The sequence below is a fragment of the Nosocomiicoccus massiliensis genome (assembly GCF_000438455.1).
GTDB classification, from domain to species: Bacteria; Bacillota; Bacilli; order Staphylococcales; family Salinicoccaceae; genus Nosocomiicoccus; species Nosocomiicoccus massiliensis.
Genome location: NZ_CAVG010000053.1, coordinates 1 through 41,236 on the forward strand (window position 1 = coordinate 1; position 41,236 = coordinate 41,236).

Consider the following 41,236-nt stretch of genomic DNA (forward strand, 5'->3'; position numbering starts at 1 on the left):
GCACCGATATAAAACGGATGTTCTGTAATTTCGATAATCTCTTTATATTTACCATCTTCACTCATTCCACTGAATGTAAGTCCTGCTTCTTTAATATTTTCTTCGTATTCGTTATTGAATTCAAAGCGGTGACGATGACGTTCGCTAATATCTTTAACACCGTATAACTTTGAAGCTAGTGTATCTTCGACTACGACTGAGTCATAGCTTCCAATTCTTAATGAATGTTCACGGTCTAATAGTTCAGCATCTTCACTCATTAAAGTTATGATTGGATCATGTGTTGTTGGATCGATTTCTGTAGAGTTCGCATCTTTCATACCTAAAATGTTTCTCGCCGCTTCAATTGCCATTAACTGCATTCCTAAACTAATTCCAAGTACTGGTTTACCTGTTTCACGTGCGTAACGTAACGTTTCAAGTTTCCCTTCAATACCTTGATCTCCAAATCCTCCTGGAACGACGATTCCGTCTAATCCACCGAGTATTTCATCGACATTTTTATCCGTTACGTCTTTTGCATAAATCCAGTCGATTTCAATTTCTGTTAACTCTTCAAATCCTGCATGGTTTAAAGATTCAACGATTGAAAGATACGCATCTTGAAGTTCGACATACTTACCAACGATACCGATTTTCACTTTTTGATTTAAGTTGCGGATGTTTTCTAATACTTGTACCCAGTCGTCTAAGTTCGCTTCACGTTTACTCTCTAAACCTAATGTTTTAAGGACGATATCATCCATGTTTTGATCTTGTATACTTAACACGATGTTATAAATCGTGTCTTCATCTTTTGCTTCGATGACGTTCTCCACACTGACGTCTGAGAATAATGCGATTTTGTTACGTAAGTCTTCTGTCATTTCATACTCTGTACGTACGACGATCATGTCCGGTTGGATACCTAAACCACGTAATTCTTTAACGCTATGTTGCGTCGGTTTAGTTTTCATTTCGCCTGCTGCTTTAATATATGGTAGTAACGTACAATGAATAAACATGACATTTTCTCTACCGAGTTGTGTTCTTAACTGACGAATTGCTTCAATAAACGGTAATCCTTCGATGTCACCTGTCGTTCCGCCAATTTCAGTAATGACGATTTCAGCATCTGTCGCTTCACCGTTACGTAACATTCTCGATTTAATTTCGTTTGTAATGTGAGGAATGACTTGTACAGTTCCTCCAAAGTAATCTCCGTTACGCTCTTTTCGTAACACTTCTGAATAAATCTTACCTGCTGTAGCGCTTGAGTATTTGTTTACTGTAATGTCGATAAATCGTTCATAGTGTCCTAAATCTAAATCCGTTTCTGCACCATCATCTGTGACAAAAACTTCCCCATGTTGAAACGGGCTCATTTCACCTGGGTCAACGTTTAAGTATGGATCAAACTTTTGGACTGTTACTTTAAATCCACGTGCTTTTAAAATTCTACCGAGTGATGCAGCTGTAATACCTTTACCAAGAGAAGATACAACGCCACCTGTTACAAAAATATACTTAGTCAAGTAAGATTCCTCCTATAAATAAAAAAATCTCCCTCCCAAATGCGCTTGGAAAGGAGCTCGTTCACTGTATCCCTAAAATAAGGGAGCCCAATTAAAATAATAGCACGATTACGGAATTTGTCAATAATTTAATAGTCATCTCCGTCACCGTAATCATCTTCGAGCGTATCGCCTTCATCGATGTTTAAATCCGTAGTGTCGATGTCTTCATCATCAATAGCTTCATCGATATCCTCATCATCTTCTTCGTCGATATCTTCGATGTCTTCATCGTCAAGTTCTTCGTCAAGTTCGTCGAATTCATCAAGATCATTGTCGACGACTTCAAACTTATGAACTGTCGGTGCAATTTTGTCGTTAATGTCGTCCACTGTAAACCATTTTCTAAGACCCCATACACCGTCTTCCGTTGAAACGAAACGACCATCTGTATTTAAATCTGTATAAAATTGTAAAATACGATTTTCGATTTCTTTCTCAGTATATCCACCGATTTCTTGGAATTTGTCGATAATTGAATATAAATCAGTTTCTTTTTCTAAATCATCTAAGTAAATATAAGCCATATCAATAAACGCTTGTTCGTCGATCATTTCTTTTGTAAACTCATCTAATCTCATAATTTGATATCCTTTCATATCATTCATTGCACAATCAAAAGTATATTACATTCAATACTATTATAATGCAAGTATTTTTCATAGTGTAGCATATGATATTTTGAAAATAAAACCCGTAAAAAATTGTGTTTATTTCTTAATGGTTAGGGTAATATTAAACCATTGGACAATAAGGAGGAAATTTTATCGTATCAAATAAAAACACGAATCAACATAAGCGTAAGGGGTTCTCTAAATTAGAACTCGGAACAGTCTTTTGGACTTCAGCGACGATAATCATTGTCGCATCAATTATTGCGATGGTTATCCCTGGAAAATTCCAAGCAGCTTCTGAAGGAGTTTATGAATTTATTTCTCAAAACTTCACTTGGTTCTTCTTACTTCTCGTATTTGGATTTGGTGTGTTACTTATATTCTTAGCACTCTCACCATACGGACGTATTAAGCTCGGTGATGACGATTCTGAGCCTGAATTTGCCTTTTGGCCTTGGATCGGTATGTTATTCTCGAGTGGTCTTGGAGTTGGACTTGTATTCTTCGGAGTTGCTGAACCGATGCAACACTTCGTTGAAGCACCATTTTTAGGTGGCCCAATTCAAGATGCTGAAGCAGCGAGAATTGCAATGGGTTATACGTACTTCCACTGGGGAATTTCACAGTGGTCAATTTTCGGAGTTGCTGGACTTGCGATTGGTTACTTCCAATATCGTAAAAAACGTGACGGGTTAATTTCTACGTCACTCGAACCTATTTTTGGATTTAACTACAGTAAACTCGGTCGTAACTCGATTGATACGCTCGCAATTATCGCGACAATTACAGGGATGGCGACGTCAGTCGGTCTCGGTATTTTACAAATGGATGGTGGGCTAAACCACGCATTTGGATTACCACAAGGCCCTGTCACTCAAATTGTTTTAACGGTACTTATGACAACTGTATTCATCCTATCGACAGTAATCGGTTTAGAAAAAGGGATGAAGTTCTTTAGTACGATGAACATGGTACTTGCATTATTCTTAACAGTATTCATGATTATCTTCGGTCCGTTTAGCTTCATTATGGAATCTATCGTTTTAGGTCTCGGAGATTATTTATCGAATTATGTCAGTTACTCACTACGTGCCGAACCATATAACGCGAGAGATTGGACAAGAGGATGGACAGTATTCTACTGGGCATGGGTAATTGCTTGGAGTCCATTTATCGGTTCATTCGTCGCACGTGTATCACGTGGTCGTACGATTCGTGAATACGTCGCTGGTATTTTAATCGTACCACCGATTTTATCATTCTTATGGGTTGGTGCACTCGGAGGAACTGCGATTTACTCTGACTTATTTAAAAACACAGATATCGCGTCAATCGTTCAACAAGATGAAACACGCGCATTATTTGAGTTATTAAATACGATGCCATTTACGACGTTAACGTCAATCGTTGCGATTTTACTCATCTTCTTATTCTTAGTAACGTCTGCAGACTCTGCGACGTTTATCGTATCTGGAATGAGTCTTGGTGATACTGAAAACCCACCGATACGCATGAAAGTGTTATGGGGAGTATTACTTGGTGTGTTAACAGTCGCACTGATTTTAGCTGGTGGACTGACAAGTTTACAAGCAGCAAGCTTACTCGCTGGTCTACCATTTGCGCTCGTTCTGATCTTGATGATATTTAGTGTTATTAAGAGTATGCGAAGAGAGCCAAACAAAGCACTCGCAAGACGTCGACACAGTGACAACGCAAAAGAAGAACATAAACAATTTTAATAGTTTACAATAATTGCTTAGCACCCATATAATAGTGGGTGCTAAGTTTATTTTATATGGAGGATAACGATGAAAATAGGAATTGATGCAGGTGGTACGTTAACGAAAGTCGTCAAAATGTATGACGATGGTACATATGAGTATAGTAGCCGTCCAACGACTGAAGTAGATATGCTCATTCAAGAGTTAAACGAAGAAGAAGACGTCACACTATACTTAACTGGAGGCGGCAGTGTATACATATCAGAACATGTAAAGCACGAGTCGCATTTACAAATTGAATTCGACGCAGCGTTTACTGGTCTGACATATTTAATGGAGCAACAAAATATCCCTTTAGATCGCTTCGTTTACTTAAATATCGGAACGGGAACGAGTTTTCACGTCGTCGAAAATAATGCTCAGCACCGCGTCGGTGGTACTGGTATCGGTGGTGGTACGTTAATGGGGTTATCACAACTACTTACAGGTTATGAAACGTTTGAGGAAATCGTAGAAACAGCAAAACAAGGAAATCGTGATACGTTAGACTTAAAAGTAAAACATATCTTTAAAGACGGTCCTGTTCCAAAACCGTTAACGCCGGAACTAACTGCAAGTAACTTTGCACGCGTTGAACCACACCATCATACGACTGCTACGGATGCAGATAAACTCGCTTCTGTCATCGGAATGGTCGCTGAAGGTGCGATTTCATTTGGAGTAACGCTCGCTCAAGGATTTAAAACGAACGATTTAGTGCTCATCGGCTCGACGCTAAAAGATAACGACGTTATGCAGTCTGTTATCCATAGTTACGGTTCACTAAAAGGAATAAAACCACACATCATCGAAAACGGTGAATATAGTGGTGCAATCGGTGCGATTTTAGTTACAGAACAATAAGTCGCTTACAGTCATACTCAATAATTTCGAGTGGTACGTTAAAGATATTCGTTAAATTAGATTCTGTGATACATTCTGGTGAAGTCGTAAATACGACTTCACCTTTTTTCATTCCGATTACTTTATCTGCATATTGTAATACGAGCGAGAGATCATGCACGTTCATAATTACGATTTTTTCTTTTGATAATACTTTTATATAGTCAAACATCTCTTTTTTATATTTGACGTCTAGTCCTTCTTCAAGTTCATCGAAGATAAGTATCGGTTTATCTTCTAACACGGCTTGGACAAATACCGCACGCTTAAACTCCCCACCAGAAATATGAGATACGGGCGTGTCTTTTAAATCGTATAAAGAAAAACGTTTCAGTAAATCATCGCTACTTTTTTGACTCGTTAACTCTGCGAAGTCTTTAACTGTCATGTCAGGTCGGTTTAAAAGTTGCGGGATATATGTGATGTGCTCTTTTAAATATAACGGTGCATCGTTAAACGATACATCTCTCTTACTATCCTGATAACCGATTAACCCATTTAAAAGCGTCGTTTTCCCACTACCGTTACCACCGATAATGATATTTAATCCCTGATGAAACAGTAGTTCATTGACATTGAGCTGAAACGTATTAAATTGAACAGATAACTTTTCAATGGATAGCTCCATACGACTCCTACTTTCGTGTAGATTAAATATTTCCCGAGAAATTTCTTATTCTTTATCTTCTGCCATACGTCGTAACTCATCACGCGTCTCTTTTGGTAGTCCTTCGCCATAATCCATCATTCTAACAATATCTTTAAATGCTGCACGTGGAATTTTTAAATCTTCTAACTCGTCAATCTCAAACTGAAGTGTAATATCTGATTCGTGACCTGCTTTTAACTTATTAACGAAATCTGGTTCAGTAATAAATGGACTCGACATTCCGACCATATCGCCAAATTGTAATGCTTCTAGTGCTTTTTCTGGTGTGTTAATACCTCCAGTGACCATAAGTGGGATTTTCCCTTTCACGTGATCATAGACGATCTTATTGACGTACTCTCCCTCATGTTCACCTTGTGCACGGACGGTCGCTTTATAAATGTTTCGACCCCAACTTGCGATTGCTAAATAGTCGAGTGGTCGAATGGCTTCGAGTGCATCGATGAATTGTAAAAACTCTTCAACTGTATAACCGACGTCACTACCCCTTGTTTCTTCAGGTGTCCCTCTAAATCCGAGCATAAAGTCTTTTGGCGCGTGAGTTTCGATAACATCTGTAACAGCTTGATATACTTCTAAACCAAATCTTGAGCGGTCTTCTAACGTTTTACTCCCGTATTCGTCATCTCTTTCATTTGAAAATTTAGAGAAAAACGTTTGGATGAGTAAACGTTGTGCAGCTGATACTTCCACACCATCAAATCCCGCTTCAATTGCGCGCTTTGTTGCCTCACGATAATTATCGATCACCATGTCAATTTTACGCTTAGACATCGGTAGCACTTGGTGTTTCACTGGTACGTTTAACTCCATAAAACTCGGTCCATAAACGACGCCTAAATCTAAAATTGCTTGGTTAGAAAAACGTCCAGCATGTGTGAGTTGTAATATCGCTTTTCCACCAGACTGTTTCATCGCTCGTGCGAGTTTTTTTAATCCTTCAATTTTTTTATCATCTGCAACGCTATACCCGTATTCAAATAGTTGACCATACGGTTCGATATACGCAGCCCCTGTTACGAGAATCGGCGCAGAATTACTGCGTCGTTCGTGATATAAGACGTCTTCAGTCGTTACTTCCCCGTCTTTAGTCGATGAATTTGTAATCATCGGAGACAATACAAAACGGTTATCAATAACATCACCATTCGGCAGTTGAAATGGTTCAAATAGCGGTTCGTATTTTTCGTTCATTTTCTTACCCCTTTAATTGTAAGTTTGTCATTCTAGCATACCATATGCTTTCTTTGACTATAAAATACAGTGCGACTATAATTATATATGCTTCATACATTAATTTTAATTTAAAAGGATTGATCATCATCGTTAAAATAAGCGTCCTTGATTACGCAGTAATCGATGAAGGCAAAGATGCAGTAACTGCAGTGCAAGAAACAATCGAACTTGGTCAACAAGCTGAGGCATTAAATTTCAGTCGCTTCTTCGTCGCAGAACATCACGATGTAAAATCATTTGCAAGCAGTTCACCAGAACTCTTGATGATTAAACTACTCGATGAAACAAACGACATTCAAATTGGTTCAGCTGGCGTTATGTTGCCGCATTACAGTCCGTTAAAAGTTGCAGAAAACTTTCGTATGTTAGAAGCCTTTCATCGTGGACGTGTGAACTTAGGCTTTGGTAATACGTTCGGTACAACTAAAGTACAACGTGCAATGGATACGAAAAAAGCTGATTTTGACTACGAAAATCACATCAACACGTTACAACAACATTTAACTAATGCGTCAAACATTACCGTTCACCCTAAAACTTCTTCAGCGCCTTCTATGTGGATGCTAAGTACGAGTGAACGTTCAGCAAAACTCGCAGCGAAACTTGGTGTTGGCTATATTTTCGGATTATTTCCGTACGCATCTACCGATAAAATACCAACTGGACGACGTGCGATAAAGCAATATAAAGAAATGTTTCAACCGTCAAAAACGAACGAAACACCTGTCACGATTGCAGCAGTTTTCGTCGTCATTTCAGATACGGATGAAAAAGCCGAAACTCTCGCCAATGCTTTAGACGTATGGTTACTCGGTAAAAATAACTTTAACGAGTTCGACTACTTCCCATCTGTAGAAACAGCGAAAGCCTACGATTATACAGATGATGAACTGAAGCGTATGAAAGACAACCGAACACGTATGGTCGTCGGGTCAAAAGAAACGGTAAAAGTGAAGTTAACGGATATTCAAAACGAACTTTCCGCTGATGAATTACTCATCATTCCGCTAATGCCAGGATTTAACAATAGAAAACATGCACTTACGTTAATACATGAGGCATTTAATTTATAAATTCGAAAATTTAGAAAGGATGTTTTTTATGAGAAAAACAGCAAACTACTTATGGATCGATAAAGATGGAGACACTTATACATTAGTGTTAACGCCTGAACTTCAAGACGATATCGGAACAGTTGGTTACGTTCAGTTCAGTAAAGAGGACGTCGTTAAAAAAGACGACTCACTACTTGAATTAGAAGGTTCTAAAACAGTATTAGACTTAATGTCACCACTTGCTGGGACAGTCGTTGAACGAAATACAAAAGCAATCGACACTCCAGAAATTTTAAACGCTTCAGACGCAAACGAAAGCTGGGTTGTTAAACTGACAGACGTCGATGAAGATGCATTTAATGCGTTAGACGACGCACAATAATGTTAGATCGCTTACAATTTTAAATTGTAAGCTTTTTTTCTAGTAAAGAGGGTTTTATGTTATGAGACTAAACGAAGTAAATGATTTAATACATTATTTACAAGATGAACAAAATATCGCGCACACATCTGCAAGAGATTTTGAACATGCATTTACGTTATACCGTGAACTCGTCAACGTGCGTAAGCCGAAGCCTTTACCTGAGAAATATTTACGCATCCAAGATGAGTATTTAAAGTCAATTAACGATACGGTTGTTCATCTTAAAGATTTAGAAGAAGTTGAAAGGCAAATCTATATGTTTAAAGGTGATATAACAACACTCGCTGTTGATGGTATTGTGAATGCAGCAAACGCTGATCTACTCGGCTGCTTTATAAAAGGACACGCGTGTATTGATAATATCATCCACACGAAAGCTGGTGTTCAGCTACGCTATGAATGCCATGAAATTATGGAAGCACAAGGCCGTAAAGAAGCTGTCGGTCGCGCGAAAATAACGGATGCTTACAACTTGCCTTCAAAATACGTATTTCATACAGTTGGTCCGTATATTAAAGGAGACATACCTTCAAAAATGCAGCAAGATTTACTCAAACAATGTTATCTAAGTGTCCTTAAACTTGCAGAACAACATAATTTAGAGAGCGTCGCATTTTGTAGTATTTCCACAGGTGTATTTCGCTTCCCTAAACTACTCGCTGCTGAAATTGCGACAAACACAGTCAAAAATTATTTAGAAGAAACAAACTCTAATTTAAAAGTCATCTTTAACGTATTTTCCGATGAAGATGAAATGATATATCAAAACATATTACGTTAGAAAGGAAATGCTATGTCTACTTGGAACTACAACACACATTCAGACAGTGAAACGCTAGCTTCTCTTATAAAAGATGCAGACGCTGTCGTCGTTGGCGTCGGTGCTGGGATGTCCGCTTCAGACGGCTTTACATACGTCGGTGACCGTTTTAAAAAGAACTTTCCAGATTTTATTGAAAAGTACGGATGGTTCGACATGTTACAAGCGAGTCTTTTTGACTTTCCGACGACCGAAGAATATTGGGCGTTTCAAAGTCGCTTCGTCAAGCTAAATTATATCGATCAACCAGTCGGTAAATCGTATGTGGCACTTAAAGAAATGCTCGAACATACACCATACTTTGTCATTACGACAAACGCCGATAACGCTTTTTATAAAGCAGACTATGATATGCATAAAGTATTTTACTATCAAGGTGAATATGCGTTAATGCAGTGCAGTCAGTTTTGCCATAACGAGACGTACCGAGATGACGAAATGATGTTAAAAATGGTCGAGCAACAACATGATATGAAAGTACCATATGACTTAATTCCATTTTGTCCAAAATGTAACGCAAAGTTAGAAATTAACAAACGTAACGCCGAAAAAGGCATGGTCGAAAGTCCACACTTCTTCGAGCAAAAAGCGCGATACGAAGCGTTTCTTAACGCGCATAAAACTGGAAAAGTCATCTATTTAGAAATCGGTGTCGGCTATACGACGCCGCAGTTTATCAAACATCCGTTTTGGCGATTCACACGTCAAAATAAAGACGCTAAATTTGTTACGATGAACCAAAAATCATACCGAATTCCAGACGATATTAAAGACCAGTCGATCGCGTTAACAGATGATATTCAAACGACAATTGTCAAAGCAAATCACATTTTAAAGGAGCAACAACATGTATCTAATTGAACCATTTCGTAACGGAAAATATGTAGACGACGGTGCATACGCACTCGCAATGCAAGTATATGTCAATGAAAATATATTTTTAGATGAAGGAATTATATTCCCGTATTATTGCCAGCCGAAAATTGAAATCGGTCGTTTCCAAAACGCGCGTGCAGAAGTGAACCAAGACTATTTAGAGGAAAACGGCATTATCGTCGTACGCCGCGACACTGGAGGCGGTGCAGTACTCGTCGATGAAGGTGCAGTAAACGTTTGTTTCTTAATACCTGAAGACAGTGGTATTTATGGCGACTACAAGAAAATGTACGAGCCGGTCATTCAAGCACTTAAAAACCTCGGGGTTCAAAATGTCGAGCAAAGTGGACGAAACGATCTTTTAATCGACGGTAAAAAAGTATCTGGTGCAGCGATGACAAAATCAAACGGACGCGTATACGGTGGATTCTCTCTACTACTAGACATTCACCCAGAACGTATGCTTGAGTCATTAAACCCGAACCAAAAGAAAATTGAATCAAAAGGTATTAAGTCTGTAAGAAGTCGCGTGACGAGCATTCGTGAACATTTAAAACCAGAACTTCAAAACGTTACGACAGATGAATTTAAAGACCTCATCATTAAAGAGCTTCTCAACATTCAATCTGTAGATGATGCAAAGCGTTACGAATTAACAGATGAAGATTGGGAAAAAATCGATGAGCTCGTCGAAAAGAAATATAAAAACTGGGACTGGAACTATGGCAACTCTCCAGATTATAGTTATCAAAGAGATGGTCGTACGACAGCTGGAACGATCGATATCAGTTTAGAAATCGTCGAAGGTCGTATCGACAAATGCCAAATCTACGGTGACTTCTTCGGTCAAGGTCAAATCGCCGACGTCAGCGAGCACTTAATCGGCACAAAAGTAAAAAGAGAAGATTTATTAGATCGATTAGAAGAAATTGATTTAAACTATTACTTCGGTAATTTATCAAAAGAAGAACTGACAGATTTAATTTTAAGTTAATAAAAAACGACCGTAGATAACGACTCATAAGAGTTCGAATCTACGGTCTTTTTATTGGTGAAGGTTCGTCGTTATAGCTTTATTTTACGCAAAACGCATTTGTGTAAACGAGTGTCTCATTACGTTGACAATTACGAGGTTTGCGTCAACGTACGGGCTAACCCTTTTATGCAAATCAGTTTTGTGTTAAAGGATGAAAAACTATTTAACGCAAATCATTTTTACGTAAAAGGACATGTCATTACGTTGACAATTAGACCCACTGTACGCACAAATATAAAAACGACCGTGATTATTCACGGTCGTCTGTCATGTCTTCTACACTCGGACGGTGTTTTTTATATGAAAATAGTAACAGTGTAAATAGAATGAATAGTACTAACAATAATGCAAATATTAGGACGTAACTGAGTGGATTTTCTTGCGTAAATACGCTCGTAATTGAAAATATAACTCCAGCTGTAAATAACGCTCCTACAAATGCATAAATTATAACTTGCCAATTTTTCATTATAATACTAATTCCCCTCATTGTTCGTACGTTCACTGTAACATGACTACTACTTCATTTAACAGCCATTTTTGACTAATTCGTTACATTTCTACTCTTTCCATAAATGACTGATTGATTGGAATCGCTCGACAACTTCATCTAACTCTTCATCTGCAATTGCGAGTGATACACGAATTCGGTTTTCACCGAGTGATCCGAATGGGAATCCTGGAATGACCATAATCGACTGTTCTTCTAATAGATATTCAAAGAACGACTCACTATTAAATCCTTTTGGTACTTCGACCCATCCAAACATACCACCGTCGATATCATTTAAAGGGATACCGACTTCACGAAGTCCGGATACGAATTTGTCACGGCGACGTTTAAATATTTCGTTTTGTTTTAATAAGAATTCATCGGATTCGTTTAACGCTGTTGCGGCAGCTTCTTGTTGAACGCCCCACATTCCTGCATGTGCAAACGATTGATATAAGTTCAGCGCGCCGACCATGTCTTTATTACCGACCGCAAAGCCTACGCGGAATCCAGACATGTTAAATGCTTTTGATAATGAGAAAAATTCCATCGACGTTTCAAAGTTTTTGTCACTTTCAAGTATACTCGGTGGCTTTCCTTCAAATCCGAATGCAGCATACGCGAAATCGTTGATCAGCATAATGTCCGTATCTTTAAATCTTTCGACTGTTTCATCGAAAAATTCTTTTGTCGCAACTGCACCGACTGGGTTTGATGGGTAGTTTAAAATGATTAAACGTGCGTTCTCTAATTCTTTTTCATCTAAATTATCAAAGTCCGGTAAAAAATCATTTTCTTTTAATAACGGTAAATCATATACTTCACCGTTCGCAAGCTTTACTCCTGGTAAGTAATCGATATACCCTGGATTTGGAATATATACCCCTTCTCCTGGCTCGATAAAGAGACTTGGGAAGTTAATGATTGCATTTTTTGAACCGTATAACAGTGCGATGTTTTCATCTTCTAACTCGACATCGTAATGTCTTTTATAAAAGTCTTTAATAGCTTGCATTAAGTTTTCGCGAACGTTAACACCTGCGTATTTGTGGTTTTGAATGTCGTCTATCGTTTCCTTCACGTTTTCTAGTACGTGATCTGGCGTACGACCATCCGGTACACCGATTGACATATTGAGTAATGGTTTGTCGCTCAGCTTAATCTTTTCTAGACGCTTACGTAGAGACATAAAGAAGTCTCCTTCTAACTGCATTAAACGTTTGTTTGCCATTTGTTAATCATCCTCCGGTTTGTCAAAACCTTTGAACTCCTCGTCGATCACTTTGTTGAATCCTTCCGATTGTACAGCTTTTATTAAATCTTCACGAATCTTATCTGATGCAAGGTCATCGTTAACGACGATTCTATTTCTAAAGTATTCTGACATATTTTCTAATATAAGTGCATCTTCTAACTTCATGTTACTCGCTAAAGCAAAGTTCCCTGGTACGAGTGATAAACCAATTTGATCCACACTTCTCGGAAGTTGCCCCGCATCTTGATAAACAAACTTGAGGTTCATCTTATTACTTATAATATCATTTTCTGTGATATCAAACATATCATAACCCTCTTTTAGTTCGATTAACCCCGAATCTTCTAACACCATAAATGCACGACTCATGTTTACAGGGTCTGGTGGTAACGCGACTTCGCTACCATTTTCTATATCGTCTAACGACTTATATTTACCAGAATATAACCCCATCGGTGCAGTTGGCACTTGTATTAAATCAATTAAATTCTCATCGTTTTTCTCATTATAATTATTCATAAACGTAATATTTTGAAACAGGTTTGCATCTATATCGCCATTCGCGAGTGCTGTATTTGGTTGAATCCAGTCGGAGTACTCGACGACTCTCACCGTATACCCCATCTCTTCTAATTCTGGTCGTATCGCTTTTTCGACCATATCTGTAAATGGTCCACTCGTCGCACCGATTGTAATTACTTCACCTTGTTTGTCGCTCAATAAATAAGATGAAATACCGATGACGACTAAACATCCTGCTAAAAATGTTATAATTCCACGCATAGTTTTACCCCTCTCTCTGACTTAAAAAGTCACCAATCCATTGAACGAGTTGTACGATAACGATTAATAATACGACAGTGATTAACATGACGAACGTATCGTATCTGTAATATCCGTAGCGGATTGCGAGGTCACCTATACCTCCACCACCGACAACTCCAGCTGTCGCACTAAATGCAATGATTGAAATAATCGTTAACGTAATCGCTTGAGTTAAACTTCGTTTTGATTCTGGTATTAACACGTCAAAAATAATCTGTGACAACGGTGCGCCTCCAGCGATACACGCTTCAATGACACCTTTATCGATACTATGAAAACTTGACTCTGCAAGTCTCGCAAATAACGGAATCGCTGCGATACTTAACGCAACTGACGCGAATACTGGTCCGTGTGACGCATTTACAAGCCACGTTGCAAACGGCATAATTGCTACGATTAAAATGATAAACGGAAAACTACGAATCACGTTCACAATAAACCCGAGTATGACGTTTAGCGACTTCACTTTAAATAACTGACGTTCGCTCGTTATGAAAAGTAGAATTCCGAGTGGTAAACCGATTAATACCGCAAAGAATATTGAAATAGACACCATTAACACCGTCTCTAAAAATGAGCGGTACAGTAGCGGTAGTATAATATCTAACTTATCCATAAATTTCAGCCCTCTCTAATCCGATTATGTCATCGATATGTTTAAAAAACCTTCCGATTTCCGCTTCGTCACCACTCACTTGTAGCATAAGTAAACCGAGTGGATCTCCGTTAATGTATTCGATGCGACCGTTTAAAATACTAATGTTTAAATCAAATAGTTTATACAGCTGATTTAAATGGTTTTCTTCTGCTGTATCTTTTGCGAATTTTAACGTAATGATTCGGTTTTCATTTGTTGTCTTAATATGCGGTGGCACTTGGAAGTTATAAATTTCTTGAACGAAACCTTTCGTCACTTCATGTGTTGGATTACTGAATATGTTATAAACATCGTCTACTTCAATAATTTCTCCATTTGACATAACCCCAACGCGGTGGGCAATTTCTTTTATGACTTCCATTTCATGCGTGATTAAAACAATCGTGAGACCGAGTGTTTTATTAATCTCTTTTAATAATTTTAAAATTTCTTTTGTAATCTCAGGGTCTAACGCACTCGTCGCTTCGTCACATAGTAGCACTTCTGGATCGTTTGCGAGTGCACGTGCAATACCGACACGCTGTTTTTGTCCCCCGCTTAAATTTTTAGGTAACGCATCTTTTTTATCTGAAAGTCCAACGAGTGTTAACAACTCATCTACACGCGCATCCATTCTTTCTTTCGGATATTTCGCTGCTTTTAAAACAAACTTAATGTTCTCAGCTACTGTTTTACTATTAATTAAATTAAAATGCTGAAACACCATTCCAATCTTTTGACGTTTAACGCGTAGTTTATCTTTAGAAAGTTTTGTTAAATTATCATCACCGACAATAACGTCACCCGTTGTCGGCACTTCAAGTAAGTTAATAAGACGTAACAGCGTACTTTTACCTGCGCCACTAAAGCCGATTAACCCAAAAATCTCACCTGAATGAATCGACAAATCTGTCGTCTTAACCGCTTCAACAGACTTACCTTTCACATCGTAAGTCTTACTAACGCCCTTCAATTCAATATGACTCATGGAAACTCCTCCTCAAAATAAAAAACCATTTACTAAAATAAGCAAATGGTTTGTAATGATATCTGTCAAGCATCTGCTCGTTGGAATTAGCACAGTACTTAAAAAGCCCGCTGCTGAACTGTCACTGGGCCAAATCCCTCGAGTTCTCTGGATATTTAATATTCAATTAAAACAATCGTATACCACATAGAGCTATTTGACAACCCTTTTTCGAAATTGTTAGAAAACTCCTACTTCACCTATTTTGACATGGTTGATTAGAGTTATTTAAACTCCGCACCTTTAGGATCTCCCCAAACTATTTCTTTACTCCGAATGCCGTCATCATTCCAATCTTTAAACAACTCATGAATAGAACTCGGAATCTCGATTGATGTAATATTCTCTTTAGAATGAACCACAGTTTTATCTACTAATCTTGTTGATTCATATTTAAATCTCTTCATAGAAGTCATCTCCTACTAATATGTGTATTTAGCAATTGTTCTCTCTACTTCACCCATTTGGACATGTAAATGAGGTCTGTGTAGCTGTCGTCGTTTAGTTTGACTTGATCTTTTAGTGTTGCTTCACTTTCAAATCCAAATCGTTCGTATAGTTTGATCGCGCCGTCGTTGTTTCCAAATACTGTGAGGATTAATTTTTCTATATTTTCGTTTTCTGTCGCGAAATCGACGACTTCTTGAATGAGTTTGCTCCCGATACCGTGTCCTGCATATTTATGTTGAACACTAATTCCAAATTGTGCGATGTGACGGAATTTATGGCGCTTGTCGTGGAACATATTGATGATTCCAATGACCGTGTCGCCATCTAATGCGACGAGTTTTAAGTCGTTTTCACCGATGTTTTTTATTTTGTTAATTTGATCTTCTAAGTCTGGTTCCTGATTTTCTATCGCTGTTGCGAGTGTATCTGGATTTTCTTTTGTTACTTTTATTTTATGTTCAATGATTGACTCTGCGTCTTCAATTTTTGGTTTTCGTATTTCTAAATTCATCGTATCCCATCCTTTTTAATGCTATATCTATAGTAACATTTATACTTCCTACTCTCACTTTGTCTGTTTATCAGTTAAATAGACAAGCTCTCGTATATTTGTAACAATGAAGTTGATTACTGATTATTTAAGGAGGATTTTTAGATGAAACATCTTTCTAACGAACATTATTTTTATCACATGTCTAAAGATAACGAACCGAAGTTAACTGTAGATGTTGGTGATACTGTTAAAATTGACACACTCGACTGTTTTACGAATCAAATTCAAGATGAAGATTACGCATTTGACGCACTCGATTGGGATAAAATGAACCCTGCAACTGGACCGATTTACGTCAATGGGATTCAAGCTGGGGACGTTTTAAAAGTTACGATTCAGGATATTGAAATAGGTAATAAAGGTGTCATGGTGACAGTACCTGATGCTGGTGTGATGGGTAAATATTTACACGAACCGACGATTAAAGTGCTCGATATTAAAGATGATACAGTCCTCTTTAACGACATTGAAATTCCAATTAACAAAATGGTTGGAGTAATCGGTGTCGCACCAAAAGATGAAGCAATTAACAACGGCACACCAGGTACGCACGGCGGTAACATGGACTCTGTGAAAGTTACAACTGGTGCGACGCTTTACTTACCGGTCTATCACGACGGTGCATTATTTGGCCTAGGAGATTTACACGGTGCAATGGGTGACGGAGAAATTTCAGTTTCAGGTCTTGAAGTTGAAGGATCAGTGACAGTGACTTTAGAAAAAGCCGAAAACGTGCAAACTGAACATCCAATTTTAGTAAACGATGAAGGTATTTATCAATTTGTATCTCATGAAAGTTTGGACGAGGCAGTAAACCGTTCGGTTCAAGTCATGATTCAAAATATATTAGAACCAAGAACGACATTAACACTACCTGAACTAACGATGTTAATGAGTTTAGTCGGTCAAACAGAAATCAACCAAGTCGTAGACCCGTTAAAAACTGCACGTTTCTTCGTACCGCAATACGTGTTAGACAAATTAAACATCGAATTAAAATAATAGGAGGCTTTCAATATGAAGGCAGTCGCAATTGATTTAGACGGTACCGCTCTAACGAATGACGGTAAATTTAGCAAACGATTAGAACAAGCCATTCACAACATGTACGAGAAAGGTATACTCATTTTTATCGCAACAGGCCGTTCAATGAAATCATTATCGTCCAAGCTACCAAAAGATTTACCGGTCGACGGGTACGTCGCAGCAAGTGGCGTTGTCGTTGTAGCTAACGGTCAAGTGCTAAGAAGTTCGACATTTAAAAAAGAAACGATTGAAGAAGTCATCTCTATTGCTAGAGAACAAAGCGTCTATTACGAAGTCAATACGACAAATGACGGTCCATTTACATTTGTACAAGATAAAGAATACGCGTTAGAAGACTTACTTCATCCACCAGAAGAAGATGTACTCGCGTACGAAACCATCGGTGCAAGCCGAAGCATTAAAGACAGTAAGCAGTGGGTAGAATCGATTGATCTAACAGACGTGATTAAGTTGTATTTCTTTAGTAATTATAAAGAAAAAATCAAGAAATTTTATAATACGCTCGACCAAAATTCAGAGAACAATACAAAATATGCACTCTATCAAACTGCGGTGCATAACTCTGAAATCATGGTGCCAGGTGTTGATAAAGGTACAGGCCTCACGGTACTTGCTGAACACTTTAATATTAATTTATCTGACATTCACGTATTCGGAGATAGCATGAACGATATCCCAATGTTTAAAGTTGCAGGGAAATCTGTCGCAATGAAACATGCGATTGAAAATCTAAAAGCACTAAGTGATGACAAAACAGAATTCACAAACGACGAAGATGGTCTCGCACAATATTTCGAAACGCATTATCTATAATGCGTTTCTTTTTTATACATAAAAAAACAGCCCGAGGGCTGTTTTATTTAATTTCATCTGGCACTTCAATCCCATCAATTTCATTAAACGAATCGAATATACTTTCACCTTTAAGGTTTACAGTACCTTCTTCATCTTCAATCGCAATATTAAATGCTAAAGAGCGAATAAAATAATCTTCGTCGACAACAAACTCTAATTCGATATCGTGATTCGATACATCGATTTCTCCTAAGTTCATGTGTAGTAGTTTCTCTATCGCATGATATATATTTTGGTTTTTACCTTTAAATTTATATACATAATTACCGTCGACTTCTTCTCTTTCAAGCTCATCTTTAACGGTCATTAACGTATTCACAACTTTTTGATACGTGACTCTAAATAGCGCACCCTCGTCGATAGAATCTGTAATTTCTACCCACTCTTCGTCGTTATTAAAGTACGTACGACCATCTTTAGAGATCGTTCTTAAAACGTCAGAAGACTTTAACGCAATTTCAGGCGGGTTTCCATCCACATATTCGACTTCGACGTTCATTGCCTCTTCAACTTCACCGTCTAACTCTGCATCAACTTCTAACGATGTATGATACGAATCGATGTCACTCGATTTGTCGACGACTTTTTGTAACGTCTCGTCATCTATTTTAACTTCTTCAGTTACCTCTTCGTTCTCAGCAGTTGTTGTCGTCTCTTCTTCGACGACTTCTTTCTCTTCCTTTTCGTCATTTGAACATGCGCTGAGTACTAATAGTGAACTTAAACCTAAACCGATAAAACGTGCTAATCTCATTTTGTAATTCCTCCGATACACTCTCTATTTCGATGATACCATGACATTTAAAGATAAACTAATAAAAAGTAAGTCTAACCTGTTAACGCATCAATTAACACATCCATATGACTTTCTAGTTGACTAAAAGGAATACTTCCAAATCCGATCACAAACGATACATCTGTATGATTTTTATCGTATGTTTTCATCGGCTCAATTTTTAAATCACGTGCCTTCGCACGTTTTAAGCATTCTTCTAACGTTAGGCCGTTCGTTGCTGTTAACACAAAATGCATGCCCGCTTGTTCACCACTTACGGTTAACTCAGTTTCATATGGTTTTAGACGCTTCATAATGTACGTAATTTTCTTTTCATAAATATTACGCATTTTATTTAAATGACGGTCGAAATGTCCGCTTCGTAAAAATAGTGCAACAATTTGCTGCGTATGAATCGGCACTGTATTCGACTCTTTATATTTTAACCGATGAAAATCTTCAACTAAATGTTTAGGGAGTACCATATACGCCATACGAAGCATCGGAAATAACGCTTTAGAAAATGTACTAATATAAATAACGCGTGACTCCGTATCTAAACTTTGAAGTGCAGGTAATGGCTTTTTAAAATAACGAAATTCTGAATCATAATCATCCTCGATAATATATCGATTTTCTTTTTCATATGCCCATTTTAATAGTTGCGTGCGCTTTTCAATCGTCATCACAGAACCGGTCGGAAAGTGATGACTTGGCGTGATGAAAATCACATCTCTATGACTATTTTTAACGTCATCGATGTTAATACCATCTGATTCTAATGGCAGTTTCATGTAGTCAATTCTATGCTTTTCTAATACCATTTTTGCTGGCGGATAACTCGGTGACTCAATCATAAACGTATGGTTATTTAATAACCTTACGACGTATTCCATCAACTGATTTGTCGATGATCCTATTATAATTTGGTCGTGAGATGCCGATACACCGCGACTATTAAACAGGTATTTCGCAATTTGTTGACGTAACTCATACAACCCTTCGTTATAATCTTCATTTAATAAATGTTCATAAGGCGCATCAAACACTTGTCTGGACAATTTACGAAACGTATCAAACGGAAAGTGCTCTATATCTACTTGAGCCGTTTCAAACGAATATGTATAGTCTTGTTCTATCGTTTTTTCATCTGATTCTATTTGTGTTTTTCTGACGACCGGTAGTACTTCTAGCTTACTGACATAATATCCGCTTCTCGGTTTTGAGTATATAAACCCTTCGTCTAACAGTAATTCATACGCACGTTCGATCGTCGTTTGCGACACGTTTAAATGCTTTTCTAACTGGCGCTTTGACGGTAGTTTATCGTCAGTTTCATAATCACCAGATATAATTTGTGACTTTAGTGACTCGTACAATTCTAAATATAATGCCATAACTGACCCCTAAAATAATTATAGTTTTGAGTATTTCTAAGTATCAGATTATCAATTACACTCAAATTAATCAATAAATAAGAGGTGGATGACAGTGAGTAAATCATATGTACATTTAGAATCAGAATTAAGTCAGAAGATGAAAGGTGGCGTCATCATGGACGTCATTAACGCAGAACAAGCAAAGATCGCTGAAAAAGCTGGTGCGGTTGCTGTTATGGCGTTAGAAGCTGTACCAAGCGACATTCGTAAAATGGGTGGCGTTGCGCGTATGGCAAACCCTTCAATTATCGAAGAAGTACAAAACGCAGTATCTATCCCGGTTATGGCGAAAGGTCGTATCGGACATATCTCTGAAGCACGTACGTTAGATGCATTAAACGTCGACTACATCGATGAGTCAGAAGTGTTAACTCCTGCAGATGAAGAATACCACTTAGACAAATGGACGTACGACACTCCATTCGTTTGCGGATGCAGAAACTTAGGCGAAGCTGCACGTCGTCTTGGTGAAGGTGCTACGATGCTACGTACAAAAGGTGAACCAGGTACTGGTAACATCGTTGAAGCGGTAAGACATATGAGACAAGTGAACAAAGAAGTGCAACACATTTTAAACTTAGACGAAGCGGAATTAATGACAGCAAGTAAAGAACTCGGTGCGCCGCTCGACGTATTACGTGCAATTCGTGAATACGGACGTTTACCTGTATTAAACTTCGCAGCAGGAGGTGTTGCAACTCCTCAAGACGCAGCACTTATGATGGAACTTGGTGCGGACGGTGTATTCGTCGGTTCAGGTATCTTTAAATCTGAAGACCCAGAAAAATTTGCATCAGCAATCGTACAAGCAACTGAAAACTATAAAGACTACAAACTCATCGGTGAACTTGCGAAAGACTTAGGTGCAGCTATGAAAGGTATCGATATTAGAACACTCGACGCAGCTGAACTTATGGCAGATAGAAGCGAATAATTTAAATTTAAAAGCACTCCTAACGGAGTGCTTTATTTGTTATACAGGTCTAACGATGATTTCGTTGACGTTAACGTAGTCCGGTTGAGTAAGTGCATAAATGACTGCGTTCGCAATATCTCTTGCTTCTAATTTTTTACGATCAGACTTTACATTTTCAGCAAGTCTCGTATCGACCATACCTGGAGAAATGCTCGTCACTCTCACTCCAGTAAGCGCGAGTTCTTTTTCTAACCCTTGCCCGATTGTAAGTGCTGCGATCTTCGTCGCGGAGTATACAGTACTTTGTTTTGTCACTTCGTGTGCAGATACACTCGTCGTATTAATAATATGTCCACTTCCTCTTTCTTTCATATCAGATACGACGTGGTGAACACCGTATAGAATACCTTTAATATTCGTGTCGATCATATTAGACCATGACTCTACGTCACCATCAGTTACTCGGCTACTTTTCATAAGTCCTGCGTTGTTGACGTAAATATCGATTTCACCGAATTTTTCTTTCGTTTTATCGACTAATTGTTTTACGTCATCAAACTTTGAAACGTCGGTTTTTAGAGCGAGTACGTGGTCGCTTTTTAATTCTTTTAACGCAGATTGTAGTTTATCTTCACTTCGGCCGGTAATCGTGACATTCGCACCTTCTTCAACGAGTCGCTTCGCGATCGCAAGTCCAATACCTCCGTTACCACCTGTTACTATTGCTGTTTTACCTGTTAAATTCATGAAATTCTCCTTTATACTTTCATAATTGCTTCGTAAATCACTTGTGAACCTACTGGCATCATATCATAATCAAACTTCATATATGGGTGGTGAAGCCCTGGCGTTAAATTACACCCTAGACCGATCATCGCACCTTTTAAGTGTGGATTTTCTACAGTATAGTTATGAAAATCATCTCCACCACTCGTAATAATCGGATCGATTAAGTACTCTTCTCCTACAGTGCTTACAATTGCTTCTCTTAATACGTCAATCGCGTCTTCATGGCTTTCGCTTGCGACCATTTTTTGAGATTCTTCAATGTCGACTTCAACTTCATATAATGTTTCAATTGTTTTTAATACGTCCATAACTTCATTGATTATTTTATCCATTACTTTATTTGTCTGCGCGCGTAAATCAATACCCATCGACACACTACCTGGGATAATATTTAACGACTGACCACCTGCATGGAATTTTGTCACTTTAATCGAGTGTGGAATCATTGGGTTAACATGGATGTTTTCTAGCATCGCTACGATTGTTGAGCCAATTTCAATCGCGTTCGTGTTTAAATGTGGTCGTGCGCCGTGCGCATCTTCACCGATAATTTTAAATACAATCGAACCTGTGGCACCGTGCTCAATACTCGGTGAAATATATCCTGATTTTGCTTCTTCAATTGGACGTAAGTGAATTCCAAACATGTAATCTAAATCATTAATAATACCTGTTTTATTTATCTTTTGTGCGCCGAGTCCAATTTCTTCTGCCGGTTGGAATACAAAACGGACGCCTTTATTTTCAGGAACGTTGTCTTTTAGCATTAACATCGCACCGATTACCATCGCTGTATGTGCATCGTGTCCGCACGAGTGATTCGCCTGCTCGACACCATTTACTTCTTGCCATAACGCATCGATATCCGCTCGAACACCGATTTTTACACTACTCTCTGAAAAATCTCCAACGTCACAATATAATCCCGGGAAATCTTCAAATTTAACCGGCGAAAATCCTCTTTTTTGTAAATAATTAAAAATATACTGTGTCGTTTGTATTTCCTCTAAACTCAGTTCCGGATGTGCATGGATATGATTAAAAACTTTATAAATTTCAGTTTGAATTATTTCAGGTTCAGTCATTTTTATCCTCTTTTCAATAATGTATTTGATATAATGATAACGTATACACTATTATTTTAACAAAGATTTTTTCATCGATAGATGATATTACTAAAGGAGATGCGTTATGAATATCGAAACAATTAAACTTCACAAGTTAAAAATGGAAATGAAAACTCCATTTACCACAAGTTTTGGAACGCAAATTGACCGCTTCGTGACAATCGTTGAAGTCATCGACGAAAATGGTTTAAGCGGTTTTGGAGAATGTGTGGCTGGAGAGGACCCATTATATTCTGAAGAATTTATGGATAGTGCAGTCGTTGCAATTAAGAAATACTTTGGCCCGCTACTGATCCAAAGCGAATTGAGTCATCCTAAAGAAGTCACAGAGATTTTTAAGCCATTTAAACGTAATAACATGGCAAAATCTGGTGTAGAAACTGCAGTATGGGACTTATACGCAAAACAAATCGGTGAACCGTTATATAAAGTACTTGGCGGCGAGAAAACAAAAGTCGAAGTCGGTATTTCTCTAGGGTTAGAAGAAACAGATGAAGCAATTCTTCCGAAAATCGAGGAGAAAGTTAACGAAGGATATAAACGAATTAAAGTAAAAATTAAACCTGGTCGAGATGTTGAGTATGTGCGTCTCATTCGTAAACATTATCCAGACATTCCACTTATGGTCGACGCGAACTCAGCATATACGTTAGATGACGTCGAAACATTAAAAGCGCTTGACGAGTTTAACTTAATGATGATTGAACAACCACTCGGTAGTTCTGATATCGTCGATCACGCAAAACTTCAAAAAGAAATCGAGACACCTGTCTGTTTAGATGAATCAATCGATAGCTATGAAAACGCAAAAGCTGCGATTGAACTCGGTAGCTGTAAAATTATTAACGTTAAAGTCGGACGCGTCGGTGGATTAGCAGAATCAATTAAAATTCACGACCTTGCGAAAGCAAACAACATCCCACTATGGTGTGGTGGAATGTTAGAAGCGGGTGTTGGTCGCTTAACAAATATCGCGATTACAACATTATCTAACTTCACACTTCCTGGTGACACAGCATCTTCAAGCAGATACTGGGATATGGACATTATCTCTCCAGAAGTCGTTGCAGAAAATGGTGTCGTCACAGTAAGTGACAAACCAGGCATCGGTGCAGATGTTGATTTTGAAAAACTCAATCAGTATTTAATCGAAACAGATGTGATTACGAAAGAAGATAAACTCGACATGGTATTTTTTGATTAAAAAATAGGCATCACTGAATAGATTTCAGTGATGCCTATTGTTTTGCTTTTAACGTGACAGATACAATTTCAGGTCGATTAAACACGCGCCACGGGAATCGACTATTCCCAAGACCACGGCTAATGATGAGTGTTGAATTATTTTTTGTATGAATACCTTCAGTAAATTTAGGTAGTACACCTTGGTCCGGGGCATATAACCCCTTTACAATTGGAAGCCTTATTTGACCGCCGTGCGCGTGACCACTAAATATTAGATCTACAGAGTATTTTGAATACCTCGGAAACTGCTCTGGTCGATGCGCAAGTAAAATTGTGAAATGTTTACCTACATGATTTAAACGTTCATGTAACATCGCATCGTATTCGTTATAAATATTTGGGTTTGTTTCTTCATCTCCAAAAATTCTTAAATCGTGAATTCCTGTAATTTCTATCGTGTCATTGTCGCGCGAGATGAAAAAATCATTCATCGATGCGTTATTGACGCCTGTATTTAAGATTTTTTCGTAAATACCTTCGAAGTCTTTATAAAATGCTTCATGATTTCCAGTCACGTAATAGCAAGGCGCAATCTCCATAAGGCTTGCGAGCATTTCTATCCCACGCTTTTCTTTCGGGGTACGTCTGTCGATTAAATCGCCTGTGACTAAAATGATATCCGGGTGCGTTTTTTTAACTGCTTGAAGTAAATCTTTTCCCTTTGGTCCAAAATACGTGTTGTGATAGTCTGACACTTGTGTGATTTTAAATCCGTCAAATGACGCCGGGATTTTTGATGATTCATGCGTTACTTTACGAGTAACGATATTTTTATTTTGTACCCATAAAAACCGTCCGAGCGCGATGAAAAACCCTGTTAGAACAGCAAATATGTTAGCTCGTGATTTCTTCATCTTCAACCTCGAGTTTAGTAATTCGTACGAGACGAATTGTGTTTTCTTCCATAACTAAAATTTCATATCGGTTTTCATCGTCTTCTATCGTATCAAATCGCTCCGGAATATCTTCGAATAGATAATATAAATAACCAGATAACGTGTTTTCTTCTTCTGGAATATTTGATTGGAAAATTCCGTTTAGCCTGTGTAGCGTGATTTTACCATCACAAACGATAACGTCATCACGTAAATAACGAACGATCGCACTCTCTGTCGTATCAAGTTCGTCTTTAATCTCAATGCCGAGAAGTGTTTCGATAATATCTTCGTGTGTTAGTAACCCTTCTGTTCCACCATATTCATCCATTACGATAACCATATGTCTACGGTGCTTCGTCATAAGAAGGAGTACTTCTTCAATATTATTAAACTCTCTAACTCGTAGCGGATCTGTATCACAAAAATCGACAAATGGCTGACTTGGATCAAGTGACCACTTCAGTAAATACTTCGTATGGAAAATTCCGATAATATCGTCTGTATCTTCACCATAAACTGGATATCTCGTGTACATACCTTCGATGACAATATCTCGCACTTCTTCGAACGTCGAATCGATTTGAATCGCATGCATTTCTGTACGCGGCGTTTGAAGGACGTCTTTAACATTTAACGTATCAAAGTCTAGGACACCGCGAAGACGTAATGACTCTTTTCTATCAAGCGCTCCTTCACCACCTGCGATATCAACAATCGACATAATCTCATCTTTAGTGACAGTCCAAGATTCCTTTTCACCTTTAGATAATTTATTTGTAATGAGATCAGTGATCTTATTCAGCACGATTGTGATCGGTTTAAAAATAAATATAAATAAATTAATAATCGGCATAACCATTTTACCGACTTGTTCAGGGAACGCTGCTGCGATCGACTTCGGTAAAATTTCAGCAAATAAAATAATACTCACAGTTAAAATAATCGTCAGCACCGTTAAGCTATAGCCATACTCGATTGCGATCGTCGTAAGAAGTACTGGCATGACGAGGTTTGCGATATTATTTCCAATTAAAATTGTCGTAATAAACTCACTTGGCTTTGACACTAACTTATGTAATTTCTTTGATTGGAGGTCCCCAGCATTCGCTTCACTTTGTAACCTCAACTGGTTCGCTGCAGTAAGCGCCGTTTCACTTCCAGAGAAAAACAGCGACACAAAAAACAATATAAATATGGCGATAAGCATTATCGTCGACTCCGTTCATCAGTAATACTATTATTTTACAAAACATAGCGTAGAAAATAAAATAATTGAGGTGAAAGATGATTAGAGAGATGAAAAACAAGGGAGGACCAGTGTTTTTATCTCTAAAAGGTAATATGTGCATTTGTGCGGATTTTATTTAACAAAAATATCCCGATTTTGTTAATTATCCGGGTTTATTTAACAAATTCTGTCTCGCGCAACGCGTTTTTGTTAAATATAATTTTTTATCTAACAAAAATAGATCAAGAACACGAAATTCTGTTAATTAAATCAATATATCTAACAGATTCGACACTATTTTTTGTGAATAAGATTGGATAGATAGTGTCTTTTTATCTTTTAAACGTCATAACACAACTTCATCCAAATATATTTCACAAAAATATCCCGATTTTGTTAATTATCCGGATATATTTAACATATTCTTCCTCGCGCAACGTGTTTTTGTTAAATATAATTTTTTATCTAACAAAAATTGATGAAGAACACGAAATTCTGTTAATTAAATCAATATATCTAACAGATTCGACGCGTTTTTATTAATAAAATCGCCCAGACAGTGTCTTTTTATCTTTTAAAAAGAATAAAAGCCCCGTCCATCCTCACATATCGCACGAACACCAATCTCTTCCACCGACTCTTCGCATAAAAATACCCCCGCATCACCGAATGATACGGGGGCTATCATTAATTACACGACGTCGAACCCTTGGTTTTCGATTGCTTCTGACATCGCTTCTTTTGTCACGTTATCTTCGTGTGTTACTGTGACGTCGCCTGCTTCAAGATCGACCGCAGCGCTTGTTATACCGTCTAATTTTTCGAGTGCACCTTCAACGGACTGTTTGCAGTGTCCGCATGTCATTCCTTCTACTTTAATGATTGTTTCCATATTACTTCACTCCTATAATTTTACGCGTTTTAATCTAAGTGCATTCGTTACGACACTGACTGAACTTAGTGCCATCGCTCCTCCAGCAACCCATGGTGCTAAAAATCCGAGTGCTGCTACTGGTATTCCGAGCGTGTTGTATGCGAATGCCCAAAATAGATTTTGTTTAATGTTTCTTATCGTTTTATTGCTTAATAAAATCGCTTTGTGAATCAGCGTTAAATCTTCACCTAATATTGTGAGGTCAGCCGCTTCAATCGCAACGTCTGTGCCTGTACCCATTGCGATACCGATATCTGCTGTTGCGAGTGCCGGTGCGTCGTTGACGCCGTCACCGACCATACCTACTACTTTACCCGATTGTTGATATTTTTTAACTACTTCAGCTTTTTCTCCTGGTAAGACTTCTGCAATAACTGTGTCAATACCAACCGTTTTTGCGATCGCTTCTGCTGTACGTTTATTGTCACCTGTTAACATGACGACTTCTAGTCCATCATCTTTTAATAGAGAAATCGCGTGCTTTGCTGACTCTTTTACTGTATCAAGAACTGCGATTGTTCCTGCATACTTACGGTCAACTGCAATAATCATTGCTGTCTTTCCGTCGTATTCATATACTTCCATATCATCTGCTACTGATAAATCAACGCCATTATCTCGCATCAATTTCCGTGATCCAACTAACACGTCTTTCCCTTCAATTGTCGCTTCTATACCGTGCCCCGGTACTGCTGAAAACGCGTCAACTGCCGCGAGGTCGAGTTTTTCATCTTTTGCAAATTTTACAATCGCATTCGCAAGTGGATGTTCAGAATGATTTTCCGCACTCGCGACTAATCGTAACGTCTCTGCGCTCCCTGTATAATCCGTCACTTCTGGAGTACCATTAGTAATCGTTCCAGTCTTATCTAATATAATCGTGTCGAGTTGATGTGTCTTTTCAAGATGTTCTCCACCTTTAAATAGAATCCCGTGTTCTGCACCTTTACCTGTTCCGACCATGATCGATGTCGGTGTTGCAAGGCCAAGCGCACATGGACACGCGATGACTAATACGGATACGCTTGCGACGATTGCTTGTTCGATGTTTCCACTGATGAAATACCAAGCGATAAAAGTAATAATACCAATCCCGATAACTATTGGTACAAAGTAGTTCGAAATGACATCTGCCATACGTTGAATTGGTGCTTTGACACCTTGAGCGTCTTCAACGATTTTTACAATCGATTGTAACGTCGTGTCTTTACCGACCTTTGTCGCACGCATATCGATCGTTCCGTTTTCGTTGACCGTCGCACCAATGACTTCGTCACCTTCTGACTTTTCAACCGGAATCGATTCTCCTGTTAACATCGATTCATCGATCGACGTCATCCCTCTAATTATTTCACCGTCTACTGGGATCTTTTCTCCAGGCTTAATACGTAACACGTCTCCGACATTAACTTCTTCGACTTTTACCATAACTTCTTTACCGTCACGAATGATGCGAGCGTCACGTGCTTGCATGTCTAATAGTTTTGAAATCGCACCAGACGTTTCTGTTTTGGCACGCGCTTCTAAATATCGTCCAAATAAAATTAACGTAATGATGACTGAGGAGGCTTCAAAATATAAATGTGGTTCTGTACCAAATTTTAACCATCGGTACGTCTCATACAAGCTAAATAAATACGCTGCAGACGTTCCCATTACGACGAGAACATCCATATTTGCATTTAAAGATTTTATATTTTTATATGCACTCTTATAAAACTGCCATCCGATAATGAATTGAACTGGTGTTGCGAATGCAAGTTGGAACCACGGGTTCATAAATATATGTGGTAGAGGTATACCAAATAAGTGGTCGAGCATCGTAACGACAAGTGGTGCAGAAAGAATCGCACTAATAATCACTTTTAGCTTTAAACGTTCATGTTCTTGTTTTTTATCTCTATTATCTGATTCGGTGAACGTTGTCGCGTCAAATCCAATATCTTGAATGCGTTTAATAATATCTTCAGTTGTCACGCTATTATTATCATAAGAAACAGTCGCTTTTTCTGTCGTTAAGTTCACAGACGCTGACTCTATTCCGTCCATTTTATTTAACACTTTTTCAATACGAGATGAGCACGACGCACACGTCATCCCGGTAATATTTAGCGTTTCTTTTTTCTCACTCATTCACTCACCTACTTTTTGAAAATTGTTTTAAAATACGCATTAACTCTTCGATATATTCGTCACCTTCACCTGTTTGAATTGCATCTGTCACGCAGTGTTTCATGTGGCGTTCAGTAATTTCAAGTCCAACGTTATGGAGTGCAGATTCGATCGCACGAATTTGTATTAATATATCCATACAGTACCGATCTTCTTCTACCATACGTTCCACACCGCGTACTTGTCCTTCAATACGACTCAAACGATTGATAAGTTTCGTCTTTTCTTCATCGTGTCGAATTGTTTTCTCTCTTTCCACGTCGTCACCTCGCAATCATTTATATCTGCATTATATACCCTATACGGGTATACGTCAAGTAGATGAAATACTAGAAAAACAAAAAAACAGTTACGAAAAATCGTAACTGTTTTTAATCTTCTTCTCGACCTGAGTAATATAAATAAACGATTGCTAATATAAGAAGTACGACTGAGACGCTTAAAATGACGATCCATGTCGTATGTTTTGGCATCGTTTTGACGTGTGAGGTTTCACTTGTGAACGTATTTTCTTCACCTTGAATATTTTTCTCCATAATTCGTGGCTGGAAGATTTGATACGCATCACTTAAGTTAGACGTTGCAGCGTCGACTTCTTCTTGTGAGATATCTTCATTCACGATGCGTTGTAAAATACTCGCTGCTTCTTTTTTCGCTTCCCTTAACTCCGGCGTAATATTACTCTCAGACACTTTTCCAACTTCGACGAGTAACGCACTTAAACGATCTGTATCGACGTCCGCTTTTGCCGTTGTATAAATCGATTCGACGTACGTTTTGTCGATGACATTGTCGTTTTTATCGCGCACTTCTACAGCAACTTCGTAAAGCGTGCTCGGCTCGAGTCCATCAACGACTGCTGTTAAATCTTGCGTCGTTTTAACGACAGAACCGTTCACGATTACGTTATAATATTCTCCGTTATAATCATCCCAAGATAATGAAAAACCGTCGCTCTTTACTTCAGTAATCGTAAATATTTTATGGTGCATATTTTCTAAAAACGCTGCCGTTTTTGGTGCACGTGACGATAATATATTTCGTGTGTCTTGGCTTAAATAATAATACGCAAAACTTTCTGCAAAATATTCTTCAACGTATTTAAAATACGGTTGCCCTGGAAACATTTTTTCATGTTCTTCAGCATGAATTTGAACGAATTCTTCTTTGTTAGATATCGTCGTCCCGTCTACTAAAAAGCTGTCGACGATATGTCCGAATTCATGTAACTCTAAATTGACGTCACCATGATTATTTTTAATACCGGGTTCACTGGCTCCAACTCTTACATACGACTGGAAGCCTCCAAGTCCCGGTATATTATCCCACGTATCGGTATGTCCGCGGGGTACGACGCCTTTTAAATTACTAAACTCCGGGAATTCAGTCATCGGCAAGTCCGACAGTATTAACGTGACGCCACTCGCATGCACGTTTTCTAAAATACGCGGATCAATTCGATTTAATCGACTGATGATGTTATTCACATGTGTTTCATTTTCTTCACTATTTTCACTTAATCGTACATCGATCATATCCATTAAGTACGGGCTGACCGACGTTTCATTTGCGACTGCTGTCATCGGTGACAGTAGCACAGCCGGTATGAGTAAAAAAGATAGCAAAATCTTTTTAATCGTACGCATTGCCTCACTCCTAGTTACGTCAATAGTACCATAACTACTTCAAGTCATCACTGGTGGTGTGTAAATTTTGACAAAGAAAAAAGAACCAACTTATGTTGATTCCTTTTATATACCCTTTTGGTCGCTAGTTTCATCGATATAGTCTAATATATCTTGACTATGCTCTTGTGGCGTTCTTGATAGATACTCTTTCATCTGCTTTTCGTCTGGACGAATTGTTAGACCGAGGTATTTACGTTCGTTATTTGCATCTTTAAAGAAGGCAATTACCATTAAAATTATGACGACACTAAACGGTAATGCGGCAATAATCGCAGCAGACTGAATCGCACTAAGTGCTTCTTCTCCCCCTGCAAGTAGTAATACAACTGCAATTGCAGATAAAGAAATACCCCAAATAACTTTCATAATTGTCGATGGTTGTAATGATCCATTAGATGTTTGCATACCGAGAACGAATGTGGCTGAGTCTGCACTCGTTATAAAGAATACTGCAACTAGGAAAATCGCAATCACTGATAGTAACGTACCAAGTGGTAGCTTATCGAATATCGCAAATAGCTGCTCTTCTGGTGCAAGATCTGCTATGCCTGGGAATTGTAATGCGATACTCATTCCTGTCGTACCAAAAACACTAAACCAAACAATCGCAATTAATGTTGGTACGAGCATAACCGCTAGGACAAATTCTCTAATTGTACGCCCTCGAGATACACGTGCAATAAATACACCTACGAATGGCGTCCAGCTTAACCACCAACCCCAGTAGTAAATCGTCCAGTCTTGCAACCATTGAGACTTCTGAGGGTTATTAAAACCTGAGTCTAAAGTTTGATACATAAATTCTTGTAAATAGACCCCTGTTGACGTAGTCATCATTGTGAAAATCGCAAGTGTAGGCCCTACAATTAATACAATTAAAAATAGAATTCCTGCAAGCACCATATTAGTATTACTTAACAATTGAATCCCTTTAGATAATCCAGTATATGCACTGAGTAAAAAGAGAATTGTAACAATAATAATAATGATAAGTTGAATGGAGAATCCGTTTGGAATTCCAAATAAGTACGTGAGTCCCCCATTAATTTGAAGCGTACCGACACCAAGTGATACCGCAACACCAACAACTGTGGCGAAGACTGCGAGAACATCGATGATTGTTCCGAGCCATCCATCCACCTTATCTCCAAAGATTGGACGTAATGTTTTAGAGATTAGACCATTCTCCTCTTTACGAAATGCTGCATAAGCTAATGCAAGCGCAACTACTCCGTACGCTGCCCAAGCGTGAATCCCCCAGTGCATGATCGTCGCACGCATTGCTTCGAGTGCTTGATCTTTTCCACCTTCACCAGTTGAGGGGTTCACCATGTGACTAATTGGTTCAGATGCACCATAGAACACTAAACCAATTCCCATTCCTGCACTAAATAACATCGCTAACCAAGAAATCGTCCTGAATTCTGGCTTTTCATCGGGCTTGCCGAGCTTTAATTTTCCGATAGGACTGAGCGATAAAAAGATACAGAAAAAGATAAACCCTGTCATAATGATCATATAGTACCAACCGAGATTGACTGAAATTGCATTCGCTATTTTTCCAGCAACATTTCCAAACTCCTCCGGGAAAACTACACCTATCAATACAAGTAGAATTACGACTACTACAGAAACTTTAAATACATTTGTTAACCGTTTACCTTCATTGTCTGTCAAAATTTTCTCTCCTTTTGTAATTTTATAACATACCATTATAAGACATATAACAACGGATGAGTCAAGAAACACTATTAATTCGTTCTTTTTTAAAGCATCATACCTTAAATTTCGATATTACGAAGAAATAAAAGTAAAATAATAAAGAACATTAGAAAACACGTGTGTCTCTATGTGAGACACACGTGTTTTATTCTCTTCTCTGATGCTTATTTTTGATGTGTAGAAATAAAGTAATTAACATAAAAATTATTGTAACAGGTATGTAAAATGAAGGTTTTATACCTTCTGGCGATGAATAATGAGCGTAAGTTAAAATAATGAGATAAATAATAGTGCTGATGAGATAATAAAAATTAAAAATCGAAATCATCTCCTTAATAATATTTTTTAAAATTCTGATTTATGTACTTATGTAATAGTATACTATTTTATTAATTAAAAATATTTGTAATTTTATAACATGCCATTATAAGATACTTAACATCGAAAGAGTCCAGAGAACTCATACTTCGTTCTTTTTTAAAGCATCACTCCTTAAATTTCGATATGATAATATTATAAATATCCAAATTTATTTTTATAACCGAAAAGAGGTCAACACATATGGCATACGTTGCTGAAACTGAAATACAATTATTATATGCAGATACGGATATGATGGGCGTCATGTATCACGGAAATTATATAAAATGGCTAGAGCTTGGGAGAATTCAATTAATTGAAGATCTCGGGTTTAGTTATGTTGAAATGGAAAAAGAAGGGTTCGTTGCACCGATTCACAACGTCAATATTACGTATAAAAATCCGATTATATACGGCGACCGTGCATTTGTACGCACGTGGGTCGAAAAGAACACTGGAATACGCGTGACGTATGGTTTTGAAATCGTCAATGAAGCGCGTGAAACGTGTGCAGACGGTGAAGTGACATGTATCGTCGGTAAAAAGACAGAAACTGGTTTTCGTCCAGTAAACTTTAAAAAGGCATATCCTGAATGGTTTAATAAGTACGAAGAAATAAAAGTAAAATAATAGAAATCAAAAAACACGTGCGTCTCTATGTTGAGACGCACGTGTTTTATTCTTCTAGCGTTAAACCATTTCGTTCGAAAATGAATTTATGCTTATTAAAACTGATTTTTCCGTCACTCATTTCAGCGCGTTCGTCTACGATGCCCTCTTTAATGAGTGCGCGGAGTTTTTTATCATCATAAAGGATGACCATCTTTTGAGTGATTGTATCATCACTATTTACTGCAAAGTCAAACTTCACAGTACCTCTCGGTAATTTTTCATATTTTTCTTTAAGTTTTTGTTTTTCATCTTGTAATGACTCTCTCGCGTCTTTTTTTGTGTCATAACCCCAATATTTTAAAGGAGCTGTCGTTTCGTACACTTCTTTTGTCACCGCATTATTTTTGTGGGTGACTGTCACTGTACGATCGTACTCTTCAAAGGTTCCGGTAAATACGGACTTTTTTGTAGACACACATGCAGTGAGCACGAGCACTAGAGCGAGTAGAGTTATTATTTTAATAATTTTCAATATAAGCACATACCTTTTAACATTGTACGTGTTATATCGTAACATAATTTGCTCATATACGAACAGCTATAACGCTGTTGATAAAACACACACAATCAATTATTCCTGTTCTTTTAGACCGTCTGCTTCGTATTGTTCTTTCGTTTCTTTAAAACTTACTGTTGACGCTGATTTATCACCATCAAGGAAGCCAACTTCAATTAACCCTTGAACATTTTCTGGCGTTGTATAATCTAAGTCAAATGTCATGATGATTGCTTGTTTTTCTTCATCTACTTCGACATTCACTTTAACAGCTCCGTCGGGTGCATTACTTGCAAGTTTTTCATATGCTTCTCTTTGAACGTCTGCAGCTTCTTTTGCTTGATCGTCATCTTCGATACCGCCTGCTTCATAAGACAATTCATATACGAGATGTTCTGACTGTATATCGTCACCTTCAACGACTACTGTTGACTGAACGTCCATGTCGTCAATCGTCCCTGTAAACACGTGTTCTGATGGACCTTTATTACATGCAACAAGTACTATAACCATTAAAGATAATAGTATCGTTCTTAGTTTCATTATTAAAAACTCCCTTTATTGTTTCTATTATACAATTAAATATTATGTATTAGAATAAGTCCAGAAGAACTTATCCTTTTTCAGTATTACCGCATCTTATTTTACTTCTTTCAAGCCACCCGATTTACTAAGAGTTTCTACTGTTTGTGAATGGCTTACAAAATCTGTACCATTGTAACCTGCCGTTACTACATTCGCATCTGCTAATGCTTTAACATTTTCAGGAGAATCGTAGTTTAGGATGTGGAAAACTTTTATCATTTCACTTTCTTCATCGTTAACAATTTCAACACTTGCTATATCCTTAGGAACTCCGTTTAATGCTTTTTCAAACTCTTTACTCTTTTCTTCGTATCAATTGTTCTGCATCTTTTTATTTTCAACATTTATATCTTTGTATGCAACTTCAGACATCTGTACTTCATAGAGTATTTGATCTTTCTCAGTATCTACGACATACATTTTATAAAAATCTTCTACATCATTACTTGCTTCATAATAATACTTGTCGTATTTCTCAACATCTTTTTTATCAACGACGAGAAGTGCTTTTTCATTTAGTGCTTCTTTATCTAACTTAGAGTTTGAAGCAGAGTCATCTTCGATTACTCCAAGATCTTTTAAGCTCTCGATATAAAGTTCATAGTCCACTGTTTCTTCAGTACCTTCGCCTTCAATAATGCCGTCTGCTACATATTGTTGGACGTATTTTGGATCTGAATAGTCATAGAACTTGTCGATCACTAACATTTTTTCTTCTGGATGGTTTTCTACTGTAAATCTTGCGATATCATCTGGGAAGTTTCTAAGCTTCTCTTTTTGGTACTCATTTTCATCTTTAACGAGCTGATCGGCTTCTTCTTCATTTTTTAAGTCGTAGTATTCGTATGGAATTTTTTCAACTTGGTGAACTGTTAACAGTATATTGTTTTCTTTATCTGCGGTAAGTTCAATGTCTACTTCAATACCGTCAACAACGTTCGAATAGTGTTCTGTTGTCACTTCACCTTGAGTTGTGCCTTTGTCTAGCGTATCTGTTTGAGTGCTTTTATTTTCTTTTTCTTCATCTTTTTCAGTTTCTTTTGACGTATCTTCCGAAGTCGTTTCCTCAGTCGTTTCTTCTTTTTCAGTTGAAGTATCTTCGGTTTTGTCATCGGTTGGTGACTGACATGCAGTTAACATCACTATAGCAGCTGATAAAAATAATAACTTCGCTTTCATGATTACTTACCTCTTTCTAAAATACTCAAATTTTTAAGCGTTTTTATTTTTTAAATAGAATTAGCGAGTTTACACACTCTTTAAAAGAAAATAGTCCTCCTCGTTTTAGATTTGAATGACATACATCGCATCACGTATCTCTTTTGTGATATCTTTCGTTCTCCATTCTCTTCTATAACCGAGACACGCACATATATATGTGACGCCATTCTCTATAAAGTTATGACGAAAATGAATATGGCCTGAAACGCTATATTGAATATCATATTCATTGTAGAAATTGTCATATTTCGTTGTACCCATATACGCATTGTAATAATCGAATATTTTATGCGGCATTGGGACTCTAAATTTTTTATTCGTCGCAACGTGTGTGACAAGAATAATTTTTTTATCTTTCACTTTTTCAAGATCTTTTTTTGTAAGTTCTGCAAAATAATTCGCTACATCAATATCCGAGATTTTAAAATCTACATAAAACTTATCTTGCCAATGACCACCTTTAAACGTTCGGCGCTCTAGCTCCTCATAAGAAAATCTCTCGCTCGCAAACGAATAATCATACCACCCAGGACTCCCAACAATCGCCCACTCATCATTAATGATATAAGGGTTTTCTAAAAGAGAATTCGGTTGGTGCTTAAAATAATCATAAATCTCCCACGACGACTTATCATCACCGCTCGCATTCCAAAAATCATGATTCCCGGGGATAAAAAGCACCTTCACACCCGTCATATCTTCAACTGCTTGAGTGAATCGTTGTGATTCTTTATGATCATTTGAAATATCTCCGGCGATAACGAGTAAATCTAGCGCAAGACGGCGCACCTCATTCGAAACCTCACGTAAAAAGACCGTTTCGTTAATTTCATCATTATGATATCTATCGACATGCAAATCAGAAATCACACCAATTTTCATAAACATCGTCTCCAAAAATGTATATAGGGATAGTGTAGCAGAGATACGATAAAAAATTACAGAAATGAAAAAGAAGCTAACTGAATGTTAGCTTCTGAATATATTATTTTTTAGTTCTAAATATATCTAATGGTTTTCCATCACGGGTTTTCCATTCCATCCAGCCGTTATTTTGGTTGCCGATAATTACAAAGCCTGCTGTTGATGGTGACGTACAAATGACATCTTCTTGTAAAATATTATCAACTATATGCGCGAGTCTTCTTGTTTCATTTAAATGTGAGGTATCTCCATCCGGTGCACAAAGGCTTCCTTTTAACACTGTAAAGACACCGTCTTCAACACGAGCTATACCCCTTACTTCACCGAAACCTCTTACTCTTCTATTTAATACGTATTCACCATCAGGGATAAGTGAAGTGTCTCTTTTCATTTCTACTTCTTTAGTTGCATCATCAAATGTCTCTTCTTTAGACTTTTCTTTAGGAAATACTTGTCTTCCTTCAAATGATGAAAGTAATTGAATGACTAGATCAATATCTAAAGCATAAAGTTCTGAATTAGAAACTTTACTCTTTTTAAAAATATCATCTAATAGTACTTCTTTTGCATGATAATCTTCAACTTCAATGGCGAACTTTCTATCTAAAGCTACGACGTTAAAATATCCATTCCGTTCAAGAAAGTTCATACGATTTTCGAAGTTATCAACGCCTGTCTTACCGATTTTGACTAGACCTGGGACAGCTGTCGACATAACGTAAATAATCCCTTTATCGATTACACTCACTCCTTATCTCTCATAAAGTGGCGCGATTTCCTTTGCATACGTATCTTTTAAATTTTCTTTGATGACTCTTTGATATCTAAACCGTTTTGCAGCATCATCATTACGCGCTTTATACGTCTGATAATCCCCTGAGTCTATTAGATCTCTTTCGCCGATTTGATTATCTGAAGATACTCTAAAGTTATCGACGACAAACATTAAATCATTTTCATTTAGCGCGTATTTATACGCAAATTCTTTGACGACTGTTTCTTTCTCTTGTTCTTTTAGTTGTTCAAATAAAATCATGACATCACCTTTATTATACTTCTCTGGGTTTTGTTTAATATTTTTCCAAAGTTTTTCTACGAGATGTCCTAATTTTTCGTTCGACTGTATTAAATCTGAAATGTATGATTCAATTTCTGATTGCTTTGTCTCGACGCGTTCTTCTGGCTCATCGTGATTCACACGACTTTCCATCACGCTTTGAATTAACCCTAATATATATTCATGGTTGACTGTATCTTTTGAAACGGAGTTTATTTCGTATGCAATGTCGATTACAATATCGTCGTCCTCATCGTCATCGCCTTTATCTGCCTTAATTTCCTCGATTATGTTGTTATATTTCGCAGTGTAGTCTTCCAGCTTCTCATTCGTAATTCCAAATTGTTCAGCGATTTCCTCAGTGTAGTCAGAGTATACTTGTAGTTCTTGGAACTTCTTATCAAACGCTTGGAATGCTTTTGCAAACATCTTCTTACTCGTAATCTCTGTTAATAAATCGATACTTTCTAGATTTGGTGCAATATGCATTAATTCATCGAACGCTTCTTTAAAACTATCAAACGCCTCTTCCCATTTCGGTGCTTGCACAAATGATTCTCCACCGTTTGAATATAAGAAGAGCGCTTCTTTTACCTTTTCTTCAAAAGTATATGGTGTTCTAAACGTCATGATTTGACCGTATTTTTTACCTTCATCATATAATCGATTCGTTCTAGAAAAAGCTTGTATTAAATGATGCGGTGGCATCGGATAACGATCCATAAATAGAATAGCTAAACTCGGTGCATCAAATCCTGTTAATAATCTGTCTACAACAATGACTAAGTCTAACTGCTCTTCTCTGAACTTATACTTGTCTTGTTTTCTCGCAAGACGATGGTTTACGTCTCTGTTATACGCACCAATTTGGTCTAATGTGAAGTTCGTTCCAAACATTTCATTATAGTCTTCCATCGATTCTTTCATGTACTCTTGATTTTTAAACGAGTGATCCTCGTTTTCTGAAATAGAATACGTAATTGCAACTTTCGGGAAATCTGGAAGTCGTTTCTTCACTTGTTCTGAAATTTTAACTTCGGATTCATCGTTGATCACTTTTCTAAATAAACGATAATAATCTTGCGCACTCGCAATCGATGAAGTCGTTAATATCGCACTATATTGTTTTCCAATCTCATTATGCATGCCAAATTTATGACGCGATTTATTAACAATTTGGTCGATAACTGTTAATTTATGACCGATTGTTTCAAATGCTTCTTTTTTAATTAGTTCTTCTTGTTCTACTGGTTCTAAATCATCAAAGTCCGTAATAGTACCGTTATACTGCCTATCAACATGATCTCTTAATTCGTCTTCTGTAAATGTACTCTTATATTCAATTTGAAAACCGAGTACTGCCTTATCATGAATCGCTTCTTTTACAGTATATTTATGGAGACAATCTCCATACTGCTCTTCGGTTGTACGTGGAAGATCGGCAAATACTTCTTTAGCATTCTCTTCAAATATTGGCGTTCCAGTGAATCCATACCATAATGATTCTCTAAAAAACTTCTCGATTTCCATTTGCCTTTTTGGTGATATTGCACGATGGCATTCGTCTACGACAAATGCGAGTTTCTTACCTCGTATCGATTTCCACTTTGGACTATCCTCATTACCTTCATAACGACGCATAACGTGATTTAACTTTTGAATCGTCGTAACGATGACGGTCTTGTCTTGCGAATATAATTTTTTTATTAAATCATTTACGTTATCCGTATCATCAATCGACACAACGTCAGTTGCTGAATAGGATTTAAATGAATCTCCCGTTTGCTGATCTAAGTCCACACGGTCAACAATGAATATCGTTTTTTCAATGCTATTCATAAGTAATAAGTTTCTCGCGACTTTATATGACGTTAATGTTTTACCAGAACCTGTCGTATGCCATACATAGCCTGATTTATGTAGTTTAGAAGCATCTTGAACCGCTTCAATCGCGTGAATTTGATACGGTCTTAATAAAATAATTGCACGTCTCTCACTATCTAATACAGAATATTGTCCCACCATCTTATGTGCTTGTGGAATCGATAATACATCTCTCGCAAAGTCTAAGTAGTTATTCACTGGTTTATTATTTTCATCGACCCAGCGTGTTAAAAACTTAGAGTTCAACTTCCCTTTTTGTGCTGCCGCAATATAACGTGTATCAACACCGTTTGTCACAACAAACATCTGTATCGATGAAAATATCCCCTTAAACTTACCTTCACCAGAGTACTTATCAATTTGCCTAAATGCATCCATATATGATGTCGATCTATTCTTAAGTTCGATATGAATCATCGGTAAACCGTTAATTAAAAGCGTGACGTCAAAAATACGATTACGATCCGTACTACTCGTCTTTCCCGCTTGATACTGGTTAATAATTTCATAAGAAGACGAACCTCCCGCGATATCACGGTTGTTCATCACCATTAAACGAATTTCACCAACACGTGGGTCATCACGAACAACGCGCACATTCGCAATCCCATTTTCACCAGCTAAAAATTCAGCTGCACGGTAAAAGTTCGGGAAACTCAGTTCGTTCTTAACCTGCTCAAACTCCTTATCACTTAGCGGCACATCATTCAGTACCGCTTTATTATTTACGTTTAACTTATGACGTAAATTCTTCCACAAATCATCCTCAGTTCGTAAATCATTACGATATGTCCACTGCGACACATTCTTCGTCAACTCTTCAATCAAACGACTCTCCATCGCCTCTTCAGCCGTGAACCTCATACACTCACCCCAAATAAAATACCTAGTGAGTATATTATACATTAGAAAGAATTAAATTTACGTTTATGAAGAGTAATAATGCAATCTAAAGATTTTTTACGATTTTTCTAAATAAAAATACTGTTAAATAAATGTTTTTTTGAAAAAACTCTTACTTGGGAGCAGTGTAAG

Annotated in this window: 40 protein-coding genes, 1 pseudogene and 1 riboswitch; of the genes and pseudogenes, 12 read left to right on the forward strand and 29 right to left on the reverse strand. The window is 37.5% G+C overall.

What is annotated here, in order from left to right; translation table 11 throughout:
- Both TJ68_RS02445 and rpoE read right to left on the reverse strand, forming a co-directional pair.
- Positions 1–1,514 (reverse strand): CTP synthase (locus TJ68_RS02445; RefSeq protein ID WP_040928547.1); only part of this gene is annotated, 1,514 nt, incomplete at its 3' end.
- Between the two features lie 128 nt (positions 1,515–1,642).
- Positions 1,643–2,161, reverse strand: coding sequence for a DNA-directed RNA polymerase subunit delta (gene rpoE / locus TJ68_RS02450; RefSeq protein WP_238316013.1), 519 nt, complete (start codon positions 2,159–2,161; stop codon positions 1,643–1,645).
- A gap of 158 nt (positions 2,162–2,319) precedes the next feature.
- On the opposite strand from rpoE, the gene TJ68_RS02455 reads away from it, so the two are divergent.
- Positions 2,320–3,906, forward strand: a complete 1,587-nt coding sequence (locus tag TJ68_RS02455) for a BCCT family transporter (protein ID WP_052327260.1) — start codon at positions 2,320–2,322, stop codon at positions 3,904–3,906.
- Positions 3,907–3,975: 69 nt separating this feature from the next.
- A complete protein-coding gene (gene coaW, locus TJ68_RS02460) occupies positions 3,976–4,791 on the forward strand; it encodes a type II pantothenate kinase (RefSeq protein ID WP_040928549.1) in 816 nt (271 codons plus the stop codon).
- On the opposite strand, the gene TJ68_RS02465 is transcribed toward coaW, so the two are convergent.
- Both TJ68_RS02465 and TJ68_RS02470 read right to left on the reverse strand, forming a co-directional pair.
- Entirely contained in the window at positions 4,778–5,458 is a 681-nt protein-coding gene (locus tag TJ68_RS02465) for an ATP-binding cassette domain-containing protein (RefSeq protein WP_040928550.1), read from the reverse strand. The two genes, coaW and TJ68_RS02465, sit on opposite strands and share 14 nt — an antisense overlap.
- 45 nt (positions 5,459–5,503) lie before the next feature.
- The gene (locus TJ68_RS02470) at positions 5,504–6,694 is read right to left on the reverse strand and encodes an NADH-dependent flavin oxidoreductase (protein ID WP_040928551.1); all 1,191 of its coding nucleotides are present in this window, start codon (positions 6,692–6,694) and stop codon (positions 5,504–5,506) included.
- Between the two features lie 53 nt (positions 6,695–6,747).
- Between TJ68_RS02470 and TJ68_RS02475 the strand changes: the two genes are divergently transcribed.
- The 5 genes from TJ68_RS02475 to TJ68_RS02495 all read left to right on the forward strand — a co-directional run bounded on the left by TJ68_RS02475 (position 6,748) and on the right by TJ68_RS02495 (position 10,905).
- Complete coding sequence (locus TJ68_RS02475) at positions 6,748–7,809, forward strand: MsnO8 family LLM class oxidoreductase (protein ID WP_222859702.1); 1,062 nt, start codon at positions 6,748–6,750, stop codon at positions 7,807–7,809.
- A gap of 28 nt (positions 7,810–7,837) precedes the next feature.
- Complete coding sequence (locus TJ68_RS02480) at positions 7,838–8,173, forward strand: glycine cleavage system H family protein (RefSeq protein WP_040928552.1); 336 nt, start codon at positions 7,838–7,840, stop codon at positions 8,171–8,173.
- A 61-nt stretch (positions 8,174–8,234) separates the two neighbouring features.
- Positions 8,235–8,996, forward strand: coding sequence for a protein-ADP-ribose hydrolase (locus TJ68_RS02485; protein WP_040928553.1), 762 nt, complete (start codon positions 8,235–8,237; stop codon positions 8,994–8,996).
- A 12-nt stretch (positions 8,997–9,008) separates the two neighbouring features.
- Entirely contained in the window at positions 9,009–9,896 is an 888-nt protein-coding gene (locus TJ68_RS02490) for an SIR2 family NAD-dependent protein deacylase (protein WP_040928554.1), read from the forward strand.
- Positions 9,883–10,905 carry a lipoate--protein ligase gene (locus tag TJ68_RS02495; protein WP_040928555.1) on the forward strand — a complete coding sequence of 341 codons (1,023 nt, stop codon included), beginning with the start codon at positions 9,883–9,885 and terminating at the stop codon, positions 10,903–10,905. Before TJ68_RS02490 ends, TJ68_RS02495 begins: the two co-directional genes overlap by 14 nt.
- Before the next feature lie 292 nt (positions 10,906–11,197).
- On the opposite strand, the gene TJ68_RS02500 is transcribed toward TJ68_RS02495, so the two are convergent.
- The 7 genes from TJ68_RS02500 to TJ68_RS02530 all read right to left on the reverse strand — a co-directional run bounded on the left by TJ68_RS02500 (position 11,198) and on the right by TJ68_RS02530 (position 16,145).
- Complete coding sequence (locus TJ68_RS02500) at positions 11,198–11,416, reverse strand: hypothetical protein (protein ID WP_040928556.1); 219 nt, start codon at positions 11,414–11,416, stop codon at positions 11,198–11,200.
- A 91-nt stretch (positions 11,417–11,507) separates the two neighbouring features.
- Positions 11,508–12,671, reverse strand: coding sequence for an aminotransferase class I/II-fold pyridoxal phosphate-dependent enzyme (locus TJ68_RS02505; RefSeq protein WP_040928557.1), 1,164 nt, complete (start codon positions 12,669–12,671; stop codon positions 11,508–11,510).
- A 3-nt stretch (positions 12,672–12,674) separates the two neighbouring features.
- Positions 12,675–13,478, reverse strand: coding sequence for a MetQ/NlpA family ABC transporter substrate-binding protein (locus TJ68_RS02510; protein WP_040928558.1), 804 nt, complete (start codon positions 13,476–13,478; stop codon positions 12,675–12,677).
- A gap of 4 nt (positions 13,479–13,482) precedes the next feature.
- On the reverse strand, positions 13,483–14,136 hold the full coding sequence (locus TJ68_RS02515; protein ID WP_040928560.1) for a methionine ABC transporter permease: 654 nt from the start codon (positions 14,134–14,136) through the stop codon (positions 13,483–13,485).
- Positions 14,129–15,145 (reverse strand): methionine ABC transporter ATP-binding protein, encoded by a 1,017-nt coding sequence (locus TJ68_RS02520; protein WP_040928561.1) that lies wholly within the window; start codon positions 15,143–15,145, stop codon positions 14,129–14,131. Before TJ68_RS02520 ends, TJ68_RS02515 begins: the two co-directional genes overlap by 8 nt.
- Before the next feature lie 55 nt (positions 15,146–15,200).
- Positions 15,201–15,303: riboswitch (SAM riboswitch) on the reverse strand.
- A gap of 105 nt (positions 15,304–15,408) precedes the next feature.
- Positions 15,409–15,591, reverse strand: a complete 183-nt coding sequence (locus TJ68_RS02525) for a hypothetical protein (RefSeq protein WP_040928562.1) — start codon at positions 15,589–15,591, stop codon at positions 15,409–15,411.
- 44 nt (positions 15,592–15,635) lie between these two features.
- Positions 15,636–16,145 (reverse strand): GNAT family N-acetyltransferase, encoded by a 510-nt coding sequence (locus TJ68_RS02530; protein ID WP_052327261.1) that lies wholly within the window; start codon positions 16,143–16,145, stop codon positions 15,636–15,638.
- A 144-nt stretch (positions 16,146–16,289) separates the two neighbouring features.
- Between TJ68_RS02530 and TJ68_RS02535 the strand changes: the two genes are divergently transcribed.
- Together TJ68_RS02535 and TJ68_RS02540 are read left to right on the forward strand one after the other, a co-directional pair.
- Positions 16,290–17,189, forward strand: coding sequence for an acetamidase/formamidase family protein (locus tag TJ68_RS02535; RefSeq protein ID WP_040928563.1), 900 nt, complete (start codon positions 16,290–16,292; stop codon positions 17,187–17,189).
- 15 nt (positions 17,190–17,204) lie between these two features.
- A complete protein-coding gene (locus TJ68_RS02540; protein ID WP_040928564.1) occupies positions 17,205–18,047 on the forward strand; it encodes an HAD family hydrolase in 843 nt (280 codons plus the stop codon).
- Between the two features lie 43 nt (positions 18,048–18,090).
- On the opposite strand, the gene TJ68_RS02545 is transcribed toward TJ68_RS02540, so the two are convergent.
- Positions 18,091–18,843, reverse strand: a complete 753-nt coding sequence (locus TJ68_RS02545) for a DUF6612 family protein (protein ID WP_040928565.1) — start codon at positions 18,841–18,843, stop codon at positions 18,091–18,093.
- 74 nt (positions 18,844–18,917) lie between these two features.
- On the reverse strand, positions 18,918–20,261 hold the full coding sequence (gene pdxR, locus TJ68_RS02550) for a MocR-like pyridoxine biosynthesis transcription factor PdxR (RefSeq protein WP_040928566.1): 1,344 nt from the start codon (positions 20,259–20,261) through the stop codon (positions 18,918–18,920).
- Between the two features lie 94 nt (positions 20,262–20,355).
- Here pdxR and pdxS point away from each other — a divergent pair, with 94 nt between their 5' ends.
- Positions 20,356–21,237, forward strand: a complete 882-nt coding sequence (pdxS, locus tag TJ68_RS02555) for a pyridoxal 5'-phosphate synthase lyase subunit PdxS (protein ID WP_420329222.1) — start codon at positions 20,356–20,358, stop codon at positions 21,235–21,237.
- Positions 21,238–21,276: 39 nt separating this feature from the next.
- Here pdxS and TJ68_RS02560 read toward each other — a convergent pair whose 3' ends face one another.
- A complete protein-coding gene (locus TJ68_RS02560; RefSeq protein ID WP_040928568.1) occupies positions 21,277–21,966 on the reverse strand; it encodes an SDR family oxidoreductase in 690 nt (229 codons plus the stop codon).
- A gap of 11 nt (positions 21,967–21,977) precedes the next feature.
- Positions 21,978–23,093 carry an amidohydrolase gene (locus TJ68_RS02565; RefSeq protein WP_040928569.1) on the reverse strand — a complete coding sequence of 372 codons (1,116 nt, stop codon included), beginning with the start codon at positions 23,091–23,093 and terminating at the stop codon, positions 21,978–21,980.
- Between the two features lie 106 nt (positions 23,094–23,199).
- Here TJ68_RS02565 and menC point away from each other — a divergent pair, with 106 nt between their 5' ends.
- Complete coding sequence (gene menC, locus TJ68_RS02570) at positions 23,200–24,339, forward strand: o-succinylbenzoate synthase (RefSeq protein WP_040928570.1); 1,140 nt, start codon at positions 23,200–23,202, stop codon at positions 24,337–24,339.
- Positions 24,340–24,373: 34 nt separating this feature from the next.
- Here the strand turns inward: menC and TJ68_RS02575 are convergent, their stop codons facing one another.
- The 7 genes and pseudogenes from TJ68_RS02575 to TJ68_RS02605 form a co-directional block, all read right to left on the reverse strand.
- Complete coding sequence (locus TJ68_RS02575; protein WP_040928571.1) at positions 24,374–25,234, reverse strand: metallophosphoesterase; 861 nt, start codon at positions 25,232–25,234, stop codon at positions 24,374–24,376.
- Complete coding sequence (locus TJ68_RS02580) at positions 25,215–26,465, reverse strand: hemolysin family protein (RefSeq protein ID WP_040928572.1); 1,251 nt, start codon at positions 26,463–26,465, stop codon at positions 25,215–25,217. Before TJ68_RS02580 ends, TJ68_RS02575 begins: the two co-directional genes overlap by 20 nt.
- A 712-nt stretch (positions 26,466–27,177) precedes the next feature.
- Complete coding sequence (locus tag TJ68_RS02585; protein ID WP_040928573.1) at positions 27,178–27,378, reverse strand: cation transporter; 201 nt, start codon at positions 27,376–27,378, stop codon at positions 27,178–27,180.
- Positions 27,379–27,390: 12 nt separating this feature from the next.
- Positions 27,391–29,532 (reverse strand): annotated as a pseudogene (locus tag TJ68_RS02590) (heavy metal translocating P-type ATPase); the annotation flags it as partial.
- A gap of 25 nt (positions 29,533–29,557) precedes the next feature.
- A complete protein-coding gene (locus TJ68_RS02595; RefSeq protein ID WP_040928574.1) occupies positions 29,558–29,851 on the reverse strand; it encodes a metal-sensitive transcriptional regulator in 294 nt (97 codons plus the stop codon).
- Positions 29,852–29,963: 112 nt separating this feature from the next.
- A complete protein-coding gene (locus TJ68_RS08085; protein ID WP_052327264.1) occupies positions 29,964–31,238 on the reverse strand; it encodes an anthrax toxin lethal factor-related metalloendopeptidase in 1,275 nt (424 codons plus the stop codon).
- A 105-nt stretch (positions 31,239–31,343) separates the two neighbouring features.
- Positions 31,344–32,957 (reverse strand): BCCT family transporter, encoded by a 1,614-nt coding sequence (locus TJ68_RS02605; protein WP_040928575.1) that lies wholly within the window; start codon positions 32,955–32,957, stop codon positions 31,344–31,346.
- 606 nt (positions 32,958–33,563) lie between these two features.
- Between TJ68_RS02605 and TJ68_RS02610 the strand changes: the two genes are divergently transcribed.
- A complete protein-coding gene (locus TJ68_RS02610) occupies positions 33,564–33,992 on the forward strand; it encodes an acyl-CoA thioesterase (protein WP_040928576.1) in 429 nt (142 codons plus the stop codon).
- A 46-nt stretch (positions 33,993–34,038) separates the two neighbouring features.
- Here the strand turns inward: TJ68_RS02610 and TJ68_RS02615 are convergent, their stop codons facing one another.
- From TJ68_RS02615 to TJ68_RS02640, 7 genes are all read right to left on the reverse strand, one after another.
- Positions 34,039–34,506, reverse strand: coding sequence for a DUF1307 domain-containing protein (locus TJ68_RS02615; RefSeq protein ID WP_162138445.1), 468 nt, complete (start codon positions 34,504–34,506; stop codon positions 34,039–34,041).
- Positions 34,507–34,605: 99 nt separating this feature from the next.
- Complete coding sequence (locus TJ68_RS02620; protein ID WP_040928578.1) at positions 34,606–35,073, reverse strand: DUF1307 domain-containing protein; 468 nt, start codon at positions 35,071–35,073, stop codon at positions 34,606–34,608.
- Positions 35,074–35,169: 96 nt separating this feature from the next.
- On the reverse strand, positions 35,170–35,334 hold the full coding sequence (locus tag TJ68_RS08360; RefSeq protein ID WP_155974670.1) for a hypothetical protein: 165 nt from the start codon (positions 35,332–35,334) through the stop codon (positions 35,170–35,172).
- A gap of 93 nt (positions 35,335–35,427) precedes the next feature.
- Positions 35,428–36,294, reverse strand: coding sequence for a hypothetical protein (locus TJ68_RS02625; RefSeq protein ID WP_040928579.1), 867 nt, complete (start codon positions 36,292–36,294; stop codon positions 35,428–35,430).
- A gap of 105 nt (positions 36,295–36,399) precedes the next feature.
- Positions 36,400–37,218: a metallophosphoesterase gene (locus tag TJ68_RS02630; protein ID WP_040928580.1), complete on the reverse strand. Its 819-nt coding sequence runs from the start codon at positions 37,216–37,218 to the stop codon at positions 36,400–36,402.
- 103 nt (positions 37,219–37,321) lie between these two features.
- Positions 37,322–38,008, reverse strand: coding sequence for a DUF4357 domain-containing protein (locus TJ68_RS02635; protein ID WP_202898282.1), 687 nt, complete (start codon positions 38,006–38,008; stop codon positions 37,322–37,324).
- A 3-nt stretch (positions 38,009–38,011) separates the two neighbouring features.
- A complete protein-coding gene (locus TJ68_RS02640) occupies positions 38,012–41,065 on the reverse strand; it encodes a type I restriction endonuclease subunit R (RefSeq protein WP_040928581.1) in 3,054 nt (1,017 codons plus the stop codon).
- Positions 41,066–41,236 lie beyond the last annotated feature (171 nt).

What these genes read in the sequence shown, in the direction of transcription:
- TJ68_RS02525 (WP_040928562.1), bottom strand. Translation starts at nt 15,591, where the DNA reads ATGAAGAGATTTAAATATGAATCAACAAGATTAGTAGATAAAACTGTG.
- TJ68_RS08360 (WP_155974670.1), bottom strand. Translation starts at nt 35,334, where the DNA reads ATGATAAAAGTTTTCCACATCCTAAACTACGATTCTCCTGAAAATGTT.
- TJ68_RS02535 (WP_040928563.1), top strand. Translation starts at nt 16,290, where the DNA reads ATGAAACATCTTTCTAACGAACATTATTTTTATCACATGTCTAAAGAT.
- TJ68_RS02545 (WP_040928565.1), bottom strand. Translation starts at nt 18,843, where the DNA reads ATGAGATTAGCACGTTTTATCGGTTTAGGTTTAAGTTCACTATTAGTA.
- TJ68_RS02500 (WP_040928556.1), bottom strand. Translation starts at nt 11,416, where the DNA reads ATGAAAAATTGGCAAGTTATAATTTATGCATTTGTAGGAGCGTTATTT.
- pdxR (WP_040928566.1), bottom strand. Translation starts at nt 20,261, where the DNA reads ATGGCATTATATTTAGAATTGTACGAGTCACTAAAGTCACAAATTATA.
- TJ68_RS02515 (WP_040928560.1), bottom strand. Translation starts at nt 14,136, where the DNA reads ATGGATAAGTTAGATATTATACTACCGCTACTGTACCGCTCATTTTTA.
- TJ68_RS02585 (WP_040928573.1), bottom strand. Translation starts at nt 27,378, where the DNA reads ATGGAAACAATCATTAAAGTAGAAGGAATGACATGCGGACACTGCAAA.
- TJ68_RS02480 (WP_040928552.1), top strand. Translation starts at nt 7,838, where the DNA reads ATGAGAAAAACAGCAAACTACTTATGGATCGATAAAGATGGAGACACT.
- TJ68_RS02530 (WP_052327261.1), bottom strand. Translation starts at nt 16,145, where the DNA reads ATGAATTTAGAAATACGAAAACCAAAAATTGAAGACGCAGAGTCAATC.
- TJ68_RS02640 (WP_040928581.1), bottom strand. Translation starts at nt 41,065, where the DNA reads ATGAGGTTCACGGCTGAAGAGGCGATGGAGAGTCGTTTGATTGAAGAG.
- TJ68_RS02560 (WP_040928568.1), bottom strand. Translation starts at nt 21,966, where the DNA reads ATGAATTTAACAGGTAAAACAGCAATAGTAACAGGTGGTAACGGAGGT.
- coaW (WP_040928549.1), top strand. Translation starts at nt 3,976, where the DNA reads ATGAAAATAGGAATTGATGCAGGTGGTACGTTAACGAAAGTCGTCAAA.
- TJ68_RS02575 (WP_040928571.1), bottom strand. Translation starts at nt 25,234, where the DNA reads ATGAAGAAATCACGAGCTAACATATTTGCTGTTCTAACAGGGTTTTTC.
- TJ68_RS02490 (WP_040928554.1), top strand. Translation starts at nt 9,009, where the DNA reads ATGTCTACTTGGAACTACAACACACATTCAGACAGTGAAACGCTAGCT.
- TJ68_RS02465 (WP_040928550.1), bottom strand. Translation starts at nt 5,458, where the DNA reads ATGGAGCTATCCATTGAAAAGTTATCTGTTCAATTTAATACGTTTCAG.
- TJ68_RS02610 (WP_040928576.1), top strand. Translation starts at nt 33,564, where the DNA reads ATGGCATACGTTGCTGAAACTGAAATACAATTATTATATGCAGATACG.
- TJ68_RS02580 (WP_040928572.1), bottom strand. Translation starts at nt 26,465, where the DNA reads ATGCTTATCGCCATATTTATATTGTTTTTTGTGTCGCTGTTTTTCTCT.
- menC (WP_040928570.1), top strand. Translation starts at nt 23,200, where the DNA reads ATGAATATCGAAACAATTAAACTTCACAAGTTAAAAATGGAAATGAAA.
- TJ68_RS02510 (WP_040928558.1), bottom strand. Translation starts at nt 13,478, where the DNA reads ATGCGTGGAATTATAACATTTTTAGCAGGATGTTTAGTCGTCATCGGT.
- TJ68_RS02520 (WP_040928561.1), bottom strand. Translation starts at nt 15,145, where the DNA reads ATGAGTCATATTGAATTGAAGGGCGTTAGTAAGACTTACGATGTGAAA.
- rpoE (WP_238316013.1), bottom strand. Translation starts at nt 2,161, where the DNA reads ATGAATGATATGAAAGGATATCAAATTATGAGATTAGATGAGTTTACA.
- TJ68_RS02505 (WP_040928557.1), bottom strand. Translation starts at nt 12,671, where the DNA reads ATGGCAAACAAACGTTTAATGCAGTTAGAAGGAGACTTCTTTATGTCT.
- TJ68_RS02625 (WP_040928579.1), bottom strand. Translation starts at nt 36,294, where the DNA reads ATGAAAGCGAAGTTATTATTTTTATCAGCTGCTATAGTGATGTTAACT.
- TJ68_RS02565 (WP_040928569.1), bottom strand. Translation starts at nt 23,093, where the DNA reads ATGACTGAACCTGAAATAATTCAAACTGAAATTTATAAAGTTTTTAAT.
- TJ68_RS02495 (WP_040928555.1), top strand. Translation starts at nt 9,883, where the DNA reads ATGTATCTAATTGAACCATTTCGTAACGGAAAATATGTAGACGACGGT.
- TJ68_RS08085 (WP_052327264.1), bottom strand. Translation starts at nt 31,238, where the DNA reads ATGCGTACGATTAAAAAGATTTTGCTATCTTTTTTACTCATACCGGCT.
- TJ68_RS02540 (WP_040928564.1), top strand. Translation starts at nt 17,205, where the DNA reads ATGAAGGCAGTCGCAATTGATTTAGACGGTACCGCTCTAACGAATGAC.
- TJ68_RS02470 (WP_040928551.1), bottom strand. Translation starts at nt 6,694, where the DNA reads ATGAACGAAAAATACGAACCGCTATTTGAACCATTTCAACTGCCGAAT.
- TJ68_RS02630 (WP_040928580.1), bottom strand. Translation starts at nt 37,218, where the DNA reads ATGAAAATTGGTGTGATTTCTGATTTGCATGTCGATAGATATCATAAT.
- TJ68_RS02485 (WP_040928553.1), top strand. Translation starts at nt 8,235, where the DNA reads ATGAGACTAAACGAAGTAAATGATTTAATACATTATTTACAAGATGAA.
- TJ68_RS02620 (WP_040928578.1), bottom strand. Translation starts at nt 35,073, where the DNA reads ATGAAACTAAGAACGATACTATTATCTTTAATGGTTATAGTACTTGTT.